Annotated in this window: 46 protein-coding genes, 1 pseudogene and 1 riboswitch (1 of these 48 running past the window's edge); of the genes and pseudogenes, 21 read left to right on the forward strand and 26 right to left on the reverse strand. The window is 40.3% G+C overall.

What is annotated here, in order from left to right; all coding sequences use genetic code 11:
• The first annotated feature begins 446 nt into the window (after window positions 1–446).
• A complete protein-coding gene (locus ACM0OW_RS00005; protein WP_414547995.1) occupies window positions 447–581 on the forward strand; it encodes a hypothetical protein in 135 nt (44 codons plus the stop codon).
• 3 nt (window positions 582–584) lie between these two features.
• Complete coding sequence (locus tag ACM0OW_RS00010) at window positions 585–716, forward strand: hypothetical protein (protein ID WP_414547996.1); 132 nt, start codon at window positions 585–587, stop codon at window positions 714–716.
• 368 nt (window positions 717–1,084) lie between these two features.
• Here ACM0OW_RS00010 and cbiE read toward each other — a convergent pair whose 3' ends face one another.
• Window positions 1,085–2,296, reverse strand: a complete 1,212-nt coding sequence (gene cbiE, locus ACM0OW_RS00015) for a precorrin-6y C5,15-methyltransferase (decarboxylating) subunit CbiE (RefSeq protein ID WP_414547997.1) — start codon at window positions 2,294–2,296, stop codon at window positions 1,085–1,087.
• A 220-nt stretch (window positions 2,297–2,516) separates the two neighbouring features.
• Here cbiE and ACM0OW_RS00020 point away from each other — a divergent pair, with 220 nt between their 5' ends.
• The 5 genes from ACM0OW_RS00020 (at window position 2,517) to cobJ (ending at window position 7,856) form a co-directional block, all read left to right on the forward strand.
• Complete coding sequence (locus ACM0OW_RS00020) at window positions 2,517–2,726, forward strand: hypothetical protein (RefSeq protein WP_089092695.1); 210 nt, start codon at window positions 2,517–2,519, stop codon at window positions 2,724–2,726.
• Window positions 2,727–2,853: 127 nt separating this feature from the next.
• Window positions 2,854–3,011: riboswitch (cobalamin riboswitch) on the forward strand.
• Between the two features lie 48 nt (window positions 3,012–3,059).
• The gene (cobG, locus tag ACM0OW_RS00025; protein ID WP_414547998.1) at window positions 3,060–4,544 is read left to right on the forward strand and encodes a precorrin-3B synthase; all 1,485 of its coding nucleotides are present in this window, start codon (window positions 3,060–3,062) and stop codon (window positions 4,542–4,544) included.
• Between the two features lie 66 nt (window positions 4,545–4,610).
• Complete coding sequence (locus tag ACM0OW_RS00030) at window positions 4,611–5,237, forward strand: precorrin-8X methylmutase (RefSeq protein WP_414547999.1); 627 nt, start codon at window positions 4,611–4,613, stop codon at window positions 5,235–5,237.
• A 2-nt stretch (window positions 5,238–5,239) separates the two neighbouring features.
• Window positions 5,240–5,944 (forward strand): precorrin-2 C(20)-methyltransferase, encoded by a 705-nt coding sequence (locus ACM0OW_RS00035; protein ID WP_414548000.1) that lies wholly within the window; start codon window positions 5,240–5,242, stop codon window positions 5,942–5,944.
• Window positions 5,945–6,086: 142 nt separating this feature from the next.
• Complete coding sequence (cobJ, locus tag ACM0OW_RS00040; protein ID WP_414548001.1) at window positions 6,087–7,856, forward strand: precorrin-3B C(17)-methyltransferase; 1,770 nt, start codon at window positions 6,087–6,089, stop codon at window positions 7,854–7,856.
• A gap of 189 nt (window positions 7,857–8,045) precedes the next feature.
• On the opposite strand, the gene ACM0OW_RS00045 is transcribed toward cobJ, so the two are convergent.
• The gene (locus ACM0OW_RS00045) at window positions 8,046–11,000 is read right to left on the reverse strand and encodes a PAS domain S-box protein (RefSeq protein ID WP_414548002.1); all 2,955 of its coding nucleotides are present in this window, start codon (window positions 10,998–11,000) and stop codon (window positions 8,046–8,048) included.
• 393 nt (window positions 11,001–11,393) lie between these two features.
• Between ACM0OW_RS00045 and ACM0OW_RS00050 the strand changes: the two genes are divergently transcribed.
• Window positions 11,394–11,915: a sporulation/spore germination protein gene (locus ACM0OW_RS00050; protein WP_414548003.1), complete on the forward strand. Its 522-nt coding sequence runs from the start codon at window positions 11,394–11,396 to the stop codon at window positions 11,913–11,915.
• 162 nt (window positions 11,916–12,077) lie between these two features.
• Here ACM0OW_RS00050 and ACM0OW_RS00055 read toward each other — a convergent pair whose 3' ends face one another.
• The 3 genes and pseudogenes from ACM0OW_RS00055 to ACM0OW_RS00065 form a co-directional block, all read right to left on the reverse strand.
• Window positions 12,078–14,891 (reverse strand): PAS domain S-box protein, encoded by a 2,814-nt coding sequence (locus ACM0OW_RS00055; RefSeq protein ID WP_414548004.1) that lies wholly within the window; start codon window positions 14,889–14,891, stop codon window positions 12,078–12,080.
• 180 nt (window positions 14,892–15,071) lie between these two features.
• Window positions 15,072–15,242 (reverse strand): photosystem II assembly protein Psb34, encoded by a 171-nt coding sequence (gene psb34, locus ACM0OW_RS00060; RefSeq protein ID WP_414548005.1) that lies wholly within the window; start codon window positions 15,240–15,242, stop codon window positions 15,072–15,074.
• Window positions 15,243–15,509: 267 nt separating this feature from the next.
• Window positions 15,510–15,638: pseudogene (locus ACM0OW_RS00065) on the reverse strand (Uma2 family endonuclease); the annotation flags it as partial.
• A gap of 195 nt (window positions 15,639–15,833) precedes the next feature.
• Here ACM0OW_RS00065 and ACM0OW_RS00070 point away from each other — a divergent pair.
• Together ACM0OW_RS00070 and pgmB are read left to right on the forward strand one after the other, a co-directional pair.
• Window positions 15,834–18,263: a sucrose synthase gene (locus tag ACM0OW_RS00070; protein ID WP_414548006.1), complete on the forward strand. Its 2,430-nt coding sequence runs from the start codon at window positions 15,834–15,836 to the stop codon at window positions 18,261–18,263.
• A gap of 43 nt (window positions 18,264–18,306) precedes the next feature.
• Window positions 18,307–21,234 carry a beta-phosphoglucomutase gene (gene pgmB, locus ACM0OW_RS00075; protein WP_414548007.1) on the forward strand — a complete coding sequence of 976 codons (2,928 nt, stop codon included), beginning with the start codon at window positions 18,307–18,309 and terminating at the stop codon, window positions 21,232–21,234.
• Window positions 21,235–21,566: 332 nt separating this feature from the next.
• Here the strand turns inward: pgmB and phnE are convergent, their stop codons facing one another.
• From phnE to ACM0OW_RS00095, 4 genes are all read right to left on the reverse strand, one after another.
• Complete coding sequence (gene phnE / locus ACM0OW_RS00080) at window positions 21,567–22,361, reverse strand: phosphonate ABC transporter, permease protein PhnE (protein WP_414548008.1); 795 nt, start codon at window positions 22,359–22,361, stop codon at window positions 21,567–21,569.
• Window positions 22,362–22,411: 50 nt separating this feature from the next.
• On the reverse strand, window positions 22,412–23,197 hold the full coding sequence (locus ACM0OW_RS00085) for a phosphonate ABC transporter ATP-binding protein (protein ID WP_414548009.1): 786 nt from the start codon (window positions 23,195–23,197) through the stop codon (window positions 22,412–22,414).
• Between the two features lie 95 nt (window positions 23,198–23,292).
• Window positions 23,293–24,267 carry a phosphate/phosphite/phosphonate ABC transporter substrate-binding protein gene (locus ACM0OW_RS00090; protein ID WP_414548010.1) on the reverse strand — a complete coding sequence of 325 codons (975 nt, stop codon included), beginning with the start codon at window positions 24,265–24,267 and terminating at the stop codon, window positions 23,293–23,295.
• Between the two features lie 414 nt (window positions 24,268–24,681).
• Window positions 24,682–26,097 carry an isochorismate synthase gene (locus ACM0OW_RS00095; RefSeq protein WP_414548011.1) on the reverse strand — a complete coding sequence of 472 codons (1,416 nt, stop codon included), beginning with the start codon at window positions 26,095–26,097 and terminating at the stop codon, window positions 24,682–24,684.
• Window positions 26,098–26,561: 464 nt separating this feature from the next.
• Here ACM0OW_RS00095 and menA point away from each other — a divergent pair, with 464 nt between their 5' ends.
• From menA to ACM0OW_RS00110, 3 genes are all read left to right on the forward strand, one after another.
• Window positions 26,562–27,467 (forward strand): 2-carboxy-1,4-naphthoquinone phytyltransferase, encoded by a 906-nt coding sequence (gene menA, locus ACM0OW_RS00100; protein ID WP_414548012.1) that lies wholly within the window; start codon window positions 26,562–26,564, stop codon window positions 27,465–27,467.
• A gap of 224 nt (window positions 27,468–27,691) precedes the next feature.
• On the forward strand, window positions 27,692–28,654 hold the full coding sequence (locus tag ACM0OW_RS00105; protein ID WP_414548013.1) for an o-succinylbenzoate synthase: 963 nt from the start codon (window positions 27,692–27,694) through the stop codon (window positions 28,652–28,654).
• 10 nt (window positions 28,655–28,664) lie between these two features.
• Complete coding sequence (locus ACM0OW_RS00110; RefSeq protein WP_414548014.1) at window positions 28,665–30,050, forward strand: 2-succinylbenzoate--CoA ligase; 1,386 nt, start codon at window positions 28,665–28,667, stop codon at window positions 30,048–30,050.
• Here ACM0OW_RS00110 and ACM0OW_RS00115 read toward each other — a convergent pair.
• The 4 genes from ACM0OW_RS00115 to ACM0OW_RS00130 all read right to left on the reverse strand — a co-directional run bounded on the left by ACM0OW_RS00115 (window position 30,033) and on the right by ACM0OW_RS00130 (window position 33,928).
• Window positions 30,033–30,479 (reverse strand): acyl-CoA thioesterase, encoded by a 447-nt coding sequence (locus tag ACM0OW_RS00115; protein ID WP_414548015.1) that lies wholly within the window; start codon window positions 30,477–30,479, stop codon window positions 30,033–30,035. The two genes, ACM0OW_RS00110 and ACM0OW_RS00115, sit on opposite strands and share 18 nt — an antisense overlap.
• Window positions 30,480–30,581: 102 nt before the next feature.
• Window positions 30,582–31,670 carry a T3SS effector HopA1 family protein gene (locus ACM0OW_RS00120; RefSeq protein ID WP_414548016.1) on the reverse strand — a complete coding sequence of 363 codons (1,089 nt, stop codon included), beginning with the start codon at window positions 31,668–31,670 and terminating at the stop codon, window positions 30,582–30,584.
• A 72-nt stretch (window positions 31,671–31,742) separates the two neighbouring features.
• Complete coding sequence (locus ACM0OW_RS00125) at window positions 31,743–32,960, reverse strand: phosphotransferase family protein (protein ID WP_414548017.1); 1,218 nt, start codon at window positions 32,958–32,960, stop codon at window positions 31,743–31,745.
• A gap of 647 nt (window positions 32,961–33,607) precedes the next feature.
• A complete protein-coding gene (locus tag ACM0OW_RS00130) occupies window positions 33,608–33,928 on the reverse strand; it encodes a TMEM14 family protein (protein ID WP_414548018.1) in 321 nt (106 codons plus the stop codon).
• An 88-nt stretch (window positions 33,929–34,016) separates the two neighbouring features.
• On the opposite strand from ACM0OW_RS00130, the gene ACM0OW_RS00135 reads away from it, so the two are divergent.
• The 4 genes from ACM0OW_RS00135 (at window position 34,017) to ACM0OW_RS00150 (ending at window position 39,391) form a co-directional block, all read left to right on the forward strand.
• Complete coding sequence (locus ACM0OW_RS00135; protein WP_414548019.1) at window positions 34,017–35,393, forward strand: ATP-binding protein; 1,377 nt, start codon at window positions 34,017–34,019, stop codon at window positions 35,391–35,393.
• Window positions 35,394–35,590: 197 nt separating this feature from the next.
• Entirely contained in the window at window positions 35,591–36,865 is a 1,275-nt protein-coding gene (locus ACM0OW_RS00140; RefSeq protein ID WP_414548020.1) for a tellurite resistance TerB C-terminal domain-containing protein, read from the forward strand.
• A 301-nt stretch (window positions 36,866–37,166) separates the two neighbouring features.
• The gene (locus ACM0OW_RS00145) at window positions 37,167–38,486 is read left to right on the forward strand and encodes an ATP-binding protein (RefSeq protein ID WP_414548021.1); all 1,320 of its coding nucleotides are present in this window, start codon (window positions 37,167–37,169) and stop codon (window positions 38,484–38,486) included.
• A gap of 86 nt (window positions 38,487–38,572) precedes the next feature.
• Entirely contained in the window at window positions 38,573–39,391 is an 819-nt protein-coding gene (locus ACM0OW_RS00150) for an Rpn family recombination-promoting nuclease/putative transposase (RefSeq protein ID WP_414548022.1), read from the forward strand.
• Between the two features lie 65 nt (window positions 39,392–39,456).
• Here ACM0OW_RS00150 and gor read toward each other — a convergent pair whose 3' ends face one another.
• Both gor and ACM0OW_RS00160 read right to left on the reverse strand, forming a co-directional pair.
• Window positions 39,457–40,812, reverse strand: coding sequence for a glutathione-disulfide reductase (gene gor, locus ACM0OW_RS00155; RefSeq protein ID WP_414548023.1), 1,356 nt, complete (start codon window positions 40,810–40,812; stop codon window positions 39,457–39,459).
• A gap of 113 nt (window positions 40,813–40,925) precedes the next feature.
• The gene (locus ACM0OW_RS00160; protein ID WP_414548024.1) at window positions 40,926–41,474 is read right to left on the reverse strand and encodes a peroxiredoxin; all 549 of its coding nucleotides are present in this window, start codon (window positions 41,472–41,474) and stop codon (window positions 40,926–40,928) included.
• A gap of 192 nt (window positions 41,475–41,666) precedes the next feature.
• On the opposite strand from ACM0OW_RS00160, the gene ACM0OW_RS00165 reads away from it, so the two are divergent.
• The gene (locus ACM0OW_RS00165; protein ID WP_414548025.1) at window positions 41,667–42,092 is read left to right on the forward strand and encodes a Fur family transcriptional regulator; all 426 of its coding nucleotides are present in this window, start codon (window positions 41,667–41,669) and stop codon (window positions 42,090–42,092) included.
• On the opposite strand, the gene ACM0OW_RS00170 is transcribed toward ACM0OW_RS00165, so the two are convergent.
• From ACM0OW_RS00170 to hisG, 4 genes are all read right to left on the reverse strand, one after another.
• Window positions 42,085–44,343, reverse strand: a complete 2,259-nt coding sequence (locus tag ACM0OW_RS00170) for a response regulator (RefSeq protein WP_414548026.1) — start codon at window positions 44,341–44,343, stop codon at window positions 42,085–42,087. The two genes, ACM0OW_RS00165 and ACM0OW_RS00170, sit on opposite strands and share 8 nt — an antisense overlap.
• Window positions 44,344–44,351: 8 nt before the next feature.
• Window positions 44,352–44,777: a response regulator gene (locus ACM0OW_RS00175; protein WP_414548414.1), complete on the reverse strand. Its 426-nt coding sequence runs from the start codon at window positions 44,775–44,777 to the stop codon at window positions 44,352–44,354.
• Window positions 44,778–44,791: 14 nt separating this feature from the next.
• On the reverse strand, window positions 44,792–47,323 hold the full coding sequence (locus ACM0OW_RS00180) for a GAF domain-containing protein (RefSeq protein WP_414548027.1): 2,532 nt from the start codon (window positions 47,321–47,323) through the stop codon (window positions 44,792–44,794).
• 291 nt (window positions 47,324–47,614) lie between these two features.
• Window positions 47,615–48,262 (reverse strand): ATP phosphoribosyltransferase, encoded by a 648-nt coding sequence (gene hisG, locus ACM0OW_RS00185; RefSeq protein ID WP_414548028.1) that lies wholly within the window; start codon window positions 48,260–48,262, stop codon window positions 47,615–47,617.
• Window positions 48,263–48,773: 511 nt separating this feature from the next.
• On the opposite strand from hisG, the gene ACM0OW_RS00190 reads away from it, so the two are divergent.
• The gene (locus ACM0OW_RS00190; protein WP_414548029.1) at window positions 48,774–49,469 is read left to right on the forward strand and encodes a response regulator transcription factor; all 696 of its coding nucleotides are present in this window, start codon (window positions 48,774–48,776) and stop codon (window positions 49,467–49,469) included.
• A gap of 52 nt (window positions 49,470–49,521) precedes the next feature.
• On the opposite strand, the gene ACM0OW_RS00195 is transcribed toward ACM0OW_RS00190, so the two are convergent.
• Window positions 49,522–50,562, reverse strand: coding sequence for a 1-acyl-sn-glycerol-3-phosphate acyltransferase (locus ACM0OW_RS00195; protein ID WP_414548030.1), 1,041 nt, complete (start codon window positions 50,560–50,562; stop codon window positions 49,522–49,524).
• A 441-nt stretch (window positions 50,563–51,003) separates the two neighbouring features.
• Here ACM0OW_RS00195 and psbA point away from each other — a divergent pair, with 441 nt between their 5' ends.
• Window positions 51,004–52,086, forward strand: coding sequence for a photosystem II q(b) protein (gene psbA, locus ACM0OW_RS00200; RefSeq protein ID WP_089090755.1), 1,083 nt, complete (start codon window positions 51,004–51,006; stop codon window positions 52,084–52,086).
• Window positions 52,087–52,188: 102 nt separating this feature from the next.
• Here psbA and ureC read toward each other — a convergent pair whose 3' ends face one another.
• Window positions 52,189–53,895, reverse strand: coding sequence for an urease subunit alpha (gene ureC / locus ACM0OW_RS00205; protein WP_414548031.1), 1,707 nt, complete (start codon window positions 53,893–53,895; stop codon window positions 52,189–52,191).
• A gap of 59 nt (window positions 53,896–53,954) precedes the next feature.
• Here ureC and ACM0OW_RS00210 point away from each other — a divergent pair, with 59 nt between their 5' ends.
• Window positions 53,955–54,329: a GxxExxY protein gene (locus ACM0OW_RS00210; protein ID WP_414548032.1), complete on the forward strand. Its 375-nt coding sequence runs from the start codon at window positions 53,955–53,957 to the stop codon at window positions 54,327–54,329.
• Between the two features lie 40 nt (window positions 54,330–54,369).
• On the opposite strand, the gene ACM0OW_RS00215 is transcribed toward ACM0OW_RS00210, so the two are convergent.
• The 5 genes from ACM0OW_RS00215 to ACM0OW_RS00235 form a co-directional block, all read right to left on the reverse strand.
• Window positions 54,370–54,675: an urease subunit beta gene (locus ACM0OW_RS00215; RefSeq protein WP_414548033.1), complete on the reverse strand. Its 306-nt coding sequence runs from the start codon at window positions 54,673–54,675 to the stop codon at window positions 54,370–54,372.
• A gap of 21 nt (window positions 54,676–54,696) precedes the next feature.
• On the reverse strand, window positions 54,697–54,999 hold the full coding sequence (gene ureA, locus ACM0OW_RS00220) for an urease subunit gamma (protein ID WP_414548034.1): 303 nt from the start codon (window positions 54,997–54,999) through the stop codon (window positions 54,697–54,699).
• Window positions 55,000–55,007: 8 nt separating this feature from the next.
• Window positions 55,008–55,847, reverse strand: a complete 840-nt coding sequence (locus ACM0OW_RS00225; protein WP_414548035.1) for an urease accessory protein UreD — start codon at window positions 55,845–55,847, stop codon at window positions 55,008–55,010.
• A gap of 113 nt (window positions 55,848–55,960) precedes the next feature.
• Window positions 55,961–57,244: a photosystem II assembly protein gene (locus ACM0OW_RS00230; protein ID WP_414548036.1), complete on the reverse strand. Its 1,284-nt coding sequence runs from the start codon at window positions 57,242–57,244 to the stop codon at window positions 55,961–55,963.
• Window positions 57,237–57,671: the end of an SPL family radical SAM protein gene (locus tag ACM0OW_RS00235; RefSeq protein WP_414548037.1), read on the reverse strand. Its footprint extends 504 nt past the window's final position; 435 of the gene's 939 nt are visible here — the last part of the coding sequence; the start codon falls outside the window, past its right edge; its stop codon occupies window positions 57,237–57,239. The genes ACM0OW_RS00230 and ACM0OW_RS00235 overlap by 8 nt, the downstream gene beginning before the upstream one ends.

Raw genomic sequence — 57,671 nt, forward strand, 5'->3', positions numbered from 1 at the left:
TATCTACTCTCTCTGGTTTCGTCAAGGGGTAAACCAAAGTTTTTTTAAAAGGGGCAAGCAAACTGACAAAAGCCTAGTTTTCAGATGATTTCAGCCTTTTAGGATTGGGCTTTGTAGTCGTTCTAAAACTATGCCGGCTGAGATGACAACACAAATAACCCAAATCTATAGACTGTCTTACAAGGGTAGCCCCAATACCAATCGTCTATGGCTTTGTAGTCAAGTGGCGTTCATCGAATAGTCGATAACTCTAGCACTGCCATGCCTTTATGAGTCTGTGGATAGAGGCGATCGCCTATTAACGCATAAGAAACTGAGAAACTGAACATATATATAGCGTGCAGGTAAAGTTTTCATGGATTGGTAAATAGGTGGGCGAGAAAATCTTTAAAACCCTACGATGGAATGATGTTGTGTGGTAATTTTTATTCTGGAAATCACCTTATATGCTGTCGATACATCTCCATGCTGATGATGAAACGGCTCAAAGTTTACACAAAGAACCAAATGGTAAAACTGAAGCTTGGCATATTCTTTGGGCTGCACCAGGGGCAGAAGTATTGGCGGGACTTAAGTTATAATTTATGCGATCGCAACTATTTGAAGCTTTTGCCGCCTGTGAATATGATTCTGTTTTGACTCGCCACTCGATTCAAACAGGAGATATTGTTTATATGCCCGCAGGCATCATTCACTGTTTTAAACCAGAGAAGTAAGTCGGCACAAATAAATCTAACTAAACCTTGTCTACTTTGAGAACTGTAGTTTTTAGTCAAGATGGTGAGATTGCTTCGTTACGTCGCAATGACAAAAACTCCACTTTTCATGATGGACAAGGTTTATGTAATAGAATGTAAAAAACCCAAGACCCTTGTGATTGCTTCACTCCACTTTGTTACGTTCGCAACGACATACATGGAAATTTTTACGCCGACTTACTTACACTTGTCTTTGAGATTCAACAAACCTCAAATCAGGCTCAATCGGTCATGCCGACAGATATGTATAGCATAGATTTCGAGGCGACCATAACAGAACTTTACAAAGATACAGAAATTTAAAGACCTCCGCGTGCCTTTGCGTTTCAATCCTTAATCACCATCCATTGAGTAACAGGTGACATAGCCCGCCAACCTAAAAACTTACCAATAGGTTCTGCTCTTTGCATAGCAATACGAGTTAAACTACCACCAACTTGGTTATACCATTTAAATAAAGTTTGCTCACCCTCCACAGTCACAACATTAGCCACTAACCGCCCACCCGGACGCAGTACTTTCCAACAGATATCAAAAAGCCCTGCTGCTGTAACTCCACCACCAATAAATATAGCGTCGGGTGTGGGTAAATCTTTCAAAATTGATGGTGCTTTACCGCTAATAATTTTTAAGTGGGGAGTTCCTAAAGCTGCTGCGTTATCGGCTATGTACCCCAGTCTAGAGGAATTCTGTTCAATAGCGATCGCCTGACATCGAGAATGAGTCCGCATCCATTCGATAGAAATTGAACCACAACCCGCGCCGACATCCCATAGTAGCTGTCCGGGAGTGGGAGCTAATTTTGCTAAAGTCACCGCCCTCACTTCACTCTTAGTTAACTGTCCATCATGATGATAGGCATGATCTGGCAATCCTGGTAATCTGGGTAAAGGTATTACCCCAGCATCAGCAATACATTCCAGTGCGATCGCATTCAACGGTGCAATTTCTGTTTCATGCCAATCTGCGGCTGTACCTTCGACAATTCTCTCATGAATACCGCCCAGATGTTCTAAAACTGTAATTTTGCTACCACCATAACCACGATTTGTCAAGATTTCGGCAACAATTGCGGGGGTGTCTTTTCCTTCACTCAAAATCAACAGTTTAGCCTGGGGATAGATATAAGCCTGGAGTAAAGAAGCTGGACGACCGCACAAACTCAAGGTTTCTATATCAGTGAAAGACCATCCCAGTTTGGCACAGGCGAGGCTGAAGGTAGACGGTGCAGGAATAATCGTAATTTCCTCTAGGGGAATTTGTCGGGTAATGGTGACACCGATACCATAACAGCAGGGGTCGCCACTGGCTAATACACAGATTGATTCACCCCGACGACGGATAATGTCGGCTATGGAGGTGCTAATGGGAGATGTCCAGGCTATTTTCTGACGTGGGTCATCTGGTGGGAACATGGCTAAATGGCGATCGCCTCCGACAATCACTTCAGCTTGGTCTACTAGAGAACGAGCGATCGCACTTAAACCCTGTAACCCATCTTCACCAATCCCCACAATCGATAGCCATTTCCGTGTCATAGAAGCTGTAATAATTTAACTAGATATTGCGGCTTTGACTGCGATTAAGAGCAGTTATTCTAATCTATTAATCAGGTTTTAACTCAACACTCCCAAGTTTGATGTTTATAACTTTTACTCGTGTGTTATAATGAGTAAGCATTACAACTGTTGAACAGGTAAAATATAGAAATATATATTTACTTGGGTTAATGAAATTTCACAATTAGGTTGGTATTAATTGAAAATTAAAGCGTTGGATGTCAAAGCAGGCGATCGCATTATTGCCTATTGCAAGAATAAAATGCAAGTTTGCAAGGTGAAACGCATATTAGAACCTGGTTCTAGCAACATCACACTATCTGTATTCACATCCGAGCATTATCGGGGATGCTTAGTTTCCTGTGTAGTCCGGTTCCAGTGTGACACCTTAGTTGATTTAGTACAATAAAATTAGTAGAATTTTGCGTAATTAGCCCAAAAAATGTCACAGGCTTAATCTCTGGTTTGTCAATAAATTCTCCAAATATATCAAGTGATATATTTAACTGAATATTAAAAATATGCAGCATCCAGCGAGCTGAATACCTGATCATGTTAAATTAATAAAGCTAAGAGTTGGGAAACTCCGGTGAAATTCCGGGACTGTGCCGCAGCTGTAATGGGAAGGCCAAAACAGAGCATTGAGTTTTTTACTTGCCAAGTCAGAATGCCAACCATAGCAGTGTATTAAAGACACACTCACTATCTACTGCCTGCGTCGCACAGGGAAGGAGTTACAGTTTTGCTGTCCGGTTTTGCCTTATGTCCTGGTTTGTTTTATGATACAGCCGCCCAAGATGGGATATTATCTCGCATCAGAATACCAGGTGGAATTCTGGATAGTCAACAGTGTCATGCAATCGCAGATATAGCAGAGAATTACGGGGGCGGTTATGTTGATGTTACCAATCGCGCCAACCTCCAAATCAGGGAACTGCGTTCGGGAATAAATCCAGCAGTTCTCAAGCATTTACAAAATATCGGTATCGGTTCTCGCAATTTTGCTGTTGACCACATTCGGAATATTATGACCAGCCCCACTGCTGGTATTGATCCCCAAGAATTAATTGATACTCGTCCCTTTGTGCAAGACTGGGAAAATTATATCGCCGCACATCCTCAGCTATCAGGACTATCAGCAAAATTTAGCGTTTGCTTTGATAGTGGTGGTAAAGTTTCGGTGTGCGATCGCCTCAACGATATCATGTTTGCTGCTGTCTTAATTGACGGGAAAGTTTATTTTCGGCTATGTCTCAGCGTCGGTGTCAAGGGAAAACCACCCGTTGATATGGGAATTGTCTTATTACCAGAGTTATGTTTGCCACTTTTGGCAGCTTTAGCAGATATTTATCTCAATTATACTGACCCTAACAGTCGGCGCAAGCTGCGTTTGCGAGAGCTGTTAAATAACTTAGGTTGTGAAAATTATCTGCAAGAAGTTGAACAACGTCTAGGTTTTAACCTCACCCCTCAGCGACAGTTGAATAAAACCAGTCTCGAAAAAAATTCAAAATCTAACTATCAACATATCGGCATTCATCCCCAGCGTCAGCCAGGCTTATTTTATATTGGCGTGGTTTTACCGTTAGGTAGGCTAGAGAGTCAGCAAATCCGGGGTTTAGCTGATTTAGCCCAAAAATTCGGTAGCGGGACTCTGAGGCTAACTCCTTGGCAAAATTTACTCCTGACTGATATTCCACAGCGATCGCTTACCGATGTCAAGAGTGAAATCGCTGCTCTAAAATTAGATATATCGGCAAGTAATATCAATACTGCATTAGTTGCCTGTTCTGGTAATAAAGGTTGTGCAGCATCTGCCACAGATACTAAAGGTGATGCTTTAGCATTAGCAAAATATCTCGAAACTCATGTTAGTCTGAATCACCCAGTTAATATTCACTTTAGCGGCTGCGAAAAATCTTGCGCCCAACATAGTCATAGTGATATTACCTTGCTCGGTGTCAGTCTAGAATCAGAACATGGAACCTTGGAAGCTTATCATATTTATGTTGGTGATAGCTGGCGTAGCGAAGCCATAGGTGACAGCAACCAAAAATTTGGTCGTCAACTCTATCAATATGTCACAGTGGCCGAACTACCTGTATTGTTAGGGCAGATGTTACAAGTTTATAAAATTCAATGCCGAAATCCTGATGAATCCTTTGGAGAATTTGTTAATAGATATGGAATTGCCCAATTACAGCCGTTATTCTCCCCAGTGAGTTAGGGTTATTTCTGTTAACTTGCGTGGCATAGCCATTACCATTCACCATTCACCATTCACTATTTTCCCATGTCTGACTACATCCGAGATGCTAACGAAATTTACAGTAAATCCTTTGCCATTATCAGAGCAGAAGCCAACCTAGATGTGCTGCCGCCAGATGTAGCAAAAGTGGCTGTACGCCTGATTCATGCCTGTGGAATGACTGATATCGTCAATGACTTGGGATATTCATCAACGGCAGTACAGACTGGACGCGCAGCACTAGCAGCAGGTGCGCCGATTTTGTGTGATTGCCGAATGGTTGCCGAAGGTATTACGAGAAAGAGACTACCTGCAAACAATCAAGTTATTTGCACTCTTTATGATGTGGAAGTACCAGCGTTAGCTAAACGTTTGGGTAATACGAGATCAGCTGCTGCGGTGGAGTTGTGGCGATTGCACTTAGAAGGGGCAGTGGTAGCAGTTGGAAATGCACCGACAGCATTATTTCGGTTATTAGAAATGCTGGAAGAAGGAGTGCTGAAACCAGCGCTAATTTTAGGTTTCCCCGTAGGATTTGTGGGTGCGGCAGAATCAAAAGCAGCATTGGCAGCAAATAGCAAAGGTGTACCATTTTTAACATTACATGGTCGGCGTGGTGGCAGTGCGATCGCCGCCGCAGCAGTTAATGCCCTAGCAACAGAGGAAGAATAATCATGCAAATCAAAGGCCGTCTCTATGGAATTGGCGTAGGGCCAGGTGATCCCGAACTATTGACATTGAAAGCACTGCGACTATTACAGGCTGCCCCTGTGGTAGCTTATCAGTCAGCAGTAGATAAAGAAAGTATAGCGCGAGCGATCGTTTCCCAATATCTCACCGGGAATCAAATCGAAGTGCTGTTTCACCTCCCCCGCGCCTTAGAACCAGAAACGGCCAATTTGATTTATGACAAAGAAGTTGCACCAATAGCCGAACATCTAGCAGCAGGAAGGGATGTAGTGGTGTTGTGTGAGGGTGATCCGTTTTTTTACGGTTCTTTCATGTATGTTTTCACCCGTTTATCTGAACACTACAAAACCGAAGTTGTACCAGGAGTTTCTTCACTTATGGCTTGTCCTGTAGCCTTGGGTGTACCATTCACTTATTACAACGATATTATGACCGTTTTACCTGCCCCCATGCCGGCAGAAGAATTGACTACGCACTTACTAGCAACCGATGCGGCGGCGATAATGAAACTAGGTCGCCATTTTACCAAAGTGCGAAATGTTTTACATCAATTAGGATTGGCATCACGAGCATTGTATATTGAGAGGGCAACAATGACACAGCAGAGAATTGTACCCCTGGATGAAGTTGATCCCGATCAAGTACCCTATTTCTCAATGATTATCATCCCAACCAAAAATCGACTATAGGTTTAATAACAACTTCTAGTTATGATTCGTATTTATTTGAAAAACCACAGGCTTAAATTACCTAGCCATACACGAAAGATTATCTGTGTCTATATGTGGTTTGATTTGAAAGGATATCAAATTTTACAAAATATCTAATTAAATGATCACAAAGATTGTACCTGCCGTTGTGGTACTGGGTCAAAACAGTGTACCAGTAGCCCGAAAAATCATCGATGTCCTGCCAGGGGCGACATTATACGGTTTGGCAGGACGCACATCTGGTGTTGATGTCACTTTCACTAACTTCGGTGATACAGTGCGCGAGTTATTCGCAGAGGGAACACCGTTAATTGGTATTTGTGCTGCTGGCATTCTGATTAGAACCATCGCACCAATGCTTTCTGATAAAAAACAGGAACCGCCAGTATTAGCTGTAGCTGAAGATGGAAGTGCTGTGGTTCCGCTTTTGGGTGGACTGAATGGCGTGAATGATTTGGCGCGACGCATTGCTGAGGAACTTGATGTTAAACCTGCAATCACTACAACAGGTGATATCCGTTTCCGCACAGCGCTATTATCTCCTCCTCCTGGATATCATTTAGCCAATCCAGATGACGCGAAGAAATTTATCTCAGATTTATTAGCTGGGGCGCAAGTCAAGCTTGAAGGTTCAGCACCTTGGTTGAGTAATAGTCAACTACCGATAGACCCCAACGGCGATTTAACTATTCAGGTTACAGAACAATTAGTCACTCCTGCACCCGACCGCCTGGTTTATCACCCAGCAACTATAGCGATTGCGCTGAACGCACGCTCCGCGAACGCCATCAGTGATACTGTTGATCTAGCTTTAGTACAACAATTGTTAGCAGATGCCGAACTTGCCCCCGCATCAGTAGCTGGAATATTTGCACCTATCAACATGGCGAATAATCCCAGCTTAAAAGCCATTGCTAACGCCTTTAAAGTACCTACACGCTTCTTTACCTCAGATAAACTAGAAAATTTGACAGCACAAGGTTATAGCCCAGCCCAAGCCATAGCCATCAACGCCACTGGTTCGTCTCCCTTATCCTCCTCATCTTCCCACCTAGCGATCGCCATTGCGCCCAAACCCATAGACCCCAGCACCATAGGTCAAGCACAGGGGCGGTTAGCCATTATTGGCACTGGGCCAGGTGGTTCACAGTGGATGTCTCCAGAGGTGAAAGAAATACTCAAATCTGCAACTGATTTAGTGGGTTACAAAACATACATAAATTTAATTGGTTCTCTCGCTGATGGTAAACAACTGCATGAGTCCGACAACCGTGAAGAAATTGCACGGGCAACAATGGCGCTGGATTTGGCAGCACAAGGGCGGTATGTAGCCGTAGTATCTTCTGGTGATCCTGGGATATATGCAATGGCTGCGGCTGTATTTGAGGTATGCGATAGCGCAGCGCTCCGTAGGAATCGCAACCCCAAACCGGAATGGGATAGTATAGACATTCATGTTGCACCAGGGATATCAGCGATGCAAGCGGCGGCGGCGGTTATTGGTGCGCCTTTAGGACATGACTTCTGCGCGATTTCCCTGTCTGATATTTTAAAACCTTGGTCAATTATTGAACAACGAATTGCTGGAGCTGCTGAAGCTGATTTTGCGATCGCCTTTTATAATCCCGTGTCCACAGAGCGCACTTGGCAACTAGAAGCAGCGAAAAATATTTTGCTGAAATATAGAACACCAGACACCCCAGTAGTATTAGCCAGAAACATTGGCAGACCAGGGCAGATGGTGAAGGTAATCAAACTTGACCAATTAACAGCAGATTCAGCCGATATGCGAACAGTTATTCTAATTGGTTCCAGCCAAACCCGAACAATTCAGCGTAGTGATGGCAGCATTTCCGTTTATACACCAAGACAGTACATTCAACAAATCTAAGCCTACGCTACACTATGGCTCTAAGCGCAGTCATACCCGGTTCGCGAAAGTTTTAGCAGAGCTTTTTAATTACTGAAAGCCTTGATGTAGGGGCGGGTTTACAGATATGTTCAATTACCAATATTATTTGAATAAACCCACCCCTACTTGGTTTCTACTCAGCACTCAGCACTCAGCACTTTGCTATAATTACTGACTAATAGGAATTTCAATTAAAAATTCTGCACCTTGTCCAGGAATGGAATTACAAGATAACTTTCCATGATGTTTATCTACTATAATCTGATAACTAATAGATAGTCCTAATCCTGTACCTTTACCCACATCTTTAGTAGTAAAGAAAGGATCAAATACTTTTTCTAATGTTTTTTCGGGAATTCCTCGACCATTATCTGCAATACGGATTGCTACTGTGTTTGTATTCACAACTTCAGTAGTAATACGAATTTGTCCTCCTTCGCCAACAAACTCTTCTTCCACAGCATCAAGAGCATTACTTAAAATGTTCATAAAGACCTGATTGAGTTGTCCAGGATAGCATTCAATTGTAGGCAAATTACCATACTCCTTGATAACTAATATCTCTGGATGATTTGGTTTGGATTTCAGGCGATTTTGCAGAATCATCAAAGTACTATTAATACCATCGTGAATATTTACCTGTTTAAACTCGGCTTCATCTAAACGAGAAAAACTTCGTAGAGATAACACAATTTCCCGAATCCTTTGGGTTCCTATTTGCATAGAATTAAGCAATTTAATCAGGTCTTCTTTCAGAAATTCCAAGTCGATAGCGGCAATTTCTGCTTGAATTTCCTCCGGGGGATTGGGAAAGTGTAGTTGATAAAGTTCTAGGAGACACAGCAAATCTTCAGTATATTCACTGGCTGGGATGAGATTACCATGAATAAAATTAACTGGATTATTAATTTCATGAGCGATCCCCGCAACCATATTCCCAAGTGAGGACATTTTTTCACTGTGAATAAGTTGAGATTGGGTGCGTTGGAGTTCGTATAGGGTATTTTCTAAATTTTGGGTTTGTTGCTGCAATTTGATTTCAGCTTGTTTGCGATCGCGAATATCACGTGTAATCGTCGCTAAACACAAAGGCTCACCAGTTTCAGAACTCTTAACTACGAACACGTTAAAATCAACGGGAATTGCTTCTTCCGTCTGAAGATTCCGCAAACGATATTCACCTTGCCACAGACCATGTTCCATGACAGTAGGTATAATTCGCTGCTGCATATCTTCTATATCTTCAGGAAGCATATATTCAAGAATATTGAAATTTTTGGCAACTTCTAAGCTATCAACACCCACTAACTTGAGTCCAGCTTCATTAATGAATAGGGATTGTCCTTCTAGAGAAGCGCAACCAATCAGATCACTACTATTTTCAATTAGTGAAACAAACATTTCTCGGTCTTGTTCGGCTTTTTTGTGTTCTGTGATGTCGGTCACTGTCACCACAAGCTGATTAATGCGTGAAGCATTATCAAACAGTGGTGTAATATTCAAGAGCCACCAAGAATGTTTTTCATCGGCACAGAAATATTCTTCAAAGAATATGCTTTTGCCAGACTGAATACATTGTCTGTAATGATGATGATGAATATCCGCCATTTCATCTGGTAGTGCCTCAGCCATCAATTTTCCGACAAAGGATTCCAAATATATGGGGCTAGTTCTCAAAATAGCTGGATTAAATTTGACGTAACGAAATTCTTCCTGATTTTCTAAAATGTCCAAGACATAAATGCCATAATCCACATTTTCCCAAATGCTTTGTAAAAACTGTGCCTGCTCTTGCAGTTTTTTTTCTGCTTGTTTGCGTTCGCGTAGCGCTGCTTGCATATCGCTAATATCAACAAAACAGCCATACCAGATGATTTCACCTCCTGGCTGAAGTTCTGGGCGAGATACTGCCTTGATCCATTTTTTTTGACCAGAGACAGAGGTAGTTTGCCACTCATATTCAAAGTTTTGCATTGTTTGGGCTGAGTGGGCGATCGCTAGCTTGAATCCTGGCCAATCTTCAGGTTCAATATAGTTAAAACCTAATGTGGCATTTTTTTGAACTTCTTCCGGTTCTAGTCCCAAAAGTTCTCGGCATCCTGAAGAAACGAAGGGAAAAGACATCGTACCATCCGGGTCAAGACAAAATTCATATAGCATCCCTGGTACATTGTCTGCTAGTCTTTGCCATCGGGCTTCAGCTGCTTTAAGTGCAACTGTACGCTCTTCAACTCTAAATTCTAGCTCTTCATTCAGTTGTTGAAGTTCTGCTTCCTTTCGCTTCAACCCAGTTATATCCAATAGCACTCCACAAAAAATTACCTCTCCTTGCTCATTTCGCATAGGAGTTGACTCTCCCTGCCACCAACGTATTTCGCCATTAGGCTTCACCAATCGTCCCTCATAATGCCAAGGAGTAGAATTTTGGACTGCGACTGCTACTGAAGCAATACAACTGTCAAAATCCTCTGGATGGATCAGAGTAAAAAAACTATTTAAATCCTGGATCATTTCAGATGCGGTGATACCTGCAAGCTCCCAAATAAAGTCGCTTATATAGTCCACTCTCCAAATATCGTTACGGTTCGTGAACTGAAAAATCGCACCAGGTAAATTAGCGGCAATATCTCGGAAGCGTCTTTCACTATTTGCCAGAGCGATTTCTGCTTGTTTTTGAGCAGTAATCACTTGTGTAAACATGATCAAACCACCTATTTGTCCAGATTTTTCATACCAAGGTTGGATCTCCCATTTCACCCAATCAGTTTTTCCGTTTGCACGCAATAAGGCATTTTCCTCACATTTCTCAATGGCTCCAGCCAAGCAGCGTTGATGAATTTCCCGCAAATCCTGGGAAATATCTGGGCAAATTTCGTAATGCGATCGCCCAATCAGATTTTCATCACCTAAGCCGTAATCTTCACGCCAACGGCGACTTACTAACAGGTATCGCATTTGGTGATCAAATATGGCGATCGCCGCAGGTGTACACTCTAAAAGTAAACCTATTTGATCTTGGCTATATTTCAGGTTATTGCAAATTGCTTGCTGACGCAGTTCTATGAGTTCTTGTTGAAGACAGTCATACGTATTTTTATCGAGAGTGATGAGATTACCAGTCATAGTCTCGTCTCTTTCCAGTTAAGGGCTTGCAGTGAAGTTCAATATCTATGTTTCCCAATCTCAAATTTAAAATTAAAATTCTAAAATCAACTCAAAAATTATCCTAATTGACCAGTCTCTAAACTCTGCATTTTGCCATTTTTAGCCTTCAGAAGCAAGGGGGGGAAGAAAAATAGAGAAAGTCATCATTTTAAATATAGAAGTTGGCAACATTATTTCTGGTAAATCTCTAAGCTTGGTATCCATTAAAATGATTTTTTCCTGAAACTCAGTTTAATTACTGCAATTGGTGATCAACAAATTTTACTAAGGGTAATATTTTTTGTAAATTTATGCAGAATTCATACAATGAAACTGAAGAAATGAATAGACACTCATCTAAGCATTATTAATATGAACAGCAAAAAGTATCTTTTATCACTGATAGTAGTAGCGATCGCCGCCAGCATCAGCAGTTGTAGTCCTAGTCCTACTTCCAGCAATATTGATAGTGAAACCCCATCTCCTACCATCACGCCACGAGAGACTCCCAAAACACCTACTACAACTTCTCCAGATCCCACAAGCCAGACTACTAATGTTACCTTGTATACAAGTGATCTTCAATGCCAAGAATTGATTCCCCAAGAAGTTTCAGTCCCAGCAAAAGAACCTGTAACAGGCGCGGTGGGTAAAATTATAGAAGAACAAAATACAGCTGATTTTGACTTGTCTGGTTATCGTGTTCAAGTCCAAAACGGCGTTGCTACCGTTGATTTCCGGCTATCTCCGGCATCGAAACGGCAGTTAGTTTCTCTTTCTAGCTGTGAACAATTTGCTTTATTTGGCAGTCTCCGCAAAACTTTAATGAGTAATCCTGAATGGAATATTAAAGAAGTTCGCTTCACTGAGCAAGGAAAAGAAGTAATTCTGTGAAACTTAGACAAACGCTGGATTAACTTTATTCAATATAAAAATATAGTATTGTAGGGTGCGTAAAGCACTAAAACCTAAATTATGCTGCATTACAGGTATTTTTAGATAAATAGACCACACGTTAGGGGCGCAAGACCTTACGCCCTTACTACTACAAATTATTCATTGACGAATGGGAATTTCAATCACAAATTCTGCACCTTCTCCAGGTATCGAATTACAAGATAAATTTCCATTATGTTTTTCAACTATAATCTGATAACTAATAGATAGCCCTAATCCTGTACCCTTACCCAGGTCTTTAGTAGTAAAGAAAGGGTCAAACATTTTTGCCAGAATTTTTTGCGAAATTCCTCGCCCATTATCTGCAATACGAATTGCTACCCTATTTTTATTAATAAGTTCAGTAATAATATGAATTTGTCCTTGCTGTCCTACAAAATATTCTTCCACCGCATCAATAGCATTACTTAAAATATTCATAAATACTTGATTTAGCTGCCCAGGATAGCATTGAATATTAGGCAATTGACCATATTCTCTTATGACTAATATTTCTGAATGATTAGGTTGTGCTTTTAGGCGATTTTGCAGAATCATTAAAGTGCTATCAAGACCATCGTGGATATTCACCTGTTTAAATTCGGCTTCATCTAAACGCGAAAAATTCCGTAGAGACAACACAATTTCTCGAATTCTCTGGGTTCCGACGTTCATAGAATGAAGCAATTTAATCAGGTCTTCTTTGACAAATTCCAAGTCGATAGCAGCAATTTCTGCTTGAATTTCCTCCGGGGGGTTGGGAAAGTGTAATTGATAGAGTCCTATTAGTCGCAGCAAGCCTTGAGCGTATTCGTTCGCTGGATTGAGATTACCATAAATAAAATTGACTGGATTATTAATTTCATGAGCGATACCCGCCACCATATTACCTAGTGAGGACATTTTTTCACTGTGAATAAGTTGAGACTGGGTACGTTGCAATTCGTATAAAGTATTTTCGAGGTTTTGGGTTTGTTGCTGCAATTTCATTTCAGCTTGTTTGCGTTCTGTAATGTCACGCCCTACACCCGAAATAGTCACTTCGCCACTGGGAGCGGTGACGGTTGAAGTATTAAAGCTAAACCATCGCCAGCTACCATTTTTGTGCTGGATTTGCACCTCTACACCAGAATGTTGCACTCCAGCTACCGCTTTGTATAAAGCTGAGTAGTTATTAGCTAAGGATTCAGGATCTGTAAACTCTGTTATGGAATGACCGACTATTTCCTCCAATTCATATCCCAAAATTGCGGTGATATTGGGTGAATGGTAAGTAAAAATGCAGTCTTCAGTTAGGGTATAGATCAAATCATTGGCATTTTCTACGATGTTACGGAACTGTAACTCACTCTGCTGTAGGGCTTCTTGGGCGCGTTTACGTTCTGTAGCGTCAGTACCTATTGAAAGAATTTCCAGTAAATTTCCTTGTTTGTCCAAAATGGGTTTATTCGCCCAGACGACCCAAACGCGATCGCCATTTTTACATAAATTTTCATTTTCGTTAAATAAATAATTTTCTGGGTTTTGGCAAATATCCACCATCAACGCTTGTAAGTCGCGCCCAGAGGTTTCTGTTTCTGGCACAATTGTCCCAATAACGTTACGTTTAACAATCTCATCTAAATCGAAACCAAAAAACCTTTGACCATAGTCATTTAAAAAGATCACATTGCCATTGCTATCCCAACGCAGAATGATACAGTTAGCAGTTTGCACCAAATCTCGATATTGTGCTTCGCTTTGTTGTAGAGCTTTTTCCGTCAGTTTACGTTCGCTAATATCCCGCACTACTGCTAAAATATGTGGCTTACCATTGTAGGTGCAGATTGTTGCTTTCACTTCTACATCAATTAACGTACCATCTTTGCAGACATCAACGGCCTGCCCATAAAATCCTTGATGAGATTTAATTTTCTGGACATAATCTTCAAAAATATGATGCGAATCTGGGTGTATGTAAACTAATGGATTTAAATTAATAAACTCTGCGTAAGTGTAGCCGTGCATTTGGCAAGCAGCCGGATTTACTTCGACAACTTTTTGTGTTTCTATTTCCGTAATTAATAGTCCATCATTGATGGCGGCAAAAATTGCCCGATATTGGAGTTCACTTTGACGTAGTGCTTCTTCTGCTTGTTTGTGTGGTGTGATATCGCTAAAACTCCACACTCTACCAATAATTTGTTTTCCTAAGCACTGCGGATGAGAATGTCGCTCAAATATTCTGCCATCTTGCAGTTCTAATAAATCGTAACTATCGACTTCTGGCTGTGTGTGTAATTCCCGAATACGTTGCGTAAATTGATGGGGATTTTTGAGTTGGTTGGCTAGATAAGCAATATGCTGTTCATGATCATTTTCCATCAAGATCTCTGGGGGAATTGACCAAATTTCTAGGAACTTCTGGTTGTAATTGAGAATATTCCCCAAACTATCGATAGCTAAAATGCCATCTTGTATTGATTCAAAGGTAGCGCTTAACAGTGATAAAGAATTTTCTAAAGCTTGCTGGGCTTGCTGGCGTTGGTTAATATCTTCTTGAGCCTGAGTGACATCCCGAATTACCAATACGGCACAATGATCATCAGTGAGTTCTATATAATTGCCGGAAATTTGCAACATTAGGGAACGTTGATTGTACTGAAATTGATAATTTGTAGTTTTATACTCTCCACTATGTATGAGGACATCGGGGTAAGCTGACGAATCAACAAGTTTTCCCGCTTGGAATAGGGGCAATAAGTCACTTAGAATTACGCCATCAATCTTACTGTGTGGTTGGTTTACCAAATGCTTAAAGCTAGAATTGCACCATTGAACACGTCTGTCTTCTCCCACCCAGACTACAGCATCTGCGATCGCACCTAATGTTACTTCCATCTTGGCGAGGGTAGTCTGCAATTGCCTCACTTGTTCTAGCTGTTCAGCGCTCATCACCAACTCCTTGATGCCTCTAGGATAGAGATTTTATCCTAGAGGCATCACTTTACGACTCAATTACAGCAAAATTACATAATTAGTTTGGAGCAGCAAAAAACCCCGGCGAAACTAACCGGGGTGAGAAGGAGAAGTCCAAATGACGATGAGAGATACCGATACAGAAATCCAAAAGTCTTAGCTAACGCCCAAAGCAACCAAAATTAAAGTAGTTACAAGCAATGTAGCAAACGCACCTTGCACAGCATATTGACGTTGCTCCTGTTTGTTGGGGTAGGTAGAGCGGTACATTTGGGGTTCGTTGGCGTAGTTATTCAGAATGCCGCTTTCGTTAATGGTTGTATACATAATGTTTTTCTTGTATTTGTTACCTTATGTAAACTAATATAACAACATTGTTACGATTCGTCAATGTGACTTGACAAAAAATAGTGGATGAAGGTAATAAGATATGCTTATTACAGCACAATTAGACATAGCCTGTAAAAATTACGACTAAAAGCAGTAAAGATTTACTGGCTGGTGCTAGTTAAAATATCATTCAGGCGATCGCATTTTTAAATCCGGTTGGCTAGCCTTTGCGTCTCTATCTGAGAAAGTAAGATTAACTCACAATACTAAGGAATCTAGCGCCCCAGCCATTGCGTAGATATAGCCATCAATATAGTCGTGTTTGATGTCACTCTGTTCTTCCATCTCTAAGTATTCTTCGGAGGTGAAGTAGATTTCCGGGTCAGCAACCATATCTAAAACCTCAAGGTATAGACTTTATTGCTGGGGTTTCATCCCCAAGCCAGAAGTGAACAGCTTTCCTACTATCTAGCATAGAAATATAAAAATGGGAAATGTACCTCTAAGATCATAGTTGCTGTTTGTGTAGCGTCTCGGAAATAGGAGAGATAAATGAGGTCTTAACCTACTATCGTTGTGATATTTGTCATGCATGAATTATTTGAAACTGTATTAGACCGTGACGAAAAAATTACTCTACGTCAGTTTATCTTGGCATTAAGTGCTACCGATAAACGTTATTTTTTAAGAAACGAAATTTTACATAATTTTGCCCACTTCTGTCACCAATATCAAAAGCCTACGTACTTTTATTATTCTTCTTCTATTGGCAGACTAATTCATAATACCCATGAAATGATTTTAGAAGCAGAAGGCACTTGGTTTGTAGTTCGACCCAGGATTGGTAGTCAACAAGTGTGGCGACTGCAAGCCGATTTCTCTGGATTTGAATCAATGACACCGCAAGCGTGGTTAGATGTAAGCGATCGCCTCGTTAATCGCTATCAACCACACATTCTCGAAATCGATTTTCAACCCTTTTCGGAAGAATCCACCAGAATTACTGACCCCAGAAACATTGGTCAAGGTCTAGCCTTTCTCAATCGTTACCTGTGCGATCAACTGTCTAATGACACTCATTATTGGCTAGAGGTGATATTTCAAGCATTATATCAACTGACTTATGATCAAAAACCTCTGCTAATCAGCGATCGCATTCCCTCCGGTCTTCACCTAGTTAAACAAATAAAGCAAGCCCTAAAATTTCTCAATCAGCAACCCCCGGAAGAACCTTACGCCAATTTTCGCCCTCACCTCCAGGAACTCGGCTTTGAACCAGGGTGGGGTAATACGGCCGGGCGCATATCCGAAACCCTAGAACTTTTAGAACAACTCATTGATAACCCCCAACCAGCCATTTTAGAAGCCTTCGTCGCCCGTGTCCCCGCAATTTTCCGCGTCGTTCTCGTCTCCATTCACGGTTGGGTTGGTCAACAAGATGTTTTAGGTAGAGATGAAACACTAGGTCAAGTGATTTATGTTCTAGAACAAGCCCGCAGCTTAGAAAATAAACTCCAAGCAGAAATCAAACTTGCTGGTCTTGACTTATTAGGAATTCAACCCCATGTAATTATCCTCACCAGACTCATTCCTAACTGTGAAGGTACAGAATGTAATTTGCGGTTAGAAAAAATCCATGATACTGAAAATGCTTGGATATTACGCGTTCCCTTTGATGAATTCAATTCTGATATTACCAACAATTGGATTTCTAAATATGAAATTTGGCCTTATTTAGAAACATTTGCTCAAAATGCCGAAAAAGAACTCTTAACTCAATTTAAAGGTTGTCCCAATCTAATTGTAGGAAACTACAGCGATGGTAACTTAGTCGCCTCCCTGATTTCCCGCAGCTTGAAAGTTACCCAATGCAATATAGCCCATTCTTTAGAAAAACCTAAACACTTATTTAGTAACTTATATTGGCAAGAGTTAGAAGATCATTATCACTTCTCGGCACAATTTACCGCCGATTTAATTAGCATGAATGCTGCTGACTTTATTATCACTTCATCTTATCAAGAAATTGTCGGCACACCAGACACAATCGGTCAATACGAGTCTTACAAGTGTTTTACCATGCCTGAGCTATATCATGTGATTAATGGGATTGATTTATTCAGTCCTAAATTCAACATGGTTCCGCCGGGAGTCAGTGAAAATATCTTTTTCCCTTTTAGTCAAAAAAACAGGCGAAATCCCGAATTTACCAACCAAATACATGATTTAGTTTTTGAGCGTGAACATCCCCAAATCCTCGGTCACTTAGAACACCCTAACAAGCGCCCCATCCTCACTGTCGCGCCCATTAGCTCAGTTAAAAATATCACGGGCTTGGCGGAATGTTTTGCTAAAAATCGGGCATTACAAGAGCGTTGTAACCTAATTATTATCACGAGTAAACTGTATCCAAATGAAGCCATAAACCCAGCAGAAGCAGAGGAAATTCAAAAACTCCACGACATCATCAATGAGTACGAACTCCACGGAAATATACGCTGTATAGGGATGCGTCTTCCTAGCCATGAACTGGGAGAAGCCTACCGAGTAATTGCCGATTCTCAAGGAATTTATGTCCACTTTGCCCGGTTTGAATCCTTTGGTCGCAGTATTTTAGAAGCGATGGTTTCCGGCTTACCAACTTTCGTCACTAAATTTGGCGGTGCTGTAGAAATTATTGAAGAGCAAGAAGATACTTTTCATATTAATCCTACAGACTTCAAAGCAACAGCGCATCAAATTTTGAGTTTCATAGATCAATGTGAGACTCAATCTGAACGTTGGACTGAGGTTTCCCAGATGATGAGCCAACGAATTATTAATAAATATAATTGGAATTTAAACACGAGTCAAATCCTATTACTGGCGAAAATATTTAGATTTTGGAACTTTGCTGCTCCAGAAAACAAGGCAGCCCAAAATCGCTATTTGGAAACCTTATTTCATCTCATTTTTAAACCCAGATCCGAAAAAATTTTATCAGAACATATACAGCATTCTATCGTCATGAAAAATTAACAACTTTTTCTGGATAATTTTGAATGTAGCCAAGGGATTCGCGATGAATAAAAACAGTCCTAATAACCATTTTATCTATACGGATTGGATATTAATTGAGACTCAATTTGAACCGGAACAGTTGCACTCAAGAGAAACAGTGTTCACAATTGGCAACGGATACCTGGGAACACGGGGAAGTTTTGAGGAAGGTTATATTCGTGCATTACCAGCTACTTTCATCCACGGTGTCTATGATGATGTTCCTGTAGTTTATACAGAACTCGCCAATTGTCCCGACTGGCTACCATTGGTAATAAGTATAAATGGCGATCGCTTCCGTTTGGATCAGGGAGAGATATTAAGATATGATCGACAACTTGATTTACGTCAGGGTATTTTTTCCCGTTCTCTGCGTTGGCGCAGTCCCAGTGGGGAAACTATAGATATTCACTTTGAACGCTTTGCCAGTTTAGCTGACCAGCACGTATTAGGGCAACGCTGCCAAGTAACGCCTGTAGATTTTGATGGGATGATCGAAATTCAGGCGAGTATTAACGGCTACCCAGAAAATCAAGGTTTTAATCACTGGGAAGCTATCGACCAGGGTAAAACCGAAGCAGGAATTTGGTTACACAGTCGGACTCGCGGTTCCCGGATTGATATTGGCATGGCAGCCAGGATGGTAATATCGGGAACTGAAGCAGCTTTAGAAGTGCATACTGCCCCTGGCTACCCTACCTTAACTGCAACCTTCCTTGCTACATCACAGCAGACGGTGACAGTAGAGAAAACTGTGACAGTTTTTACTTCACGAGATGTTTCCCAACCAGTCCCAGCAGCGCAAGAAAAACTCGCGCAATTACCAGACTATATAACTTTGCTGCAAGCCAACGCCCAAGCATGGAATGAGATTTGGCACTATAGCGATATCGTGATTGAGGGTGATAGTAAAGCGGCTTTTGCTGTGCGTTACAATCTTTTTCAACTGCTAATTGCTGCGCCGAAACATGATGAAAAAGTCAGCATTCCTGCAAAAACTTTGTCGGGTTTTGGCTATCGGGGTCATATTTTTTGGGATACAGAAATTTTTATTCTGCCATTTTTTACTTTTACCCAACCTGCTTTAGCCCGGAATTTATTAAGTTATCGCTGTCACACTTTAAATGGTGCGCGACGCAAGGCATCCCATTATGGTTATAAAGGGGCGATGTATGCTTGGGAAAGTGCGGTTACAGGGGATGAAGTTACACCACGTTGGTCACTTCCTAGCGATTTTTACGGTGAAGATATTCGCATTTGGTGTCGTGACCACGAAATACACATTAGTTCCGATATTTCTTATGCTGTTTGGTATTACTGGCAAGCCACCGGCGATGATGAATGGATGCAAAAGTGCGGTGCTGAGATTATTTTAGATACCGCTATTTTTTGGAATAGTCGAGTTGAGTTTAATTCTGAACAAGACCGCTATGAAATTCGGGGGGTGATTGGAGCAGATGAATATCACGAGTTTGTCCACAATAATACCTTTACTAATCGGATAGTACAATGGCATTTAGAAAAAGCTTTGGTAGTAGATGATTGGCTGCATCAAACTTTCCCAGAACAAGCTCAGGAATTAGAGCAGAAATTACAACTCACGGCTGAGATTAAAACTCAGTGGTCAGATATCGTCGCTAAAATTTGGATTCCTTACGACGCTGAAACGGGATTAATTGAGCAGTTTGAGGGGTTTTTTCAGTTGGAAGATATTAACTGGAATGACTATGAACCACGCACTCAGTCGATGCAAGGAATTTTGGGTATTGAAAAAACCAATAAGTTGCAGGTACTCAAGCAGCCAGATGTCTTGATGTTGTTGTACTTAATGCGGGAATTAGGAGATTTTCCCTACAATCAAAAATCATTACAAGCAAATTGGGACTATTACGCGCCCCGCACTGATATTACTTATGGTTCATCACTTGGCCCTGCTATCCATGCGATTTTAGCTTCAGATTTAGGCAAGTCGGCTGAGGCTTACGAACGGTTTATGCAAGCAGCAATGGTGGATCTTGAAGATGTCCGAGGTAACGCCGCCGATGGGATTCACGGGGCGAATGCGGGGGGAATTTGGCAAGCTGTGGTGTTTGGTTTTGGTGGGATTAAACTGAGGGATAGTCGCCCTGTAGCCAACCCTCATTTACCCAGGGGTTGGACACGCTTGAAGTTTAAACTGCACTGGCGCGGTAAATGGCATGAGTTTGATTTACGTCCCCAAATCACTCAGAAGGAAAGCAACAACGGATTTATTTTATTTGCTCCTTCGTCTTCCCACACTTCTAATATCCAGGGGGTGATATTTGATTTAGATGGTGTGCTAACAGATACAGCAGAATATCACTATCAAGCTTGGCAGAAATTAGCAGATGAGGAGGGTATGGAGTTTAATCGGCAAGCTAATGAGGCGTTGCGGGGTATATCCCGTCGGGCTTCTCTGATGCGGATTATTAAGAATAAAAAATATTCAGAGGCAGAAATTCAGGAAATGTTGGAGCGTAAAAATCGCTACTATGTGGATCTAATTGTAAATATTACACCCAAGGATGTATTACCAGGTGCGATCGCTTTATTGGATGAATTGCGAGAAAAGGGCATTAAAATTGCCATTGGTTCAGCCAGTAAAAATGCCCAGGTGGTTGTAGAACGTTTGGGAATTGCTGATAAAGTTGATGCGATCGCAGATGGTTATAGTGTACAACAACCCAAGCCAGCCCCCGACCTGTTTCTGTATGCAGCCGAGCAATTAGGAGTTCCACCAGAGCAATGTCTGGTTTTTGAAGATGCTGCGGCGGGTGTAGAAGCTGCTTTAGCGGCTGGGATGTGGGCTGTAGGTTTAGGCCCCTCAGAACGCGTCGGTACGGCTCATGTTGTTTTGCCTAGTTTAGCAGGTGTGAAGTGGGCGGAGTTACAAGACAAATTGAGTGATACTTTTGCACCAAAACATTGATTTTCTGCAAAATTTATTGGGTTGGGTGAAAGCATTAGTATTTTGTCAAAAAATAATTGCCATATTTTCTGTAGAGACGGCAATTTATAGCGTCTCTCCAACTAGTACAAGTCGGTGTAAATAAACAGATTATTCAAAATCAATGAAAAGCTTAGAGGATAAAATTTTTGGGCGTTGCTGAATTTGAATATGAAATTCTAAAAATACATCTCTTCAACTCTTCTTCTCTGCGACTCTGCGCCTCTGCGTGAGGTAAATTCATATCTTAATTCAGCAACGACAATTTTTGGCTTTTGACTTCCGGCTTGCGGTACTAGGGAACGACCCGAAAACTACATTGATTCTAAATAACGGCGTAATTTACTACTAAACCAATCAATAACTGTTACTACTACTAAAAGCACTAACATCATGGTTGTGGCTTTGGTATATTCAAAACCATCTATGTAGCTTTTTAATTGAAAACCTATTCCTCCAGCACCAACTACTCCTAATACGGAAGCAGCACGAATGTTATATTCAAACATCCACAGAGTATAACCTAATCCTAGAGGTAATATTTGTGGTAGTATCCCATACTGAGCAATTTGTATTTTTGATGCACCAATAACTTGTAAAGATTCTAAGGAACGATAGTCTACTGATTCTATACCTTGTTGATAAAACTTAGCCAGATAGCCAATGGTATATATTGATAATGCTAGTGTGCCGGCAGGTGCGCCTAAACCTGTAGCAGCTACAAAGATTAAACCCAATATGATTGAAGGTATAGAACGAATAGCATTTTGTAGTAAGTTAGCTATCCATCTTAACCACAAAGGCGCTACATTATTGGCGCTAGCTATAGCAATTGGTAATGAGAAAATTGCACCTATAGATGTTCCCCATAAGGACATTTGCACAGTCTCAATTAATGCTTTAATAGCAATATCTAAAACTTGCCAATTTGGAGGAAATAACCGATAAATAAAATCTGTGATGAAAGGCCAACTATCTTTTAATAATTGAAAATCAACTTGTAATCCTTGTAATGCCCAAATATAAACATATATCATCAAGAAAAATATACATAAGGGAATAAACCAAGGATAACGATATAAAATTTGCCAATTAAAAATCTTTTTCATTTGTTAAACTACCGAATAAAAAAAATTATATTTTCACTATTTAATTTATATTAGCTAATATCTGAGAAAAATCGCTCTTGTAAATTTTCACATTTACCATCATAAACTACTTTTCCACTATCTAGAATTATCGCTCTTTGAGCATATTCTGTGGCAAGTGCTAAGTCATGTAAAACAGTGATTATAGTCAAGCCTTGTTGATGCAATTTTGCTAAAGTTGCCATTACTTGTTGTGAAGCTACTACATCTAAGCCTGTTGTGGGTTCATCGGCTAAAAGTATTTGTGGAGATTGCATTAATGCACGAGCAATGGCAACTTTCTGTTGTTGTCCACCACTCAATTGACTAGTTTTTTGATATGCCTGTTCTTTTAAACCTAATTGTGTTAATAATTGTAAAGCTAAGGTGCGATCGCGTTGTGGAAATCCAAAAAAGGTTTGTTGGGTTTTTCTTACCCCTAATTTTCCACATAATACATTATCAATTGCTGATAATTGCGGAATTAATCCCCCTCCCTGAAATAACATTCCGATATCTCGACGGATTTGTAGCAAGCTTTGATTAGTGATAGAAATACCATTAATTTTGATTTCTCCATTGACTATGGGTACTAAGCCTACAACTGATTTCAACAATGTTGATTTACCCGCCCCATTCAATCCCAATAATACTACAAATTCACCTTGATTAATTTGGCAATTAATGTCATTTAATATCGGACGCTGTAGAGATGAAATATAACCTGTTTCTAAATGACAACATTCAATAAAATTCACGTTACTTTGAGATGATGGGGATAAATTGTAATTGGTACTGGCTACGTTGTCAAAAATCATAACTATTTTTATCAAAAACTACTCAAAAAATCATAGTTTTCTCAGAATTGAAAATTGTGTCGCTCAAATTCTCAATTCTGATTTTTTACGTCAACTTATGGTTCAAACCCCGCATTTTTTAATGCTTCGCTTACTGGTTTAAGATGACGAGTATGATCAACTCTTACCAATTGTGTAGAATTATATAAACTCGTTAGCAATTGATTATTTTCTGGTTTATTTAACTTTAATAAAGCATTAATTAGCTTTTCTCTCAATATCACTGGCACATCATCATCAATAACAATGCCATGAGCGGGAACACCAGAAATTTTATGCAATACTCTGACTTTGCTTCTATCTTCAGCACTTAAATAAGGAGGATAAAGAGCATATTCTGATACTACAGCCACATCTGCTTGACCTCTAACTACAGCTTCTAAAGCTTTGCTGTAATTACCACCATAACTGATTTTACCAAAGAAACCATCTAAGCGATCGCGATTAGGAACGAAACCCTGTTTTACTAACTCACTCACTGGAAAAATAAACCCAGAACCAGATGTAGGAGAAGTAAAAGCCATACTTCTTCCTCTTAGTTGTTCTAAAGTTGCTTTGGCAGTATTTCTAGTTCTAAATGGGCTATTGTTGGGAACAACAAAAATAGAATCGTAAGTGTATCTACCAGAGTAATTTGCCCGAACTTCAGCTAAGTGTAAACGAGCATTTGCTAATTGTTCAGCTTTTAATGCTGGACGACTACTTAGAAATGCTACATCAGCGCGATTTGCTCTTAAAGCTTCTACTGCGGCTGTATCATCACCTATCTGCGCTTTAACAGGTATTCCCAACTCTTTAGATAAAAAAGTAGCTACCTTATTAGCTTTATTTTGTAAGTCAGTAGAATCTGACCGAGTAGGAAAAACTATCGTTAGAGGTTGCCTTCTTTGAGCAACTAAGAGTGGTGCTGCTTGATTTTCGAGAGAGTTAGCGTTTGCCATTTGCATGGACTCTAAACCGTTCAAAACCATTCCAGTCAACACTATTAAACCTCCAGTAACACCCCACAGACCTTTTTTGCTCACAACCATTTTTTTATTCCAATGAAAATAATTCTTAAAGTTGTTACAATTACGACGTAACAATTTCCTAATAAATCCTACATTTTTTGGGATTATAAGTCAATAAGCTAGAGATTCTTTCTCAATTATATTTTGCGTGCGGGTTCTGTCCTATACTCCTGCATATCGTTTTCGGCTCAAGACTTATGAATGAGGATTGATGCAGAGATGAGGGACACGGTGACTCGGAGAGTTTTTTTGACAAGTATAAGTAATTAAGCGAACATGATATTATATGATGACCGTCAAATCACCCATAACAAACAGTTTGTGTAAAGCAATACATTAGCCAATTTACTAGGGTTCAACGGCTGTCGAAACATTGTGGTTTAGATAAAGACGTAAGCTTGGCAAAAATCTGGGCTAATAAAATAGGCTTAAGCTTTAAACTAATGCTTTTAGCAACGCCTGAAGTTTCAGCTGCACCTCAGCAAACTCCTTCTCAGGATCTGAACCTGCAACGATACCAGCACCAGCATACAACCTCGCGCGATCGCCATCTATTAAAGCCGAACGAATCCCCACAATAAACTCACAGTTACCGTTAGCATCTATCCAACCCAGAGGCGCAGCATATAAACCCCGTTCAAAACTTTCATAACGACGAATTTCTGCACAAGCAAAATCTCTAGTTGCACCAGCCACGGCTGGAGTAGGATGCAATTGGGAAACTATCTGTAACGGGTGGACATTAGCGGTAACTTTGGCTGTAATTGGTGTCCATAAATGCTGGATATTAGATAATTGTCTCAGGCGCGGTGCTAATACCTGGGGTAACAAACCTAGCTGGGTGAGGCGTTGAGTAATGAAATCAATTACTAGAGAATGTTCATGTCTTTCTTTGATACTATTTAATAAGCGATTGGCATTAGCAGCATCTTCAGCAGGTGTTTTACCTCTGGGTGCAGAACCAGCTAAAGCGTCAGAAATTAACTCTTGATTATTAATACTAATTAATCTTTCTGGACTCGCACCAATAAAGTTTTGTCCTTTCCCATTACTGGTAGAAAAAATATAACAATTAGGATGTATTTGCCGAAGATTGTTTAATGATTGGAATAAATTAAAAATATGGCTGGATTTGACATCTAAGGCATTTGCTAGGACAATTTTACTTAAATGGCTAGACCGAATTTTTTCTACAGCTGATCCCACGGCGCGTTTAAAATCTTGAGCATTAGTTACAGATTGTTTGCTAAATTTAGTGGGTAACTGCTCCAAATTTGCAGAAGCATATTCTAAAGACTGAATTTGAACAATTTTATCCTGCAAATTCTGCAATATATTTTCTACATTTGTGCTGGCTTGAATATTTATATTATTGACTAATATACAGCGTTTATTTTTAACTGCTACTTGCCAGCGAGGGAGAAAAACTGTAGCAGATGGAAATGGATAATCTATTTGAGAATTATAATCAAAAAAGCTGAAATAACAAAAAAAGTGAGGTTCCGCAAAAGTCGGCTGATTGTTACCAAAATTTATAATATTTTTTAGACAAGATTTGATAAAATATTCAGCTTGATTAAAACGATCTTTGCCATCAATTTCTAATTTTGTCACAGTATCAATGGCCGCGATCGCTTCTCCTTTAGCTTGATTCTCAAAGTAAAAATTTATTTCATTTGCTTGCGTAAGTTTATCTAATACAACTAAGGGATCTACCCAGTCAATATCCAGCGAAATACTTACAATTTGCCGACAATTATCCTTGAGGCAATTTTCCTGAACGTTTAACAGAAAATGGTATAGGTCTTTGTTTTTGACAAAGAAGTTGCTGCGACATGGTAAAACTGTCATGGATCTAGCAATAGTAAACTTTTGTTAAGTTAACTTCCTAAAGTGTAATTAAACGTGGTCGTATTTCTACAGGTAACATATTCAGTTGCCACTTCACCAGAGTATGGTTTGCTGTATTTATGGTGTTCTCAGACGCTGAACAGCTATTCCTAGTTTGGGGTTGCAGCCAAAAAGTGAGTGTTACTAACCAGAGGTTAACCAACCACAGCAAATTCCCTAAGTTTGGCACTTAACCAGTATTTAGTAAAGCCCAGAGTTCCAGCCCTACAGAATCATTATTGAATTGGTTCAGGGGTGCTAGTGTCTCTCAAAACTGTAAAATTTTCTGAGGACTTACGCAAAAAACCTCTCAAACTCTCATGACTCGGTGTACTCTGTGTCCTCTGTGGTTCGTTTTTCCAGACTCCTGCGTAAGTCCTGTTTATGTATAAGTAAGGTTACTATAATCTCATTAATCACGACTGATGACTACAAGACAGGTTGAAAATTCTCAAATTAAATTATGGATGGCGGCTATTAAACCGCCGATGTACAGCGTTGCTATCATGCCTATTTGGGTAGGAACAGCAGTGGCTTTTGCGGAAACCAAAAGTTTTAATGTAGTAGTATTTTCTACTTTTATAGCGGCGGCAATTTTAATTTTAGCTTGGGAAAATATCAGTAATGATGTATTTGATTCAGAAACGGGAATTGACGAAAATAAACATCATTCTTTAGTAAACTTAACTGGAAATAAGCTATTAATATTTTGGTTAGGAAACTTGTGTTTAGTTTCGGGGTTATTGGGAATAATCGCGATCGCAATTTGGCAAAAAGATTTCACTGTTATCGGCTTAATTCTGCTGTGTTGCGCTTTGGGCTACACATACCAAGGGCCGCCCTTTCGCTTAGGATACCAGGGTTTGGGCGAAATTCTTTGCTTTTTTGCTTTTGGCCCTTTGGCGATCGCAGCTGCATATTATAGTCAAACGGCAAGTTGGTCAATCAATAGTTTAGCAGCCTCAGTGATTGTGGGCATTGCCACTAGCTTAGTTTTATTTTGCTCACACTTTCACCAAGTTAAGGATGACATAGCCGCAGGTAAGCGATCGCCTGTTGTGCGTCTAGGTACGACAAAAGCTGCAAAACTCCTCTCTTGGTTTACAGGGGGGATTTATCCTTTGATTTTGCTGTTTGTGTTATTGGGTATGTTCCCGGTTTGGACTTTGTTGAGTTGGTTGAGTTTACCTTTTGGTTTTCAGTTATGTCGTCATGTTCAGCAGAATCATCATCTGCCGGAAAAGGTGAGTAATTGTAAGTTTATTGCGGTTAATTTACATTTTTCCTGTTGTTTGCTGTTGGGTTTGGGGTTTATGTTGGGAAATGGATAAGGAATTTTTATCGCGCAGAGGCGCGGAGAGTGAAAGTTTTAAAAGTTTTGGGCGAATTAATATGGCTACGCCACGCCAAGGGCGAACGCTACTACACAAACATGACGCGTAGCGTCTTCCCGGAGGGAAGGCCGTCTGCGCGGACTAAGGTACAGAAACCTGAAACCCACGCAGGTGGGTTTTGCCTGTATAGCCGCGATTTCTAATCGCCAGGGTTTATATCAATGTCTCAAGGTTATCGATTTGATTTTCGTTCTTATAGGCGGCGGTTTTTGCAGCCACTGGTTACTCGTCACGGTATATGGACTACCCGTGAGGGTATTATTATTCGTCTGGGTGGCTGTGGTTACGGGGAAATAGCCCCTATTAGTTGGTTTGGTTCGGAAACTCTAGAACAGGCTTTAGATTTTTGTCGTCAATTACCCGCAGAAGTTACACAGGAAATGATTTTCTCTATCCCGAATAATTTACCCGCTTGTCAATTTGGTTTTGAGTCCGCGTTGACAGAAATGAAGCGTTGGAGAAATCAGGAAAACAAGCCAAAAAATTCTAATCCCAGTCTAACCTCTTCCCCCCTGCCCCCTGCCCCCTGCCCCCTTGCCTCTTTACTACCGGCTGGAGAGGCTGCGTTAAATCAATGGGAAAGGCTGTGGAAGCAGGGATATCGCACGTTTAAATGGAAGATTGGGGTGGATGCAATTTCTCAAGAGTTGAAAATTTTTGAGTTATTGACTCGGAGTTTACCACCTGCGGCTAAATTGCGATTAGATGCCAATGGTGGACTTAGTTATGAGGAAGCTAAACAATGGCTGGGGATTTGTGACGATATTTCGGCAAATATTGAGTTTCTTGAACAACCATTGCCTGTGGAACAATTTTCGGCGATGTTGGAATTGAGCCTTAATTTTAAGACTGCGATCGCCTTAGATGAATCTGTCGCCACCCTCCAACAACTCAAGCATTGTTTTCAACAAGGTTGGCGAGGAATTTTTGTGATTAAACCAGGCATAGCGGGTTCACCGTCTCGTCTGCGGGAATTTTGCCAAAAACATCAAATTGATGCGGTGTTTTCCTCAGTCTTTGAAACAGAAATTGGTAGACAAGCAGCACTCCAACTGGCAGCAGAATTATCTCTGACAAATAGGGCTGTTGGTTTTGGGATAAATCATTTTTTAGAACCAGCATAAAAAACGTTAAATGTCTATAGCATCACCTATATTTTATCTAAATAAACTATATGAAAATAATTTCCTCATTGATGATAAAAATCATAAGTTTCAGCAAATAGCCTTAGAATTATATTTAGAACTCCAGCAGCAACTAACTTCTGCAAACACTCTAAAAATCATCTTAGCCGAACGTGAACCCGTGCAATTTCTCGCAGGTTTTATAGCTGCTTGTGCTTGTGGTTGTCAAGTTTTTTTGTGTAACCCCGACTGGGGAAAACAAGAATGGCAAGAAGTTTTAGATTTAGTAAAGCCTGATATAATTTGGGGAAAAGAAATAAAAACAGACCCTTGTAGAGACGAGATAAATCGCGTCTCCTCCAATTCCCCATACATCATGATTCCCACAGGTGGTTCATCGGGAAAGATTAAATTTGCCATCCATACATGGGAGACTCTAATAGCATCTGTACAAGGATTTACCGAATATTTTCAACTAACCCAAGTCAATTCCTTTTGTGTCTTACCGCTATATCACGTTAGTGGTTTAATGCAATTTATGCGTTCCTTCACCACTGGAGGTAAACTAGCGATCGCACCATTTAAAACATTAGTATCTAGTCCAGAATATCATATTAAACCCGAAAACTTCTTTATATCTTTAGTACCCACACAATTACAACGCTTACTAGAAAACCCTCAATTAACACAATGGCTTTCCCAATTCCAAACTGTACTTTTAGGAGGTGCGCCAGCGTGGGAAGAACTGTTAGAAAAAGCGAGATTTCACCGCATCTGTTTAGCACCAACTTATGGAATGACAGAAACAGCCTCTCAAATTGCCACCCTCAAACCTGATGACTTTTTAAATGGTAAAATAAACAGTGGTCAAATTCTCCCTCATGCACAGGTAAAGATTCGCAATCAACAAGGTGAAATTTTAAGGATTAATCAAACCGGAAATATTACCATTCAGGCGCAATCATTAGCCCTGGGCTACTATCCGCAAACCTGGAAAAATCAGCATTATTTACAAGTAGACGACTTAGGATATTTAGATTCACAAGGTTATTTAAATATTATCGGACGTAGCAGCGACAAAATTATCACAGGCGGAGAAAACATTTATCCAGCCGAAATTGAAGCCGCAATTAAATCAACTCAAATGGTAACTGATATTTGTATAATCGGCTTACCTGATAAACATTGGGGAGAAGCCATAACAGCCATTTATATTCCCAAACATCCCCAGATTTCTACCCTACAACTGCAAACAGAACTCAATCAAAAACTTAGCAAATTCAAAATTCCCAAACACTGGATTGCTGTAAAAACCTTACCCCGAAACCCCCAAGGAAAAATCAACCGTCAACACCTGCAAAAAATAGCCACCAAACATTTACAAAATCTCTCTTAACTTTCTTCTCTCCGCGCCCTCTGCGTCTAGGCGGTTCGTTTCCAACCACTGAATCATCTCAGCAGATAAATCCTGCTTACTTCTACTAACCGCATCAATACAAACGTGTCTAGTAACAGCCTTAGACACCAGCACATTTTCAACCATTATTTCATAAATAATTTCAAACTTATTCACACCTAACTTGTGAGGAAATAAATTAACTTCTAACTTATCCCCGCAAAACATTGGGCGAAAAAAATCCACATTAGCGTGAACAACAGGAAAAGCCACAGATGGATGAGTAAAAAACGCTTTGAGATCAATATTTGATGCTTCTAGAGATGCTTCATAAGCTGCATGACAAATACATAAAACATTAGCAAAATAAACTACTCCAGCAGCATCTGTATCTTGAAGTTGAATAGTTCGATTATAAATAAAAGGCATTATTTATTAGTTCGTAATTAGCAAAGCCCACTTGATAATAATAAACCAAAGACCAACATAAAATAAATTACGAATTACGAATTACGAATTACGAATTACGAATTATTTCAAAGGTTGGTATATATCCTCAGAACTAGGGTTGAGATAAGGACGCTGTAAATCAATCAAATGCTGGGAAAAATGTTGGTCAATCACCCTCATGCGTTCCTCCATTGCATTTTTACCCTTTTCCCAAGCTTCCAGCAAAGCATTCGCCACGATTTGACAACGGTTCATCCCAAAACTTTCCTGTGCGGCGAATTTTTGGCTTGGTTCTTCAGCTAAACTCAATCCTGGGGCTAAAAATTTGGTAAACAAAGGTATTTCAGCCTGGAAATGAGATTGATACTCTGTATAAACAACCTGAAGAATTTTGCGAATTGCTGGATAATCTTGGCGTTCAAAATAAAGTATACCTGAGTCATAGCGTCCATATCCAGCCGGATTATAGAGAACCTGAAAAGTAAAAGGAAGATTAGCGGCGTTGAGTCGCTGCGTCAAACCATCCATACAGGCGATCGCACCAGATGAAGTAAAGTTAAAATAGATTCTGCCTATACCCAAATCCGCATCTGGATTACCTTGCTTTTCCTGTCCAACATTGCTAACTGCTAAATAACACCCTTTTTGGACTCGATTTTTAGGCATCCAAATAGCGACTGATTCCCCCACCTTAGCAGATTTTTTACTCGGTTTGAGGTGACAGTCTGGCTCAATATATACTGTCAAACCGCCTTTGGTGACAGCCATACTACCATCTGGTTCCAGACGCAAAACCTGCCAACTGGGGTCGAAATAGCCTTTACCGTGATTGCTAGTTTGTAGTTGTTCATAAAATTCCCAATCAACATCCAAAATAGAATTAGTTTCTAAATTTTGGTGTCGCAAGCAATGAGCAGTTTCAATATTAACTGCTAAAGTACTTTGTAGAGAACCATTGTAATAGATACCGTACAAAAAATTTCGTAGTAATAGATTCAGATATTTATGCTGTAAAGCCGCAGTATTTTGTTTGAATCTATCTGCTACTTTAGTTGGTAAAGCAAACGGTTGATAATGGGGATGTTGAATACAGAAGTTAGGCTGAATCTCGATATTACTAGCAATATCAAGCAGAGGAGTTAGCGATGGATTGGTAGAAGAGTCTAGCATTAATTAATTTAAGATAGATTAAATAAATACTGAAGCAATTACTGCGGAGTGCTTTGCTATCACTTGCCCTAATTAACAACCACGTAGGCGAGTTTTCTCATAATAAAGAGGAACTAATTCTTGCTCTTTTTGCCATTGAGGAAATTGATGAATTTTTGCCTCAGAAACTCCAAAAATACTTAATATAGATTGTTCAGGGATGGTGAGAAAATTTTTAGCAATCTGAAGCATACAAATGTCAGTATTGCCAAAATATTTACGACACTTAATCGTATCTTGGATTTGATTAATCAGCGCCAGTCCTGTAAACTTGACGACTCGGATAATAAAATCACTCTGGTATTCCAAAATCATCGGAAATTCCTTCAGATAAGCCTGAATTAATGCCAGTAATGAAGGTTGTAGTACCTCTAATGGTGTCATAGCTAAATGTAGTGATTCTTCTAACTCAATGGTAGGGTCTACCACCAAACTAGAAAGCCAAATTCCTAAATAGCTGGCGATGAGAGTACCTAAATCAAAGGCTGGATCTCCCCAACCGCAGGCTTCCCAATCAATCAATTTAATTAGGCAATTGTCTAGCTGATCCCAACGAGAATGAATTAAGATATTATTTAAGTCCAGATCGTTGTGAGTTAAGCAGCAAGGTTGCCATTCATAAGCCAAATCAGCGATCGCTGATTCTAAACTCTCATAACGTTGATAGAGAAGGTAGAATTTTAAGGCCTCGGTAGGGACTGTACCAAATATTTCTGGGCTAATTGAGTCTACCCCTTGCGCCGGATTATAAAAGCTATAGCGAAACTGTCCTTCAGGTGCAGTCGCCATAAAATTACGATATTCTCGGTGTTGGAAGGTAGCACGATGTAATTCTGCTAATGTCGTACCAATGGCGGTAGCAATCGATGACGGGAAAATATCTTTGTGGCGGTAAAATTCATTTAGTTCTGAATATTCACTTAAATAATTACGGACAAGGATGGAGTTCTCCTCGTCAAAATTTAATATTAATGGTGCAAACGCTGAAATATTTCCTAGAACTGGAAACTGTTGCAGCAATTGCTGAAATAAAAATTCATTAAAGAAATCATGGGAATTTCCATTATTTTCAATTTGGCGTTTTTGTTTCACCAGCAATTTTTGATTACCTGCTAGAGTCACCAGTAAATTTAAATTCTGCGGGCTACTTTTGAGCAACTCATATTTGTTTAATGCTCCATCCTCTGAGCAACACAGACCTATTTCTTGCAGATACTGGATAACATTGTGAGAAGACATTGATAATAACATATACTATGTCCTACTTCGGAAGATTATTGATTAAATTAGCATTAATTGAAATAAATTTAGCTTTAGCAGTTTCGCTAGACCACAAAAATTGCTCCAATATATTAATATCTCATCTGTCAAATTAAAACCTGCCATAATGGCAAGATAACTTGAATATTTACTTTAAATTACGTTGCTCAACCCTATAAATATTCTTTAAGTTTGTCTGCCGATAAACAATAAATCAACAACTATCTGAAGATGGATATTGTCGTATCTCAGCATTTATTTCTCACTTATCTACGCCTACTAACTTAGGAGCCTCAATCAATATACGAGTATCACTGAGAACCTCAACACTGCGAAATTATATACAGCCTTATTTTTATTTATCAACACCAACTCAAAAAAACCGGATGTTTTTGGCCGTCGGTAATTATTCTTTTGCCAAATATTAATAAACTATACGAGCTTAATTGCTGGAACAATACATCTAATCCTAAAAATTTCACGGTAAAATAACAGTAAAATTACTTACAATTACTGAAGCGATCGCTAGTCTAATTTTTCGTATTGTGACAAAATCAACTTTTTATAGTATAAATGTATTGTAAAAAATATTGGAACGTGGGAGAAATATCTACGTAAAAATTGGCTGAGGATAATTATTACCTAGCGATAACCAATTGATTTACCATTAATGTCAATGCCAACACACCCAAAATTACCATCAATCCCGCAGGCATAAACTTGCGTGTTTTAGCTAATCTCAAGGCAAAGAAAATTACTAATATTACAGTCACCAAAACTGCTAAAATCAAAGCCCAGGCTTGACCTTGGATTTGCAAGTAAGCAGCTAAAATCAGTAATAATCCACTAATTACACCACTGAACAACGAAACTTGACTATTAGCCTTAATGTAGCCAATGATGCCGCCAATGATAGCTAAAACGCCATAAGTAAGTGCAGCAATTATACTTGAATTCATTGTTAACACCTCTGTAGATTTTGATTTTACTGTCAAGGATCGGCAGACAATTCACCAGAAACGTTTAGCTAAACTAGCCTGTTAATTGATGGATAATCCAGCGATGCCAAAAGTAACTAATTCATCCTATAGCCATAGCCAGGTGCAATTCCTTCAATGTCAAGCAGCATCACTTTTACTCTACCAATCTGTCCTGCAAAGCGAAGCGGGGATCGCATTCCTTGACCTGTTGCAAGCTATACGCTACACTGATGCCGATGCACGGAGTTGCCTCAAAGCCTATGGCAGTTATTTTTATGCCTTAACTGCTAAATATCAAAATTGGGAGGACTACCTAATTACTCAAATTCTGACCTCTGAGAATCCTTTTAGTAGGCTTGCTCAACAGCAAGATTTTGAGGATTTACCTCGTGCTTTAGTAGCAGCAGTTGAGCATGATTTACAGGCGTTGCAGAATCTTTATGAATGTAGCGGCGCTTCTTTAAGCGAGTGGGTACAAACTGTCGCCCATTTACCAATTTCGCCTGTTGTCTGGTATAAAGAACCAAATATCAGCATAGAGACAAAATTAATTGTGTTCCTACAAAAGTTAGATAATTGGGCTGATGGTGTAGAAGAGTTAGCAGCATATTATCGCCAGTTCGGTACAGGCCTATTTGCAGAATATCACGCTTTGCGTTGGCAAGAAAGTAAGTTTGTTGGCATTAGGCATCCTGATCCCATCACGCTCAAGACTCTCGTGGGTTACGAGTCTCAACAAGAAACTTTAATCAAAAATACAGAATTTTTATTATCAGGAGAGGTAGCACTGCACGTACTACTTTACGGTAGTCGAGGATCGGGAAAATCTTCTTTGGTAAAAGCTTTATTAAATGAGTATGGCCAGCAAAATCTTCGCTTGCTGGAAGTCGCCAAATCTGATTTACAGGATTTACCAAAAATTGTCGAACATTTGCGAGGAGTACCACAAAAATTTATTATTTTTGTCGATGACCTTTCCTTTGAAGAAGATGATGATGCTTTTAAAGCACTTAAGGTAGTTTTAGAAGGGAATTTAACGGCGCGCCCCCAAAATGTCGTTGTCTATGCTACTTCCAATCGCCGCCACTTAATTCGTGAATATTTCGCAGATAGACCAACGCCTAAAGATAACAATGAAATCCATGCTTGGGATACAATGCAGGAAAAGCTATCATTTAGCGATCGCTTTGGTCTCACTCTCACCTTTGAACCAGCCGATCAAAAAATTTATGTAACAATTGTCCAACATCTAGCAGCCCAAGCCAAAATTAATATTAGTCCAGAAGATTTAGAATATCAAGCATTACAATGGGCTACTCGCCATAATGGTCGTTCTGGACGTACAGCCAGGCAGTTTATTGATTTTATAAAAGCAGATTTAGCATTATCTCAACCCAATCTACTACAATCAGATATTACAAAAAAAACCATTGAATATCAATGATAAACCTGTGATAAAAGCTTTTAAAGTTTTAAGTTTTGTCTAGCGTTACTAGTTATAAAATTAATTCACTAATGATTTTTTCCATCTTCCCATAAATTGTACAAATACTTAAAATTAAAAACTTCAAACAGTCATGAATTGTAATGGCATTAACAACTACCTATTCTGACAACTCAAATACGCTAAAAAAAACCTATATGCAATCAGCAATGATCAGCAATCGATATATACTAGGCATAGTTGCCTTTAGTGTGAGTTTTGGCATTAGTCTCGTCCCCAACTGGAATTTTAATCAAGCCTTGATTACAGGTGTAATAACTATACTTGCTACTTATACAGCAGCTTTATTTATAGATAAGCGGCGCAGTAACTACGAAATGCTAATTTTAAGTTCGCACCGCAAACGAATCAAAGAAATGGAAGGACTTAAACTGCGGATTGTCAAAGAAATTAACCAAATAGAAGAGCATCGTAGCTTATTATATACAGAGTCTAACAAGCTGGAAAAACAAATATTAGATTGTCGTAATCAGAGAAATATTTTACATAGAGATTTAGGAATATTTGCAGGACAAAAAAAGCAGTTAGAAAGCGAAAGTATTAACCTAACTACTGAAATAGCAACTCTTGAACAAAAGCAAGCAGAACTACATAATGCTTTTTCTCAACTCACAACAGAAAAACGTCGCCTAGAGTTGAATTGTAATACATCTCGCGCTGAAATGCTGCAATTGCAAAATCAAATTAGCGAACTCCAGCAAGAAAAACAAGAACTTGAGAGTAGCGTCAGTTTGCTAGGTAGACTCAAACCTCAACTAGAGTCAAAAATGTATGAACTGCGAATTGAAGTCCAAGAACTAGAAGCTGAGACTAACCAGCAAAAAGAATTGTTAGTATCTACAAAAACTGAAAGGGAAAATTTAGCAGAAAATCTTAACTATTTAGAAACTAAAATCACACAAAAGCATTCAGAATTACAGCAAATGGAAGCACAAGTTTCGTTATTGCAATCAGAACGAGACTTGTTACAAAGCCAAGTGTGGGAATTACTCCAACAAACAGAAATATTAAATCAAGAAATATCACCGGATAATTTAAATGAAGATGCAAATGATGTATTTCCCTTTGCTGAATTAATTGATTCATTCGATTCAATAGATAAATTTGAAACTTTATCTGAAGAATGGAATAATTTATTAGGAGTTCTCCCAAATCCAGAAATTCAGGTGTTAAAAGCCATAGTAGAACAAGATAAGCCCCAGGTAATTATTAAACAAATTGCCGAAGCCCATATTACTATGCCAAATCTATTAATTGATTCTATAAATGAACACGCTAATGATACCATTGGAGAATTAATCATTGAAACTAGCTTGGAAATTCCTCAAGTGGATCAAGAACATATAGTAAACGTGAGAAAAATGCTGGCTATGTATGAAAGCCTCATAGCGAGACAAGCCTCATCAAATTAAAGAAGGTTGGGTTGTAGCTTGCTTCCCCGTAGGGGTACAAAGTGAAACCCAACATTTCCTATTTGTTGTGTTTCATTCCATTGCTCCGCAATGCTGGCGCGAACAACCCAACCTACAAAAATATATTTCGTTATTAGTATTAATGCGAAATTTATATTAGACAAATGGTAAAGAAGAATGTAGAGACCTTCCATGTAACGTCTCTACAAGGGTGATAGAAACCGCATATTTAATTCCCACCAGATATCTATTAAATGTATATTCTCTACCTCTGCGTTAACAATTCAGTGAAGTAAACTACATGGTTAAGCTCAAAATCTCCAAAAAAACTTCCACGGCTTTAATAAACTCTCTGGGTGCAGGAGTAGTACCGAGAACAGGAGTTGAGCATATCGCAGTGGGGCGAGAAAGAGAACTTCAAAGCCTATTTAAAAATCTCGATGACATCGCAGAAGGTGTATCAGCATTTCGGTTTATCATTGGTAATTATGGTTCAGGTAAAAGCTTTATCATCCAACTAATTCGCAACCGGGCTATGGAGCAAGGTTTTGTGGTAGCTGATGCTGATTTATCTTCCTCACGTCGATTAGCAGGAACCCACAATGAAGGTTTAGCAACTTATCGCGAATTAATGAGCCACTTGGCGACAAAAACTCGTCCTGATGGTGGTGCTTTAGTTTCAATTTTGGAAGGTTGGATTAATAAAATTCAACAAGAAGTTGTCAAAGAAACAAACTTGCGTCCTAATGACGAAGGTTTTGATGACAAAGTTGAAGCCAAAATCAGAGAAGTAGTACAGTATATTGAAGATTTAGTACATGGTTTTGATTTTGGGAGTGTAATTATTGCTTATTGGCGTGGCTATCGCTTAGATGATGATGATTTAAAAAATGCGGCTATGCGTTGGTTGCGGGGAGAATTTAATACTAAAACTGAGGCGAAAGCGGCGTTAGGAGTCAGGGTAATTATTGATGATGATAGTTGGTATGACTACATCAAACTATTTGCTAAATTTGTGGCAGAAATTGGTTATAAAGGACTGTTAGTTTTAGTTGATGAAGCTGTAAATTTATACCAAATCTCAACTACAGTCACCCGTGAACGGAACTATAACAGACTGCTGACGATGTTTAATGACACCATGCAATGCAAAGCCGAACATTTGGGCATTTTTATTGGTGGGACAACCAGATTTTTAGAAGACCCGAATCGAGGACTTTTTGCAGACCAAGCTTGGCGCAGACGCACCAAAGAAAGTCGTTTTGCTACACAGTCAGGGGTTCAGGAAAATTCAGGGCCAGTGATTCGGCTTAACCCGTTGAGTGAAGGGGAAATTCTCACACTTTTGCAACGCTTAACTGAGATTCATGCACTCAATTTCGGTTATGAACAAGTTTTGAAAAATCCTGAGTTAAAGGAATTTGTACAAGAAATTGTCACGCGTTTGGGTGCAGAAGCGTTACTCACCCCAGGGGAAATTGTGCGGGATTTTATTAGTTTGTTAAATATCCTGCATCAAAATCCAGACATGGTTTTTAGTGAACTCATTCATGGTTCTAAATTTCAGCCCACTGCTATGGGTAAAGATGCAGATGAGGATGCAGCAGAGTTTAGTTTGTGAATCAAGTATGAGTTGTGATACAAACATAAAATTTTTTGTACTATTTTTGTACTAAAAGTGGTTTTATACATTTTAAATAAATACCCTTGGCATACGACAGCATCTGCCGATTTTTAACATCTGAGTATCCATCACCTTTTGTAAAATGGTTGCTTAACTCTGCTGAAACAAATATTCAGGTTTTACCTACAGAATTAAGTGTAGAACCAATTCGTTCTGATGCTTTATTCCAACTACCAGAATTAGGTAGCATCCTTCATTTGGAGTTCCAAACTGTTCCCAAATCAAAACCATCTCTTCCTGTGAGGATGTTAGATTACTGGTTGAGAATATATCGAAAATACGAATGTCCCATTGAACAAGTAGTCATTTTTTTCAAAGAAACAAATTCCCCTGCTGTTTATATAAATGAGCTTGCAGTTGGGAAGACAAGACATGAATATAGAATTATCCGTTTGTGGGAACAAGATCCAAAGCCACTTCTGGCTAATCCCGCACTGCTACCATTAGCAGTTTTAGCTAAAACAGATGCACCAGCAGGTTTGCTAGAACAAGTTGCTGTAGAAATAGATAAAATCGAAGAACGAGAACAACAGCAAAACATCACAGCTTGCGTAGAAATGCTGGCTGCGTTGAAGTTCGATAAACAACTAATTCACCAGTATTTCCGGGAGGAACTAATGCAAGAGTCACCAATTTATCAAGAAATACTAGAGAAAGGTGCCAAGAAAGGAAAGCTACAAACCTTAACCCGTCTACTGTCACGGCAATTTGGCACAATTTCTGATGAATTACAGCAACAGCTTCAAGCACTATCGATTAACCAGCTAGATGATTTAAGCGATGCGCTGTTTGACTTTTCGGAAACATCCGATTTGGCTGTTTGGTTGCAAAAACAGCAGTAAATTGAAATATTTGCCAAAAATGCCCTAAGATTTTAGTAAATCCAGGGCATTTTCAGGTTGATTGATTATCGCATAGTTACAAATTCTTCAGCAGAACTAGGATGAATACCTACTGTGGCATCAAAGTTAGCTTTAGTAGCACCCATTTTAACTGCGATCGCCACCCCTTGTATAATCTCAGCAGCGCTGGTTCCTACCATGTGCGCCCCCACAACCTTATCGGTATTTTGATCAACCACTAATTTCATCATGGTTTTTTCATCTTTACCAGCTAAGGTATAATACATCGGTCGAAAACGACTGCGATAAACTTTCACTGCATCACCATATTTTTCTCTGGCTTCAGCTTCAGTCATACCAACTGTTGCAGCTTCTGGTGTAGTGAAGATAGCTGTCGGGATATTTTCGTAACTCATTGTGCGAGACTTGTTACCAAATACAGTATCCGCTAAGGCTCTACCTTCATTAATCGCCACAGGAGTTAAATTAATATTATCTGTACAATCTCCCAGTGCATAGATATTTTCTTCACTGGTTTGACTGTATTTATCAACAATAACTGCTCCATTCTTGTCTAGCTGAACTTTAGTATTTTCCAAGCCCAATTTTTGTGTATTGGGTTTGCGTCCTGTAGCTGCTAAACTAACAGCATCAACAATTACCGTCTCCTCAGAATCATCATTCTTGCGAACAGTCACCTTTAAGCCTGAGTCAGTCTTCTCAATGGCAGTGATTTCGCTATTATTGAGAATATTGATACCGTGGTTACCCATTGCTTGCTGAATTTCAGTTTGCAAGTCTTCATCGAAACCACGCAAAATTTTGTCATTGCGAATTACTTGAGTGACTTCGCTTCCCAATCCGTTGAGGATACAGGCAAATTCTGAACCAATATAACCTCCCCCCAAAATTACTAGGCGCTGGGGTTGTTCTTTGAGGTGGAAGATATCATCAGAGGTAATAGCATATTCAATTCCGGGGATTTCTGGCTTGACAGGATACCCACCTACAGCGATTAAAATCTTATCTGCGGTGACTTGGCGATCGCCTATTTGAATTGTATGGGTATCAATAAATTTACCATATCCCTCAAATAGTTCAACTTTGGACTTATCCAGCATCCCCTGATAAATGCCATTCAGGCGAATCACTTCGTTATTGACCGCCGTAATCATTTTTTCCCAATCTAGACTACTCTTGACTGCACTCCAACCATATCCTTGGGAATCTTCCAACAAGTCAGGAAAATGGGAAGCATAGACCATTAACTTTTTAGGGACACAGCCACGATTTACGCAGGTTCCGCCAAGTCGGTCAAACTCAGCCAGCCCTACTTTAGCTCCATATTCCGCAGCCCTTCTAGCGGTTGCAATCCCACCAGATCCTGCACCAATTACAAATAAGTCGAAATCGTAACTCATGTGTTGTGTCCCTCAAGTTTTCAATTTTCAGTATGGGGACTGGCCAATGGGGACTGGGGATGAGTTTTCATCATCCCCCATATCCAACGATCAATGCTCAGTCCCTTAAAATATTACACAGCAGCAGGAGTTTTAGCTTGTTTTAGGTAACTTAGCATGGTGTCTGCATCAGAAACTTCAAATGGATCGGTAGGACAATTATCTTCGTAACCAGCTTCAATGAAAATCTTTTCAATTTTGCCGTCATTCACGACCATTGAATAACGCCAAGAGCGCAGACCAAAGCCCAGGTTAGATTTCTCAACTAACATCCCCATCTTGCGGGTAAATTCACCATTACCATCGGGGAGGAGCTTAACATTTGTAGCACCTTGTTGTTTGCCCCATTGGAACATCACAAAGGCATCATTCACAGATACACAAACTACATCATCAACTCCCAAGGCTTTGAATTGGTCGTAGAGTTCTTCGTAGCGGGGAAGGTGGGAGGTGGAACAAGTGGGGGTAAAAGCTCCAGGTAGTGAAAAAACTACTACACGCTTACCAGCGAAAATATCTTGAGTGGTGCGGTCTTCCCAACGGAAGGGGTTAGCGCCACCAATGGACTCGTCGCGCACACGGGTTTTGAATACAACGTTGGGAACTTTTTCGATAACAGCCATATTAATCTTGTGGTCAGTTTAGTTTTCGTTTGTGATTGCGTTATGCTCACTTATATCAGAATAATTCTGATTTACGAAAAACTCAATAGTTATAAATACTTAATTGTTTATTTTGTTCACATATAATACTAATTTATTACTGGGGGAGATTATAATGGGGAAATCGTTAACACGCAAAATATAGCAGCAGATATGCAGCAAGAGGCACACACAATTATTCAAACCTTAAAATCTAAGGGTTTGAGGGTGACTCCTCAGAGGTTCGCAGTTTATGCAAATTTGTTATCTCGGTCTGATCACCCCACAGTTGAAACCATCCTGGCGGATCTGAATAAAGATTTTCCAGTGTCGTCTCAGGCGACTATTTACAGTTCTCTGCAAGCCCTGAGAGAAGTTGGTCTTGTGCAGGAAGTTTTACTCGAAGAAGGGGTTTGTCGCTATGATGCAAATGTTGAACCTCATCATCACTTTTGCTGCCGCCGATGTGGTGCAATTGAAGATATTGCCTGGGAAACTTTCCAGTGTGTAGATATGAAGAGTCTTCGCCCTGGTATGCGTGGTGAAAGCTATGAAGTGATTGTTAGGGGTTGGTGCGAGCGCTGTGAAATAGCTACTTAAGTATTTTATCTAAAGATAGTAACAATTCATTGACAGTATAAGGTTTCGGTAAAAATGTCTGTGTACCAGTGTCCATCACTTCTCCTAATTTAGTTTTGGACATCAAACCACTAGTAGCAATAATTTTCACCTGGGGGTTAATTTTTTGCAAAGTCCGGATAGCGGTGACTCCATCCAATGCAGGCATCATCATATCCATCAGCACGGCGCTAATTTTATCTGTGTATTTAGCGTATAGCGCGATCGCCTCAATACCGTCACTAGCAATTAAAGTCTGGTATTGGTGACTTTCGAGCGAATTTCTGGTGACATCCTGAATCGAAGGTTCATCATCTACAATCAGAATTAATTCCCCATGTCCTGTAGGTATTGCGACATCTTCAAGAGCGGGTGTTTCCGTTCCCCCCACAGCAGGTAAGTACACCTTAAAGCTAGTACCGTGTTCTACCTCACTGTAAACATTGATAAAACCACCGTGACTTTTAACAATTCCAATCACAGTAGAAAGTCCTAAACCTGTACCTTGTCCCACTGGTTTAGTAGTAAAAAATGGCTCGAAAATTCTATCTAAAGTTTCCTGGGGTATACCAACTCCAGTATCAGTAACCGTAATTACCACATATAATCCGGCTTCGGCTTCCAAATTCATCCGCGCATAATTTTCATCAACCACAATATTCTCAGCAGATATACTTAAAGTACCCCGATTAGGCATAGCATCGCGGGCATTGACACAAAGATTCATCACTACCTGATGCAGTTGGGTACTATCTCCAGAAACCAGCCACAAGTCGTTAGGAATATCAGTATGAATTTCGATGGTTCTGGGGAATGTTTCTTTGAGAATTTTGGCAATTTCCACAATCAAATGCCTAATTTGCAAAGTAATCCGCTTTCCTTCTACACCTCTAGCAAAGGATAGCACCTGCTTCACTAAATCTGCTCCCCGTTTGGCGTTGATTTCCAAAATTTCCAACAACCGCATAGTCCTTTCATCTGCATCGGGGAATTTCATCGGTAGCAATTGCGCTCCTGCCAAAATCGGGGTTAAAATGTTATTCAGATCGTGAGCAATACCACTAGCTAGTGTACCGATACTTTCCAGACGTTGGGTGCGAAATAATTGTGATTCTAAACGCTTCTTCTCAGTAATATCTGTATCAACAATTAGAATTGATTTAGGCATTCCCTGTGCGTCGCTTACCAAACTCCAACGACTAGCTACCAGAAGTTCTTTACCAGTTTTAGTGATTTGAGTTAACTCGCCTTGCCACTTACCTTTAGTCATGACATTGACTAAAGCCTCATGGTTTTCCTGCGCGGCTTCATTATCTAAAAGCTCACCAAAATTTCTGCCGACAGCTTCTTGAACTTGCCAACCATAGAGATTTTCTGCACCTTTGTTCCAAAACAGAATCTGATTTTCTAAATTACACACACAAATTGCATCAGTGGTGATATCTAGTAAAGCCGCTTGTTCACGAATTTTGGCGAACGTAAGTTTACGTTCGCTGATATCAATACCAGCACAAGTTACGCCGACAATTTCTTGCGACTCATTCCGCAATGGTTCAACTGTCAAATCGTAATATCTAGTCCCCAGGGGGGTAGTAATAGATACTTCCTCTCGTATCCCGATGCCGTTAGTCAGCACACTATGCTTAATCGCCGTCAAACGTTGGGCATCTTTCTCTGGAATCAAATCACAGTCATGTTTACCCAACATATCTTGACTCGTCCATCCAGATATGGGGTTATAAACCCAGGTGTAAGATAAATTGATGTCTTGGTTGAAAACAAAAATTGGGGAATTTTTTAAAGCCACCCGAAAGCGTTCTTCACTCTGGCGCAGGGCATTTTCCGAACGTTGACGCTCAATAGCATAACGCATAGAACGTACCAGCAAATCGCCAGTCACTTGACCCTTGACTAAATAATCCTGTGCGCCTGACTGCATTGCTCGTAGTGCCAAGGTTTCGTCATCTAAACCCGTCAATACAATAATTGGAGTGGCTTTGGCATGATGAGCAGTACGGATAAATGTGTCTAGTCCCTGGCTATCAGGTAATGAAAGGTCTAACAATATGACATCAAAGCTGTCTCTAGCTATACATTCTAGTGCTTCAAACAGTTGCTCGGCTGGTTGCAACTCTACTTCAACTGTAGTTACTTCCTGTAATAACTCTTGTAGTAAAAAGACATCACCAGGGTTATCTTCGATTAATAAGACTTTAATAGAATTTCCTGCCATTGATTATTTCACTCCGGTGGCAGTTTGACAATTGCAAACCAGAAATTTTCTATGGACTGTACAATTTTAACGAATTGGTCAAAGTCAACCGGCTTAGTGATAAAGCAATTAGCCGATAGGTTATAAGCTTTGAGAATATCTTCTTCCGATTGAGAAGTGGTCAAAACAACGACAGGAATCCGCCTGAGTTTTTGATCAGCTTTGATTTCTGCTAGTACTTCCCGCCCGTCTTTTCTGGGTAAATTTAAATCAAGCAGGACAATATCTGGATGAGGTGCATTAGCATAGTTTCCCTGTTTTTGCAAGAATGCCATTGCTTCTACACCATCTTCCACCACATTCAGGTTAACTGAGATTTTGCTATCTTCGAGGGCGATTCTGGTTAGTTCAGCATCGCCGGGATTGTCTTCTACTAACAAAACCTCTATGGGCATAATCGCTGTGTTATTCACGATTGTTTACCTGCTTTTTCTGGAATTGTGAAGTAGAAAGTCGAGCCTTGACCAGGTTTCGACTCAACCCAGATCCGGCCGCCGTGGCGTTCTATAATCTTTTTACAAATTGCCAACCCAATTCCAGTCCCTGGGTATTTACTTCTACCGTGCAAGCGTTGAAATATGACAAAAATGCGTTCAGCATATTGGGATTCTATACCAATTCCATTATCGCTGACGGAGAATAGCCATTCATTGGGTTTAGTGGGCATTTGTTCTTCTGTTTGTTCTGCTTTCACTGCTGCCAAATGAATTTTTAGTGGTGATTCTCCTCGGAATTTGATGGCGTTACCAATTAAGTTTTGTAACACTTGGGTGAGTTGGGTAGGATCAGCCATGACTATCGGTAAAGGATCATGGGTAATGATTGCGCTACTTTCTTGTATGATAAATTTGAGATTAGCGATCGCTCGCTCAAAAATCGTTTTAAAATCAACTTCGACAATGGGCTGTCCCCGGCTGGTAACACGGGAATAATCCAACAAATCATTAATCAGACTCTGCATCCGCCGCGCCCCATCTACAGCGTAAGTAATAAACTGTTCGGCATTAGCATCTAGTTCATGTTTATACTTGCGTTCTAACAGCTGTAAATAACTTGTCACCATCCGCAACGGTTCCTGCAAATCATGGGAAGCTACATAAGCAAACTGTTCTAATTCAGCATTAGAGCGAGCCAGTTCCTGAGTATGGTGGGTTTCTTGTTCTAATAACTTGGCTTGGGACAGAGCAATCCCAATTTGGTTGGCTATCTGTTGTAACAAATCTAACTCAAAGCTATTCCACTGGCGAGGTGTCACACATTGATGAGCAATCAACAAACCCCAAAGATTTTCCCTAACCAAAATCGGGACTACAAGGTTAGCTTTGACACCTAAATTTTGCAGAAATTCCCGATAGCAGTCTTTAATATCAGCTTGTTCAACGTCTACAATTGCAGCAACTCTGCCTAGACGATATTTTTCCACATAGCCTTGTTCTTGAAAACAGGGGTCGAGTATGTCTTGTCCTAGAACCACAGGCCAACCAGGTAGCACAGCTTCTTGTACCACCGTTCCCGAACCATCAGCCCAAACTTGAAACATCACCACTCGATCAGCTTCCAGGAGTTTTTGGACTTCTTTAACCGTAGTTTGCAGAATTTCGTCTAATTGTAGACTTTCCCGAATTTTCAGGGTGATTTCCGCAAATAATTGCGATCGCAAATTCTGCCGTTTTAATTCCTCTTCGGCTTGTTTGCGTTCAGCAATATCAGTATGGGAACCTAGCATCCGCACCACATCACCAGTTTCATCCCAAAGTGCTTGTCCGCGATCTAGAATCCATTTATAACTACCGTCTTTACACAAAAGTCGATGTTCGGTCACATAAAACGGTGTTTTTTTGGCAAAATGATTTTCAAAGGCTTGCCGTACATGATCTAAATCATCAGGATAGACTCGTTTTTCCCATTCATCCCAATGATTAGTAATTTCATGGTCTGCATATCCCAGCATTTCCTTCCAGCGAGTGGAGAAGAACACCTGATTGGTTTTGACATTCCAATCCCAAATACCATCATTATTACCCTGTAAGGCTAATTGCCAACGTGCTTCACTTTGTCGCAGAGCTGCGGCTGTTTGTTGCTTTTCGGTAATATCTTGGAAATACACAGACAAGCCATCTCGCGAGGGATAGGCGTGAACGCTAAACCAACCGTTCAGAGGTGGATAGAACTCTTCAAATTCCACACTAACTTGTTGCGCGATCGCTCTGTGATACTCCCGGTCAAATTTTGTGTCTATCAGTCTTGGTAAAACTTCCCAGATATTTTTACCCAATAACTCATTTTTGCTTTTCTCTAACAGTCCTTCTGCTTGACTGTTAATATAGGTAAATCGCCAATCTTGATCTAAAGCAAAAAAGGCATCAGTGATACTTTCGAGTATATTTGTAATTCGGGTTTTAGCAGCTTGCTCATGAGTGATAAATTCTTCACTAATCCGAGACACTTCCGATACATTACGTCTGAGTTCTAGTTGGTTAATCACCAAGCGACTCAAAGCTACCAGCGCGTCTACTTGTTGTTGGCTTAGTTGCCGTGGTACTTTGTCAATTACACACAGAGTTCCCAGCATATAACCCTTCGGCGTAATCAAAGGGACACCAGCATAAAACCTAACATAAGGATAAGAAGTCACTACTTGATTGCTTGCCAAATTTACATCAGCTAAAGCATCTGGTACTATGACCACATCCCGTCTTTCTTGGCAAAGGTAAGATAAGCCAATATTCCGGGGCATTTCCGGCACATCTAAACCGAGTTTTGCTTTAAACCACTGGCGATTTTCATCAATAAAATTGACTAAAGCTATAGGTGTACCACAGATAAAGGCAGCTAATTGAGCTAAATTATCATAAACTTCTTCCGGTTCCGTATCCAAAATCTGATACTGGCGGAGAACTTCCAGCCTCGCCGCTTCATTAGTATTCAATTCAGTATTCATATAGTTTTATAAAAAAAATTAAAAAATTAAAAAATTAAAGTTTCATAGCATACGTCTAGTGTAAGGTATTGTGACTTTTCAGGCAGTCGCAGTTAAAAATTGCTCTCTATAGCAACTGCCAAGGAGGTTAAGACATTGTTGATTCCTGAAAGCTTTGATGTAGGGGCAGGTTTACAGATATGCTCAATTACTAATAATAATAATTTTAATAAACCCGCCCCTACTTGGTTTGCACTCAGCACTCCCTGTTGCCACTTTAGAATGATTTAGACATTCTGAAGCTTTTTAGAGCTAAACAGCAGTTAAAGAAGTTTCTAGGCGCAGTTTTTCGACGAATTGATGCATATTCCCTGTATTGAGGCGATAACTCAAAGGATGACCAATTAACCGCGCCGTACTTTCATACAAAGTCGTAATTTCGACTAAACCATTTTCGCTCAAAGTCCGCCCCGTAGAAACTAAATCCACAATTGCTTCCGACATTCCCGTAATGGGGCCTAATTCCACAGAACCATACAAAGGTACAATTTCTATAGGTAGATCCAGGCTGTGGAAATATTCACGAGCGCAATTAACATACTTAGAAGCAACTCGTCCATGAGGAGGTAAATCTAAAGGTGATTTATAGGCACTAGATGCTTTGACAGCCACTGACATTCGACAATGACCAAACTGTAAATCAACTAAATGTGCAACTTGTGGCTTTTTCTCCCGCAGCACATCGTAACCAATAATTCCCAACTGAGCCTGACCATATTCTACATATACAGGCACATCATGCCCTCGCACCAACAGTCCTTTTGCTTGTCCGCTAGCATCAAGAATTTGCAGTTGGCGAGTTCCTGAATCTAAAAAAGCGCTAAAATCCAATCCTACGGACTTTAACAGGCGGATGCTATTTTTGAGTAATTCCCCTTTCGGCAACGCAACAGTTAACATTTTCTTTTTGGCAGTTCATTTATAAGAAAGACGCTGAAAACACCTAAGAAACAGCAACATCGTTGCGTTTTTCGTACTTTAGGCAGGTGATGAAAGCTAGCCGCACCCTTGAGGGTGCTTTGATGTTAAACTAATTTTAACAGGAAGGGTAATCAACCTGTATAAAAACCCGATGTTGCCTAACGGCTCTACGCTGAACCTTCTCCCAAAGGGAGACGCTAACGCGAAGACAATTGAAAATATGGGGTTCTATTCCATAGTTCTAGCTCCTGTCCAGGAATAGGTAAAATTTTTATGGGGACTAGACGACCAGCATTTACACTCAAACAAATTTTGGAGTCATCCAACTACGGTAGGGCATACCGAAAGTTAACGCTTGAGGAGAGAACCACCTCTGGGTGAGATACCGCAAGGGGTCTCATCTAAGTGGACTCGTTGAACCAAGAATCTCCGTAGCTTTAGCCCGGAGAGTGTCAAATAGAGAATATCTTGATTGCTTACCTCAAGGAGCATGAGAATTTTATTAGTTGATGATGAAGTAGAACTAACTGACCCCCTAAGTCGCGTGTTAAAGCGCGAGGGTTACAGTGTGGATATGGCTTATGATGGTGGAACTGGTAGCGACTTTGCTTCTGTGGGTACTTATGATTTATTGATTCTAGATTGGATGCTACCCGGAAAAACAGGTTTAGAGATTTGTCAGGAATTGCGCCGCCAAGGTAAAGCCACACCCGTACTATTTCTCACAGCCAAAGATACCCTAGATGACCGCGTAGAAGGTCTAGATGCGGGTGCTGATGACTATTTAGTAAAACCCTTTGAACTGCGAGAACTATTAGCACGAGTTCGGGCTTTATTACGTCGTGCTGGTTCTCCCAGTCATGAAACCACAACTGGAAGGCTAACAGTAGCTGATTTAGAACTTGATAGTGAAAACCAAGTAGCCTATCGTCAAGGACGAATTATTGAATTATCTCAAAAAGAAAGTCAACTGCTACAATATTTTATAAAAAATACGGGGCATTTGCTCACTCATGCCCAAATTTTGCAAAATCTTTGGCCGCAAGATCACGAACAACCCAATAGTAATGTCATAGCCGCATTAATTCGCCTGCTGCGGCGTAAGATTGAGGTAGGCAAAGAAATTCCACTAATTCATACTGTTTACGGCAAAGGCTACCGTTTTGGAACTTCTTCTCTGGATTAAACGCAGAGGTACGCTAAGGGAAACGCAAAGGTACGCAGAGTTTTTCTCACTCCTACTCTCTGCGTCTCTGCGCCTCTGCGTGAGATAACAACGCCATAATTTGCATTTGTAGTTTTTCTCGCAGTTGCTGTACTTGTTTATAGGTGGCTGCACGTCCTTGAACTGAGTTGACTTTTTGCACAGGTTGGATAAAGTAATGTAGACGAGTTCTCATTGCCCAAACTCCCATTGAGGGAAAGATGATCAACATAATTATTAATGGTGATATGGGCAAGAAGGGTAATTTAAATAGTCGTTGCAATTTCTTCAGGTTTACTGTCCAGGGATGTAAAGATTCGCTACCAATGCACACAACTGGGAGAATGGGAATATGATAGCGATCGCTCAACTGCATGAAACTCACATCAAATTTTTGTAGTTGATAGCGTTGACTCCAACCTTTAAGAGGTCCACGGACTCCTTCCGGTGCATATAGCAGAGTTTTACCTTCAAGAATCGCTTTTTCAAAATCACCCCTCTTGGCGCGCACAGCCCCTAAAACCTGTGACCATTTAGGTGGTAGCCACCAACTCATCCAAGGATGCTCAAATAGTGTTTCACTGGCTAGGGGTTGTACTTCCCAACCTTGGGCTTGACTTAATAAATAACCTAAAGTGATAAAGTCCCAAGGAAAACACATCCCTGCATGGTTCATTGCTACAATTACAGGACTTTGTGGCGGTAAGTGCTGATTTTCCTGTAATTCTGCCCGAAAATAATATTTAACTATGGGAGCCAGAATTTCTTCTCTAAAAGCTTTCTGATACTGAGGATTAAATTCATCAACTTCTTGTCTTGGTGAACGACATCCCAGACGCAACCATCGATTTAGCAGTGCTAAGTAAAATCCACCTGGAACTAAGAATAAAGCATATTCTACCCAATTCCACCCATCCGGATCGGCGTGATAGTGTTGCCAATGGCGGTTAAATAAAACCAGCCATCCAGGAGGATACCACAGACACAACCAGTCAAACCAGCTAAATCTATAACCTTCACCTGATGCTTTTTCCTGTTGAGTTTTGAGCAACTTTTCAGCGTGTTGATAAATCACAGGTATTAAGTAGATAAGACAACAATTATCTCAAGCGCATATTCTAGCCTTATATATATTGTCGTGATTGGTATCCCACTCAGGGCGTAACATTCACTACATTTGCATGATATTTGCGGCATCGTGGCGCTTACCGTATAGCATTTGCGGATAAAGTCAGAGTTTAATGGGCGTTTATCGGCGGTTAGTTATAACCCCACCAGAAACAGCAACCTATTCTAGGTAGGGGCGGGTTTACCAAGATCCCCGTTAATAATGAATGATATCAACCTGCCCCTAGTCGTTGAACTTTTGCTCATAAGTAAAACTAACTATATGTATAATTTTTACTCATGTTAATTTACTTGCTAAACATTTGTAAAGTAGTGTAAAGTAATTTCATAGACAGAAACGCAAACGCATCTGTTTAATTCATACATAAATAACCGCAATCATAAAAACATGACCACAACCTTACAACAGCGCCAAAGCGCCAACGTATGGGATCGCTTCTGCGAATGGATTACCAGCACTGACAACCGGATTTACATCGGTTGGTTCGGCGTTCTCATGATCCCAACCCTACTAGCTGCTACCACCTGCTTCATCATCGCATTCGTAGCTGCTCCTCCCGTAGACATCGACGGTATCCGTGAACCCGTAGCTGGTTCATTAATTTACGGAAACAACATCATCTCAGGTGCAGTTGTTCCTTCTTCTAACGCGATCGGCTTGCACTTCTACCCCATCTGGGAAGCAGCTTCCTTAGATGAGTGGTTGTACAATGGCGGTCCTTACCAATTGGTAATTTTCCACTTCTTGATCGGTTGCGCTTGCTACTTAGGTCGTCAGTGGGAACTATCTTACCGCTTGGGTATGCGCCCTTGGATCTGTGTAGCTTACTCTGCGCCTTTGGCTTCTGCTACCGCAGTCTTCTTAATCTACCCCATCGGACAAGGTTCATTCTCTGACGGTATGCCTTTGGGTATCTCTGGAACCTTCAACTTCATGATTGTGTTCCAAGCAGAACACAACATCTTGATGCACCCCTTCCATATGTTGGGTGTAGCTGGTGTCTTTGGTGGTTCTTTGTTCTCCGCAATGCACGGTTCCTTGGTAACTTCTTCCTTGGTACGTGAAACAACCGAAACCGAATCACAAAACTACGGTTACAAGTTTGGACAAGAAGAAGAAACCTACAACATCGTAGCTGCTCACGGTTACTTTGGTCGCTTAATCTTCCAATACGCTTCCTTCAACAACAGCCGTTCACTTCACTTCTTCCTAGCTGCTTGGCCTGTAATCGGTATCTGGTTTACCGCTTTGGGTATCAGCACAATGGCATTCAACTTGAACGGTTTCAACTTCAACCAATCAGTAATTGATTCTCAAGGTCGGGTTATTGCTACCTGGGCTGACGTAATCAACCGCGCTAACTTGGGTATGGAAGTAATGCACGAGCGTAACGCTCACAACTTCCCCTTAGATTTGGCTGCTGCTGATGTTGCTCCTGTTGCTTTAACTGCACCTGCAATCAACGGCTAATTCTTTGAGACATAGACAATAACTTCTCTGCGAATTCAAAGCGCTCTTCCAAATGGGAGGGCGCTTTTGATTTTGGGGTTCAGCCTATTAATCAGTCAAAAACTAAAACAAAAAATATCTTTGCGCCATTGGTAAAACGGTTGCGGGTTCACAAGTTAGCAATTCACCATCAGCCCTGACTTGATAGGTTTCTGGATCAACTTCAATGTGTGGTAAAGCATCATTTAACTTCATATCTCGTTTACTGATTTGACGAGTCCCGGAAACGGCGACAGCAGATTTTTTTAATCCCAACTGGCTGGGAATTTCTCTTTCTAAAGCAGCTTGGGAAACAAAGGTTAAAGATGTGGCGTGACGCGCCCCGCCAAAACTACCAAACATCGGTCGGCTATGCACTGGCTGAGGTGTGGGAATACTAGCATTTGCATCGCCCATCTGTGACCAAGCAATCATTCCTCCTTTAATGACTATTTCTGGTTTCACACCAAAAAATGCTGGTCGCCATAAACATAAATCTGCTAGTTTTCCTGCTTCCACTGAACCAACATACTGGGCAATTCCGTGAGTAATTGCGGGATTAATTGTGTATTTTGCAACATATCGTTTAGCCCGATTATTATCTGCAAGTCCATCTCCAGGAAGGCTTCCGCGTTGCACCTTCATTTTGTGGGATGTCTGCCAAGTGCGAATTATCACTTCACCCACTCTTCCCATAGCTTGGGAATCAGAAGCAATCATACTAAACGCGCCTAAGTCGTGCAAAATATCTTCCGCAGCGATGGTTTCCCGGCGAATGCGAGACTCAGCAAAAGCTACATCTTCGGGAATGCTGGAATCGAGGTGATGACAAACCATCAACATATCTAAGTGTTCTTCTAGGGTGTTGACGGTGTAAGGACGTGTGGGATTAGTGGAAGATGGTAAAACATTGGCTTGTCCGCAAACCTTAATAATGTCTGGTGCGTGTCCGCCCCCTGCGCCTTCGGTGTGGTAGGTATGAATAGCCCGATGTTTGAACGCTGCAATGGTATCTTCGACAAATCCCGCTTCATTCAGAGTATCGGTATGAATTGCTACTTGCACATCATACTCATCTGCAACACTCAGACAAGTATCAATAGTAGCAGGGGTAGTTCCCCAGTCTTCATGTAGTTTTAACCCCATTGCGCCGGCTAGCACTTGTTCGACAATTCCTTGGGGTTGGCTGGTGTTACCTTTACCCATAAATCCTAAGTTGACAGGGAAAGCATCAGCAGCTTGTAACATCCGGTACATATTCCAGGGGCCAGGAGTGCAAGTGGTGGCGTTTGTCCCTGTAGCGGGGCCAGTACCACCGCCAATCATGGTAGTAATCCCAGAGGCGATCGCCACTTCAATTTGCTGGGGACAAATAAAATGAATATGGCTATCAATACCGCCAGCCGTGATAATCATTCCTTCCCCGGCTAAAGCTTCAGTTCCAGGGCCAATAATAATATCTATATTGTCTTGAATATAAGGATTTCCGGCTTTACCTATTTTGAAAATTTTGCCGTCTTTAATGCCAATATCGGCTTTGACAACACCCCACCAATCGAGAATTAAGGCATTAGTAATGACTAAATCTACTGCGCCATCGGCGTTAGAAATGGGGGATTGTCCCATTCCGTCTCTGATGACTTTACCGCCACCAAATTTCACTTCGTCGCCGTAAGTGGTGAAGTCTTGTTCTACTTCGATAAATAATTCTGTGTCTGCTAATCGAATGCGATCGCCTACTGTGGGACCGTAGGTTTCTGCGTAGGCGCGGCGAGAGATTTTGTAAGGCATAATAAGAATAAGATTTAAACGCAAAGGTTCGCGAAGGTAAGCGCAAAGGTACGCGGAGTATGGATGAGAATGATTTGAGTGGGGCGATTATTGGTTGTGGAATGCGGGTGCATACGGCGTTGGGACCGGGTTTATTGGAGTCAGCTTATGAGGAGTGTTTGTGTTATGAGTTGAGGAAGAGGTTTAATGTCAGAAAGCAAGTTCCATTACCGCTTGTGTATGAGAAAGTGGAATTGGATTGCAGTTATAGATTGGATTTAATAGTAGAAGATAAAGTAATCATCGAAGTCAAATCTGTAGAATCACTCCAACCGATTCACTCGGTCCAACTCTTAACCTACCTCAAACTCACCAAATGTAAACTCGGACTCCTCCTCAACTTTAACGTCCTCCAACTCAAAGAAGGAATCAAACGCGTCGTCAACAACCTCTAACTCCGCGAACCTTTGCGCTTACCTCCGCGAACCTTTGCGTTTAAATCTTCCCATTAACCTTCCCATTAAAACCATAAACTTCACGACTCCCCACCAAACCCACTAAACTCACCTCCTTCTCATCCCCCGGTTCAAACCTCACTGCTGTACCCGCCGGAATATCAAGACGCATTCCCCGTGCTTGTTCTCTATCAAAACTCAAAGCTGCATTCACCTCATAAAAATGAAAATGGGAACCTATTTGAATCGGGCGATCGCCTGTATTTCCCACCTGTAACTTAATAATAGAACGACCAGCATTTAACTCAATTTCACCATCTGGTGTAATTATTTCCCCTGGAATCATATTTTTACCTTTACCTAAGAATTATCTAATCGGATTATGCACAGTTACCAACTTAGTTCCATCAGGAAAAGTTGCTTCCACCTGGACCTCATGCACCATTTCCGGGATACCCTCCATTACATCATCCCGTGATAACAGAGTAGTCCCATAACTCATCAATTCTGCAACAGTTTGTCCATCTCTTGCACCTTCCAAAATCGCCGCCGAAATATAGGCGATCGCCTCTGGATAATTCAACTTCAAACCCCTATTTTTACGCCTCTCTGCCAACAAAGCAGCCGTAAAAATCAATAACTTATCTTTTTCCTGCGGTGTCAATTGCATTCTGTCTCCTAAACCTGCCATACTCTGGGTACACAGCCACCACGATGTAAAAAATCCCCTCGCAGCAACTCCCAGACAACCGTAAACCAGTTTCTCACCTCAGATGTAGAAGCACCACGATATCGACACAAAAATCCATTTTGTAAACGAGTCATACCTACTTCCCCAGAACCATCCCATAAACTCCGTGCTTTTGCCAAGAATTCGGCAGAAATATCACTTCCCACCCAAACCAGACTACCTGCTATTGGTTGTCCAGCCAAGCCGTGAGGACTGTGAAAAACTGCTTCGCTACCCGGTAAGTATTGGCGATCAATCCACAAGGGTACGCCTTGCTGCCAAATTTCCGTATGCGATCGCCATTCTCCCTGTAAAAATTTTTCGCCTCTAGCAGTTCGACCAAATCGCGTAATTTCCCAACCTAACCAACAGCCTCCTGGTGCTAATTCTACCCGTAAATCTTGGCGATAAATTGCCCCGTTAAAGACAATTGTTTCTTGGGGTAGCCATTCTAAACAAGCACCTGCATCAACTTGGATCTCAATATTTTGCCTAGCTTGCAGTCCGTTAGTACCGTAGATTTTACTAGCTGCGGCTGTAGTAATTAAAGCTTGTGCATTGGCTTGGAGGTGAATATTAGAGGATAGGCGATCGCCTCCCACAACACCCCCAGCCGTGTGTAATATAACACTATGACAAATTGTTTCACCCTCTGGATAAAAAGGCCGTTGTACCTTCAGGGGTGCTTGATTGTGACTGTAAATTAACTGGGTGCTATTGAGGCGATCGGCATAAACTAAATTAAGTTTGCCATGCCAAGTTTTATCTATTGGAGTGTTAACAATCATTGGAATTGAGGTGAGTGAGAATGAGGTTTAAACGCAAAGGTTCGCGGAGTATGGATGAGTTCTGTGGTTAATTAATTCTTCCTGTACATCATCGAGGTGAGAACCCCTAAAATCTATTTTTGTGCCAAGATAACATAATCATCTAATGTATAGTGAGACTCATATTTCTGAGCCAAATACTTTTGCATCATCGGACTCATATACAGTTGCTTTGGTAAATTTTCCCTAGCAAATTTACCAAATTTACTAGCAGAAACAGGTAGTCGAGAATCTGTAGATGTTAAATATCTATACCAGACCAGGTTTAAACCTAAATCCGAAAGAAACTGAATAACAATATTTTTTTCCTGTTCTACATTTTTACTTTGTTGACATTTATAAAGACTAAATAATCTTTTATCCTGTATGACTAACAAAACATAACCTTGAGAACTTAAACTTTTAGTAATGATGTCTTGATAAATCCTATTAACTTGTACTATTTGATTTTTATCTGCAAAAAAACAATGCGAAATGATAATGAAGTCAAAAAAATCATTAGGTAAATTATCCGCTTGATAATTCCAATTAAAGATGTTAGCAGTCACAAAGCGAAAGTAAGCATTGATGGGGGTTATCTGCGACTCAATATATCTTCGCCAAAACTGAAGTCCTTTAAATTGGAAAGTATCTTGCTGGTCTAAAGAGTAATAGGATATATGGATCGGGGGGATATTAAAAAAGTTAAGACCACTTTTAAGAAATAAAGCTAACCCATAAGCAACTGTTCCTGGTCCTGATCCAATATCAAGAATTTTTACCTGCGTCGGTAGTAGTCCATCCTGATAAATCAGAAACCAAGCTAAATATATACAATATACGCCTTCTAAAAAATACTTCATTAAATAGACATGAGGAGTCAAACTCAAACCGTAATTTGGGTCTTGTCCAATTTTTAATTTATGAATATCTTCTAAAGCATCTTCTATTTTAATAGCTAAATGTTGTTCAGACATTTTACCAAATTCTGCTTGTAGGTATTCAACCAGACTAGCTTCCAAACCATCAAATATTTCTTGATCAATCCCAGTTACCTGTAGTTTATATTCATCATGCTGGACTAAATTAAAAGTTTCATAGATAAATTTAATAAACTTTTCGTCTGGCGCTAATGTGAGATTATCTGTTTTATGAGGCGCAGATGTTATTTGTTTCGTTAAATTTTCTATTTCACGTTTATAATCTTGAGAATAACGATTAAGTTGTAACTTATCCCTAAATAATTTCTCTATCCAGGAAAAACTTGCACCTGATTTTTGAATAGCTTGCAATAAATGCACTGCTTTTTTCGTATCACCACGTTTCAAAGCCGAGTTAAATTGCTGACTACGCCACCAATTAGTAATGGGATTACTCATACCCAAACCCCTCCTTACCTTCTTTAATTTCTACACCTGGAAGTTGATTAAATAATTTTTCTTTAAATTTTACGTAGCTAAAATTCTCTGCATTATACCACCAATCATATTTTTGCTTAATTTCCTCAGCTTCTTGGCGGGTTGATGCGATGAGGGAACGACGATGATTAGGATGAAAATCTTGAATTACCACTCTATCAGCGACAGCTAATTTACTAATAAAAGCAGCTTCATCAGTGGATAAAGTAGGGAGTAAGGGAGTAATCGTGATAGAGATTTTGGGAACAAAGCCTTTAAAAGAGTCAATACTTTGCTTCAGTTTAATGATGGCATTTAATCGGGCTTTAACGCTAGGCGATCGCGGTTCAAAATCCCGCCTCACTGATTCACTCCCAGTCGGAACACTCATATTAATTCGCAAGCGCTG

The sequence above is a fragment of the Anabaena sp. CCY 0017 genome (assembly GCF_963920885.1).
GTDB lineage: Bacteria > Cyanobacteriota > Cyanobacteriia > Cyanobacteriales > Nostocaceae > Nodularia.

What these genes read in the sequence shown, in the direction of transcription:
- ACM0OW_RS00005 (WP_414547995.1), top strand. Translation starts at nt 447, where the DNA reads ATGCTGTCGATACATCTCCATGCTGATGATGAAACGGCTCAAAGTTTA.
- ACM0OW_RS00010 (WP_414547996.1), top strand. Translation starts at nt 585, where the DNA reads ATGCGATCGCAACTATTTGAAGCTTTTGCCGCCTGTGAATATGATTCT.
- cbiE (WP_414547997.1), bottom strand. Translation starts at nt 2,296, where the DNA reads ATGACACGGAAATGGCTATCGATTGTGGGGATTGGTGAAGATGGGTTA.
- ACM0OW_RS00030 (WP_414547999.1), top strand. Translation starts at nt 4,611, where the DNA reads ATGTCTGACTACATCCGAGATGCTAACGAAATTTACAGTAAATCCTTT.
- ACM0OW_RS00035 (WP_414548000.1), top strand. Translation starts at nt 5,240, where the DNA reads ATGCAAATCAAAGGCCGTCTCTATGGAATTGGCGTAGGGCCAGGTGAT.
- cobJ (WP_414548001.1), top strand. Translation starts at nt 6,087, where the DNA reads ATGATCACAAAGATTGTACCTGCCGTTGTGGTACTGGGTCAAAACAGT.
- ACM0OW_RS00045 (WP_414548002.1), bottom strand. Translation starts at nt 11,000, where the DNA reads ATGACTGGTAATCTCATCACTCTCGATAAAAATACGTATGACTGTCTT.
- ACM0OW_RS00050 (WP_414548003.1), top strand. Translation starts at nt 11,394, where the DNA reads ATGAACAGCAAAAAGTATCTTTTATCACTGATAGTAGTAGCGATCGCC.
- ACM0OW_RS00055 (WP_414548004.1), bottom strand. Translation starts at nt 14,891, where the DNA reads ATGAGCGCTGAACAGCTAGAACAAGTGAGGCAATTGCAGACTACCCTC.
- psb34 (WP_414548005.1), bottom strand. Translation starts at nt 15,242, where the DNA reads ATGTATACAACCATTAACGAAAGCGGCATTCTGAATAACTACGCCAAC.
- ACM0OW_RS00070 (WP_414548006.1), top strand. Translation starts at nt 15,834, where the DNA reads ATGCATGAATTATTTGAAACTGTATTAGACCGTGACGAAAAAATTACT.
- pgmB (WP_414548007.1), top strand. Translation starts at nt 18,307, where the DNA reads ATGAATAAAAACAGTCCTAATAACCATTTTATCTATACGGATTGGATA.
- phnE (WP_414548008.1), bottom strand. Translation starts at nt 22,361, where the DNA reads ATGAAAAAGATTTTTAATTGGCAAATTTTATATCGTTATCCTTGGTTT.
- ACM0OW_RS00085 (WP_414548009.1), bottom strand. Translation starts at nt 23,197, where the DNA reads ATGATTTTTGACAACGTAGCCAGTACCAATTACAATTTATCCCCATCA.
- ACM0OW_RS00090 (WP_414548010.1), bottom strand. Translation starts at nt 24,267, where the DNA reads ATGGTTGTGAGCAAAAAAGGTCTGTGGGGTGTTACTGGAGGTTTAATA.
- ACM0OW_RS00095 (WP_414548011.1), bottom strand. Translation starts at nt 26,097, where the DNA reads ATGACAGTTTTACCATGTCGCAGCAACTTCTTTGTCAAAAACAAAGAC.
- menA (WP_414548012.1), top strand. Translation starts at nt 26,562, where the DNA reads ATGACTACAAGACAGGTTGAAAATTCTCAAATTAAATTATGGATGGCG.
- ACM0OW_RS00105 (WP_414548013.1), top strand. Translation starts at nt 27,692, where the DNA reads ATGTCTCAAGGTTATCGATTTGATTTTCGTTCTTATAGGCGGCGGTTT.
- ACM0OW_RS00110 (WP_414548014.1), top strand. Translation starts at nt 28,665, where the DNA reads ATGTCTATAGCATCACCTATATTTTATCTAAATAAACTATATGAAAAT.
- ACM0OW_RS00115 (WP_414548015.1), bottom strand. Translation starts at nt 30,479, where the DNA reads ATGCCTTTTATTTATAATCGAACTATTCAACTTCAAGATACAGATGCT.
- ACM0OW_RS00120 (WP_414548016.1), bottom strand. Translation starts at nt 31,670, where the DNA reads ATGCTAGACTCTTCTACCAATCCATCGCTAACTCCTCTGCTTGATATT.
- ACM0OW_RS00125 (WP_414548017.1), bottom strand. Translation starts at nt 32,960, where the DNA reads ATGTTATTATCAATGTCTTCTCACAATGTTATCCAGTATCTGCAAGAA.
- ACM0OW_RS00130 (WP_414548018.1), bottom strand. Translation starts at nt 33,928, where the DNA reads ATGAATTCAAGTATAATTGCTGCACTTACTTATGGCGTTTTAGCTATC.
- ACM0OW_RS00135 (WP_414548019.1), top strand. Translation starts at nt 34,017, where the DNA reads ATGGATAATCCAGCGATGCCAAAAGTAACTAATTCATCCTATAGCCAT.
- ACM0OW_RS00140 (WP_414548020.1), top strand. Translation starts at nt 35,591, where the DNA reads ATGCAATCAGCAATGATCAGCAATCGATATATACTAGGCATAGTTGCC.
- ACM0OW_RS00145 (WP_414548021.1), top strand. Translation starts at nt 37,167, where the DNA reads ATGGTTAAGCTCAAAATCTCCAAAAAAACTTCCACGGCTTTAATAAAC.
- gor (WP_414548023.1), bottom strand. Translation starts at nt 40,812, where the DNA reads ATGAGTTACGATTTCGACTTATTTGTAATTGGTGCAGGATCTGGTGGG.
- ACM0OW_RS00160 (WP_414548024.1), bottom strand. Translation starts at nt 41,474, where the DNA reads ATGGCTGTTATCGAAAAAGTTCCCAACGTTGTATTCAAAACCCGTGTG.
- ACM0OW_RS00165 (WP_414548025.1), top strand. Translation starts at nt 41,667, where the DNA reads ATGCAGCAAGAGGCACACACAATTATTCAAACCTTAAAATCTAAGGGT.
- ACM0OW_RS00170 (WP_414548026.1), bottom strand. Translation starts at nt 44,343, where the DNA reads ATGGCAGGAAATTCTATTAAAGTCTTATTAATCGAAGATAACCCTGGT.
- ACM0OW_RS00175 (WP_414548414.1), bottom strand. Translation starts at nt 44,777, where the DNA reads ATGCCCATAGAGGTTTTGTTAGTAGAAGACAATCCCGGCGATGCTGAA.
- ACM0OW_RS00180 (WP_414548027.1), bottom strand. Translation starts at nt 47,323, where the DNA reads ATGAATACTGAATTGAATACTAATGAAGCGGCGAGGCTGGAAGTTCTC.
- hisG (WP_414548028.1), bottom strand. Translation starts at nt 48,262, where the DNA reads ATGTTAACTGTTGCGTTGCCGAAAGGGGAATTACTCAAAAATAGCATC.
- ACM0OW_RS00190 (WP_414548029.1), top strand. Translation starts at nt 48,774, where the DNA reads ATGAGAATTTTATTAGTTGATGATGAAGTAGAACTAACTGACCCCCTA.
- psbA (WP_089090755.1), top strand. Translation starts at nt 51,004, where the DNA reads ATGACCACAACCTTACAACAGCGCCAAAGCGCCAACGTATGGGATCGC.
- ureC (WP_414548031.1), bottom strand. Translation starts at nt 53,895, where the DNA reads ATGCCTTACAAAATCTCTCGCCGCGCCTACGCAGAAACCTACGGTCCC.
- ACM0OW_RS00210 (WP_414548032.1), top strand. Translation starts at nt 53,955, where the DNA reads ATGGATGAGAATGATTTGAGTGGGGCGATTATTGGTTGTGGAATGCGG.
- ACM0OW_RS00215 (WP_414548033.1), bottom strand. Translation starts at nt 54,675, where the DNA reads ATGATTCCAGGGGAAATAATTACACCAGATGGTGAAATTGAGTTAAAT.
- ureA (WP_414548034.1), bottom strand. Translation starts at nt 54,999, where the DNA reads ATGCAATTGACACCGCAGGAAAAAGATAAGTTATTGATTTTTACGGCT.
- ACM0OW_RS00225 (WP_414548035.1), bottom strand. Translation starts at nt 55,847, where the DNA reads ATGATTGTTAACACTCCAATAGATAAAACTTGGCATGGCAAACTTAAT.
- ACM0OW_RS00230 (WP_414548036.1), bottom strand. Translation starts at nt 57,244, where the DNA reads ATGAGTAATCCCATTACTAATTGGTGGCGTAGTCAGCAATTTAACTCG.